Source organism: Streptomyces sp. NPDC093221, assembly GCF_044753885.1.
In the GTDB taxonomy this organism is placed as follows: domain Bacteria; phylum Actinomycetota; class Actinomycetes; order Streptomycetales; family Streptomycetaceae; genus Actinacidiphila.
Map to the genome: position 1 here is coordinate 54,634 of NZ_JBIVOA010000015.1, position 57,671 is coordinate 112,304.

44 protein-coding genes, 2 pseudogenes and 1 riboswitch (1 of these 47 running past the window's edge) are annotated in these 57,671 nt (G+C 74.0%); of the genes and pseudogenes, 28 read left to right on the forward strand and 18 right to left on the reverse strand.

Annotated elements, in window-relative coordinates; translation table 11 throughout:
• Positions 1-143: 143 nt before the first annotated feature.
• The 15 genes from ACIQCJ_RS34835 (at position 144) to cobC (ending at position 20,685) form a co-directional block, all read left to right on the forward strand.
• The gene (locus tag ACIQCJ_RS34835; protein WP_402713828.1) at positions 144-1,394 is read left to right on the forward strand and encodes an anion permease; all 1,251 of its coding nucleotides are present in this window, start codon (positions 144-146) and stop codon (positions 1,392-1,394) included.
• A gap of 54 nt (positions 1,395-1,448) precedes the next feature.
• On the forward strand, positions 1,449-1,712 hold the full coding sequence (locus tag ACIQCJ_RS34840; protein ID WP_402713830.1) for a hypothetical protein: 264 nt from the start codon (positions 1,449-1,451) through the stop codon (positions 1,710-1,712).
• A gap of 115 nt (positions 1,713-1,827) precedes the next feature.
• A riboswitch (cobalamin riboswitch) is annotated at positions 1,828-1,957 on the forward strand.
• Between the two features lie 159 nt (positions 1,958-2,116).
• Positions 2,117-3,202: a cobalamin biosynthesis protein gene (locus tag ACIQCJ_RS34845; RefSeq protein ID WP_402713832.1), complete on the forward strand. Its 1,086-nt coding sequence runs from the start codon at positions 2,117-2,119 to the stop codon at positions 3,200-3,202.
• Complete coding sequence (locus tag ACIQCJ_RS34850; RefSeq protein ID WP_391044173.1) at positions 3,199-4,740, forward strand: cobyric acid synthase; 1,542 nt, start codon at positions 3,199-3,201, stop codon at positions 4,738-4,740. Before ACIQCJ_RS34845 ends, ACIQCJ_RS34850 begins: the two co-directional genes overlap by 4 nt.
• Before the next feature lie 182 nt (positions 4,741-4,922).
• Entirely contained in the window at positions 4,923-8,600 is a 3,678-nt protein-coding gene (gene cobN, locus ACIQCJ_RS34855) for a cobaltochelatase subunit CobN (RefSeq protein ID WP_402713834.1), read from the forward strand.
• A gap of 331 nt (positions 8,601-8,931) precedes the next feature.
• Entirely contained in the window at positions 8,932-11,043 is a 2,112-nt protein-coding gene (locus ACIQCJ_RS34860; protein ID WP_402713836.1) for a putative cobaltochelatase, read from the forward strand.
• Positions 11,043-11,639: a cob(I)yrinic acid a,c-diamide adenosyltransferase gene (cobO, locus tag ACIQCJ_RS34865; protein ID WP_355333755.1), complete on the forward strand. Its 597-nt coding sequence runs from the start codon at positions 11,043-11,045 to the stop codon at positions 11,637-11,639. The genes ACIQCJ_RS34860 and cobO overlap by 1 nt, the downstream gene beginning before the upstream one ends.
• A complete protein-coding gene (locus ACIQCJ_RS34870) occupies positions 11,633-13,081 on the forward strand; it encodes a cobyrinate a,c-diamide synthase (protein ID WP_402713839.1) in 1,449 nt (482 codons plus the stop codon). The genes cobO and ACIQCJ_RS34870 overlap by 7 nt, the downstream gene beginning before the upstream one ends.
• Entirely contained in the window at positions 13,078-13,821 is a 744-nt protein-coding gene (cobI, locus tag ACIQCJ_RS34875; protein ID WP_402713841.1) for a precorrin-2 C(20)-methyltransferase, read from the forward strand. Before ACIQCJ_RS34870 ends, cobI begins: the two co-directional genes overlap by 4 nt.
• On the forward strand, positions 13,818-14,717 hold the full coding sequence (gene cobM / locus ACIQCJ_RS34880; RefSeq protein WP_402713843.1) for a precorrin-4 C(11)-methyltransferase: 900 nt from the start codon (positions 13,818-13,820) through the stop codon (positions 14,715-14,717). Before cobI ends, cobM begins: the two co-directional genes overlap by 4 nt.
• Positions 14,718-14,721: 4 nt before the next feature.
• Positions 14,722-15,966 (forward strand): precorrin-6y C5,15-methyltransferase (decarboxylating) subunit CbiE, encoded by a 1,245-nt coding sequence (gene cbiE, locus ACIQCJ_RS34885; RefSeq protein ID WP_402713885.1) that lies wholly within the window; start codon positions 14,722-14,724, stop codon positions 15,964-15,966.
• The gene (gene cobJ, locus ACIQCJ_RS34890; RefSeq protein ID WP_402713845.1) at positions 15,963-17,963 is read left to right on the forward strand and encodes a precorrin-3B C(17)-methyltransferase; all 2,001 of its coding nucleotides are present in this window, start codon (positions 15,963-15,965) and stop codon (positions 17,961-17,963) included. Before cbiE ends, cobJ begins: the two co-directional genes overlap by 4 nt.
• 64 nt (positions 17,964-18,027) lie before the next feature.
• A complete protein-coding gene (locus ACIQCJ_RS34895) occupies positions 18,028-18,663 on the forward strand; it encodes a precorrin-8X methylmutase (protein ID WP_401714589.1) in 636 nt (211 codons plus the stop codon).
• Positions 18,660-19,556, forward strand: coding sequence for a sirohydrochlorin chelatase (locus tag ACIQCJ_RS34900; RefSeq protein WP_401856594.1), 897 nt, complete (start codon positions 18,660-18,662; stop codon positions 19,554-19,556). Before ACIQCJ_RS34895 ends, ACIQCJ_RS34900 begins: the two co-directional genes overlap by 4 nt.
• Positions 19,540-20,685: an Rv2231c family pyridoxal phosphate-dependent protein CobC gene (gene cobC / locus ACIQCJ_RS34905; RefSeq protein ID WP_402713847.1), complete on the forward strand. Its 1,146-nt coding sequence runs from the start codon at positions 19,540-19,542 to the stop codon at positions 20,683-20,685. Before ACIQCJ_RS34900 ends, cobC begins: the two co-directional genes overlap by 17 nt.
• A 29-nt stretch (positions 20,686-20,714) precedes the next feature.
• Here the strand turns inward: cobC and ACIQCJ_RS34910 are convergent, their stop codons facing one another.
• From ACIQCJ_RS34910 to ACIQCJ_RS34925, 4 genes are all read right to left on the reverse strand, one after another.
• On the reverse strand, positions 20,715-23,870 hold the full coding sequence (locus tag ACIQCJ_RS34910; protein WP_402713849.1) for an ABC transporter substrate-binding protein: 3,156 nt from the start codon (positions 23,868-23,870) through the stop codon (positions 20,715-20,717).
• A gap of 134 nt (positions 23,871-24,004) precedes the next feature.
• Positions 24,005-25,249 (reverse strand): SCO1860 family LAETG-anchored protein, encoded by a 1,245-nt coding sequence (locus ACIQCJ_RS34915; protein WP_402713851.1) that lies wholly within the window; start codon positions 25,247-25,249, stop codon positions 24,005-24,007.
• 416 nt (positions 25,250-25,665) lie between these two features.
• Complete coding sequence (locus ACIQCJ_RS34920; RefSeq protein ID WP_402713853.1) at positions 25,666-26,754, reverse strand: amidohydrolase family protein; 1,089 nt, start codon at positions 26,752-26,754, stop codon at positions 25,666-25,668.
• A gap of 139 nt (positions 26,755-26,893) precedes the next feature.
• Positions 26,894-27,865 carry a helix-turn-helix domain-containing protein gene (locus tag ACIQCJ_RS34925; protein WP_355333782.1) on the reverse strand — a complete coding sequence of 324 codons (972 nt, stop codon included), beginning with the start codon at positions 27,863-27,865 and terminating at the stop codon, positions 26,894-26,896.
• A gap of 70 nt (positions 27,866-27,935) precedes the next feature.
• On the opposite strand from ACIQCJ_RS34925, the gene ACIQCJ_RS34930 reads away from it, so the two are divergent.
• Positions 27,936-29,438: an MFS transporter gene (locus tag ACIQCJ_RS34930; protein WP_402713856.1), complete on the forward strand. Its 1,503-nt coding sequence runs from the start codon at positions 27,936-27,938 to the stop codon at positions 29,436-29,438.
• A gap of 125 nt (positions 29,439-29,563) precedes the next feature.
• Positions 29,564-29,944 (forward strand): DUF488 family protein, encoded by a 381-nt coding sequence (locus tag ACIQCJ_RS34935; RefSeq protein WP_391044287.1) that lies wholly within the window; start codon positions 29,564-29,566, stop codon positions 29,942-29,944.
• 88 nt (positions 29,945-30,032) lie between these two features.
• On the opposite strand, the gene ACIQCJ_RS34940 is transcribed toward ACIQCJ_RS34935, so the two are convergent.
• Positions 30,033-31,565: an aldehyde dehydrogenase (NADP(+)) gene (locus tag ACIQCJ_RS34940; protein WP_402713858.1), complete on the reverse strand. Its 1,533-nt coding sequence runs from the start codon at positions 31,563-31,565 to the stop codon at positions 30,033-30,035.
• Positions 31,566-31,865: 300 nt separating this feature from the next.
• On the opposite strand from ACIQCJ_RS34940, the gene ACIQCJ_RS34945 reads away from it, so the two are divergent.
• From ACIQCJ_RS34945 to ACIQCJ_RS34960, 4 genes and pseudogenes are all read left to right on the forward strand, one after another.
• The gene (locus ACIQCJ_RS34945; RefSeq protein ID WP_355333788.1) at positions 31,866-32,636 is read left to right on the forward strand and encodes an IclR family transcriptional regulator; all 771 of its coding nucleotides are present in this window, start codon (positions 31,866-31,868) and stop codon (positions 32,634-32,636) included.
• 61 nt (positions 32,637-32,697) lie between these two features.
• On the forward strand, positions 32,698-33,465 hold the full coding sequence (locus tag ACIQCJ_RS34950) for a class I SAM-dependent methyltransferase (protein WP_402713861.1): 768 nt from the start codon (positions 32,698-32,700) through the stop codon (positions 33,463-33,465).
• 140 nt (positions 33,466-33,605) lie between these two features.
• Positions 33,606-34,113, forward strand: a pseudogene (locus tag ACIQCJ_RS34955) (SigE family RNA polymerase sigma factor); the annotation flags it as partial.
• Positions 34,114-34,384: 271 nt separating this feature from the next.
• Entirely contained in the window at positions 34,385-35,314 is a 930-nt protein-coding gene (locus ACIQCJ_RS34960) for a hypothetical protein (RefSeq protein WP_402713863.1), read from the forward strand.
• 248 nt (positions 35,315-35,562) lie between these two features.
• Here the strand turns inward: ACIQCJ_RS34960 and ACIQCJ_RS34965 are convergent, their stop codons facing one another.
• Both ACIQCJ_RS34965 and ACIQCJ_RS34970 read right to left on the reverse strand, forming a co-directional pair.
• Positions 35,563-36,834, reverse strand: a complete 1,272-nt coding sequence (locus tag ACIQCJ_RS34965; RefSeq protein ID WP_402713865.1) for a hypothetical protein — start codon at positions 36,832-36,834, stop codon at positions 35,563-35,565.
• A gap of 22 nt (positions 36,835-36,856) precedes the next feature.
• Positions 36,857-37,789 (reverse strand): 5-dehydro-4-deoxyglucarate dehydratase, encoded by a 933-nt coding sequence (locus ACIQCJ_RS34970; RefSeq protein WP_401714607.1) that lies wholly within the window; start codon positions 37,787-37,789, stop codon positions 36,857-36,859.
• 249 nt (positions 37,790-38,038) lie between these two features.
• Here ACIQCJ_RS34970 and ACIQCJ_RS34975 point away from each other — a divergent pair, with 249 nt between their 5' ends.
• Entirely contained in the window at positions 38,039-38,869 is an 831-nt protein-coding gene (locus tag ACIQCJ_RS34975) for an NAD-dependent epimerase/dehydratase family protein (RefSeq protein ID WP_391159679.1), read from the forward strand.
• Positions 38,870-38,950: 81 nt separating this feature from the next.
• Here ACIQCJ_RS34975 and ACIQCJ_RS34980 read toward each other — a convergent pair whose 3' ends face one another.
• From ACIQCJ_RS34980 to ACIQCJ_RS34990, 3 genes are all read right to left on the reverse strand, one after another.
• Positions 38,951-39,391, reverse strand: coding sequence for a response regulator (locus ACIQCJ_RS34980; RefSeq protein ID WP_355333804.1), 441 nt, complete (start codon positions 39,389-39,391; stop codon positions 38,951-38,953).
• Complete coding sequence (locus ACIQCJ_RS34985; protein WP_402713868.1) at positions 39,388-41,184, reverse strand: ATP-binding protein; 1,797 nt, start codon at positions 41,182-41,184, stop codon at positions 39,388-39,390. Before ACIQCJ_RS34985 ends, ACIQCJ_RS34980 begins: the two co-directional genes overlap by 4 nt.
• 278 nt (positions 41,185-41,462) lie before the next feature.
• A complete protein-coding gene (locus ACIQCJ_RS34990; protein WP_355334674.1) occupies positions 41,463-42,674 on the reverse strand; it encodes a SpoIIE family protein phosphatase in 1,212 nt (403 codons plus the stop codon).
• Between the two features lie 357 nt (positions 42,675-43,031).
• Here ACIQCJ_RS34990 and ACIQCJ_RS34995 point away from each other — a divergent pair, with 357 nt between their 5' ends.
• Together ACIQCJ_RS34995 and ACIQCJ_RS35000 are read left to right on the forward strand one after the other, a co-directional pair.
• Positions 43,032-43,790, forward strand: a complete 759-nt coding sequence (locus ACIQCJ_RS34995; RefSeq protein WP_355333809.1) for an alpha/beta fold hydrolase — start codon at positions 43,032-43,034, stop codon at positions 43,788-43,790.
• 179 nt (positions 43,791-43,969) lie between these two features.
• Entirely contained in the window at positions 43,970-45,205 is a 1,236-nt protein-coding gene (locus tag ACIQCJ_RS35000; RefSeq protein ID WP_402713871.1) for a TerD family protein, read from the forward strand.
• A 210-nt stretch (positions 45,206-45,415) separates the two neighbouring features.
• On the opposite strand, the gene ACIQCJ_RS35005 is transcribed toward ACIQCJ_RS35000, so the two are convergent.
• Positions 45,416-45,832 (reverse strand): CBS domain-containing protein, encoded by a 417-nt coding sequence (locus ACIQCJ_RS35005; protein WP_355333815.1) that lies wholly within the window; start codon positions 45,830-45,832, stop codon positions 45,416-45,418.
• 330 nt (positions 45,833-46,162) lie between these two features.
• Here ACIQCJ_RS35005 and ACIQCJ_RS35010 point away from each other — a divergent pair, with 330 nt between their 5' ends.
• Positions 46,163-46,807: an HNH endonuclease family protein gene (locus ACIQCJ_RS35010; RefSeq protein WP_355333817.1), complete on the forward strand. Its 645-nt coding sequence runs from the start codon at positions 46,163-46,165 to the stop codon at positions 46,805-46,807.
• A gap of 123 nt (positions 46,808-46,930) precedes the next feature.
• On the opposite strand, the pseudogene ACIQCJ_RS35015 reads toward ACIQCJ_RS35010, so the two are convergent.
• The 3 genes and pseudogenes from ACIQCJ_RS35015 to ACIQCJ_RS35025 form a co-directional block, all read right to left on the reverse strand.
• A pseudogene (locus tag ACIQCJ_RS35015) lies at positions 46,931-47,263 on the reverse strand (Tat pathway signal sequence domain protein); the annotation flags it as partial.
• Between the two features lie 159 nt (positions 47,264-47,422).
• Complete coding sequence (locus tag ACIQCJ_RS35020) at positions 47,423-48,952, reverse strand: hypothetical protein (RefSeq protein ID WP_391159682.1); 1,530 nt, start codon at positions 48,950-48,952, stop codon at positions 47,423-47,425.
• Positions 48,953-49,256: 304 nt separating this feature from the next.
• Positions 49,257-50,750 (reverse strand): carboxylesterase/lipase family protein, encoded by a 1,494-nt coding sequence (locus tag ACIQCJ_RS35025; RefSeq protein ID WP_402713874.1) that lies wholly within the window; start codon positions 50,748-50,750, stop codon positions 49,257-49,259.
• 118 nt (positions 50,751-50,868) lie between these two features.
• On the opposite strand from ACIQCJ_RS35025, the gene ACIQCJ_RS35030 reads away from it, so the two are divergent.
• Positions 50,869-52,542, forward strand: coding sequence for an ATP-binding cassette domain-containing protein (locus tag ACIQCJ_RS35030; protein WP_402713876.1), 1,674 nt, complete (start codon positions 50,869-50,871; stop codon positions 52,540-52,542).
• Here ACIQCJ_RS35030 and ACIQCJ_RS35035 read toward each other — a convergent pair.
• Together ACIQCJ_RS35035 and ACIQCJ_RS35040 are read right to left on the reverse strand one after the other, a co-directional pair.
• Positions 52,520-53,923 (reverse strand): aminotransferase class V-fold PLP-dependent enzyme, encoded by a 1,404-nt coding sequence (locus tag ACIQCJ_RS35035; RefSeq protein WP_355333828.1) that lies wholly within the window; start codon positions 53,921-53,923, stop codon positions 52,520-52,522. The genes ACIQCJ_RS35030 and ACIQCJ_RS35035 overlap by 23 nt on opposite strands.
• A gap of 224 nt (positions 53,924-54,147) precedes the next feature.
• Positions 54,148-54,612 (reverse strand): DoxX family protein, encoded by a 465-nt coding sequence (locus ACIQCJ_RS35040; protein ID WP_402713879.1) that lies wholly within the window; start codon positions 54,610-54,612, stop codon positions 54,148-54,150.
• 218 nt (positions 54,613-54,830) lie between these two features.
• Here ACIQCJ_RS35040 and ACIQCJ_RS35045 point away from each other — a divergent pair, with 218 nt between their 5' ends.
• Together ACIQCJ_RS35045 and ACIQCJ_RS35050 are read left to right on the forward strand one after the other, a co-directional pair.
• Positions 54,831-55,445 carry a pyridoxamine 5'-phosphate oxidase family protein gene (locus tag ACIQCJ_RS35045; RefSeq protein WP_355333834.1) on the forward strand — a complete coding sequence of 205 codons (615 nt, stop codon included), beginning with the start codon at positions 54,831-54,833 and terminating at the stop codon, positions 55,443-55,445.
• A gap of 71 nt (positions 55,446-55,516) precedes the next feature.
• The gene (locus ACIQCJ_RS35050) at positions 55,517-56,482 is read left to right on the forward strand and encodes an NAD-dependent epimerase/dehydratase family protein (protein WP_401714623.1); all 966 of its coding nucleotides are present in this window, start codon (positions 55,517-55,519) and stop codon (positions 56,480-56,482) included.
• Positions 56,483-56,504: 22 nt separating this feature from the next.
• Here ACIQCJ_RS35050 and dapD read toward each other — a convergent pair whose 3' ends face one another.
• Positions 56,505-57,485, reverse strand: a complete 981-nt coding sequence (gene dapD, locus ACIQCJ_RS35055; RefSeq protein WP_355333839.1) for a 2,3,4,5-tetrahydropyridine-2,6-dicarboxylate N-succinyltransferase — start codon at positions 57,483-57,485, stop codon at positions 56,505-56,507.
• Positions 57,486-57,591: 106 nt separating this feature from the next.
• On the reverse strand, positions 57,592-57,671 hold the 3' portion of the coding sequence (locus ACIQCJ_RS35060) for a DUF2264 domain-containing protein (RefSeq protein WP_402713882.1). It continues 1,699 nt past the right edge of the window; only the last 80 of its 1,779 coding nucleotides appear in the window; its start codon lies off the right edge, out of view — the gene reads right to left on this strand; the stop codon is at positions 57,592-57,594.

Consider the following 57,671-nt stretch of genomic DNA (forward strand, 5'->3'; position numbering starts at 1 on the left):
GTCCGATCGGCCGGATCGGCTTGATACTGACTGAGGCCGCCCGACCGCTCCGGCACCACAAAGCCGCCGTCAGTTCATCTTCCGTTCATCCGCTCTCCGTACGGTCGCCTCGCCACTGTCCGATCAAACGAATGCCTGGGTACATGGAACACATCACGCTCCTGATCGGAATCGTGATCGTCACCGCACTCGTGTTCGACTTCACGAACGGTTTCCACGACACCGCCAACGCGATGGCCACCACCATCTCGACCGGCGCACTCAAGCCAAAGACGGCGGTGGCCATGTCCGCCGTGCTCAACCTCGTCGGCGCCTTCCTCTCGGTGGAGGTCGCCAAGACCATCTCCGGCGGCATCATCGACGAGTCCTCCGGCATCAGACCGGAAGTGATCTTCGCCGGGCTCGTCGGCGCGATCGTCTGGAATCTGCTCACCTGGCTGGCCGGACTCCCGTCCAGTTCCTCGCACGCCCTGTTCGGCGGCCTCATCGGCGCCACCCTCGTCTCGGTCGGCACCCACGGTGTGCACGGCGAGGCGGTCGTCATGAAGGTGCTCATCCCGGCCGTCGCCGCGCCGATCGTGGCCGGTCTCGCCGCCACGCTCGCCACCCGGCTCACCTACCGGATCGGCCGCCACGCCGACCCCGAGGCCACCTCCAAGGGCTACCGGGCGGGCCAGATCGCCTCCGCGGGCCTGGTCTCGCTCGCGCACGGCACGAACGACGCGCAGAAGACGATGGGCGTCATCACGCTGGCGCTGATCACCGGCGGCGTCGTCGCCCCGCACGCCGACCCGCCGCTGTGGGTCATCGTCTCGGCGGGCAGCGCCATCGCGCTCGGTACGTACATCGGCGGCTGGCGGATCATCCGCACGATGGGCAAGGGCATCACCGACATCCAGCCGCAGCAGGGCTTCGCCGCCCAGACCGGCGCCGCGGCCACCATCCTCGCCTCCTCGCACCTCGGCTTCGCGCTGTCCACCACGCAGGTCTGCTCCGGCTCCGTGATGGGCGCGGGCCTCGGCCGCAAGGGAGCGGTGGTCCGCTGGAGCACCGCGGGCCGCATGGTCGCCGCGTGGGGGCTCACGCTGCCCGCCGCCGGACTGGTCGCGGCCGGTGCCGCGCTGCTGGCCGACGAGGGCACCTGGGGCGTCACCGCCGTGGCGGTCCTCGGCCTGGCCGTGTGCGCGGTCATCCGTACGGCGTCGCGCCGCAAGCCGGTCACGCACGCCAACGTCAACGACCTGGACGGCGACCCGGCCGCAGGTCCGGACGCGGCGGTCGAGCCGCAGGGCGCGGTCACCGCGGCCATCGCGGCCGTCATCCCGCCGCCCGCCGGGCCCGTCGCGCCCGGCGCCCCCTCCGACACCGTTCCCGGCGCACCCGCCACGGCCTGACCTGCCCCTCCCCCGCGCCTCCCCGCTCTACCTCAAGGACCCAGGGACCCCCTCATGAGCATCGACTGGCACGCGCTCGGCACGGTCTTCGGCGTCACCCTCGTGGCGACCGTGGGCCTGGTCGGCCTGTTCACCCTCGGCATCGTCGGCCTCACCAAGCACGGCTCCGCTCCGGCGTCCGACTCCGGCTCCCCCGCCGCAGCCGGGTCCGGCTCCGTTTCGCACGGGGGCGCCCTGCTCGCCCGGACCGGCGGCTACGCCTGCTTCGCCGTGTGCGCCGCGGCGGTCTCGTACGGCATCTATCTGATCGTGGCCTGAACTCACGGGTTTCGGCGGCGGATGTGGACCTCGCCACACTCCGTCTTCCCAGGTCAACGGTGAGTTGACCTGCCTGCGCGCACGTGGTGGACTGCGGAGGCCATGCGGCGGCAGGAGAGGAAGTCCGGTGCGAATCCGGCGCGGTCCCGCCACTGTCACCGGGGAGTGCACTCCCAACCCGTACGTCACGGCCGGAAATCCGGTTGGAAGGCCGGGAGTGCGTAGATCCGGGAGCCAGGAGACTCTCACCGCCGGTCACGTCGAACCAGGGCGCGGACCCTGAGTGAGGACCTCTGCCATGCCCGGCTGCGCTCGACTCGTCACGGACCACCGCACGCAGGTGCGCACAAGTACGCCACCCTGTCCGGCACTTCACCTGGACGGCGTGGACGCGGGCTGAACCGGTGCGTGCCGATCGCGTGTTCGCGTACGGCGCCGCACTCGGCTTTCTCGGCGATCTCGTCGCGGGCGACCCGCGTCGCGGCCATCCGGTCGCGGTGTTCGGGCGCGCGGCGGGCGCGTTGGAGCGCCGGATGTGGCGTGACGACCGGGGCAGTGGGGCGGTGTACGCCGCACTGTGCGCCGGGGGTGCGGTGGGTGCCGCCGCGCTGGCCGACCGGGCCGTACGGTCCTCCGTCGCGCTCCGCGTCGCGCTGACCGCCGCCGCCACCTGGTCGGTGCTGGGCGGGACGTCACTGGCCCGTGAGGCGCGGGCCGTCGCCGCCGCGCTCGACGCCGGGGACATCGAGGCGGCGCGCGCCCGGCTGCCGCACCTGTGCGGACGCGACCCGCATTCCCTGGACGCGGCGGGGATCGCGCGCGCCGTGGTCGAGTCGGTCGCGGAGAACACCTCGGACGCGGTCGTCGGGGCCCTGGTGTGGGGCGCGTGGGGCGGGGTGCCGGGGCTGGTCGGCTTCCGCGCCGTCAACACGCTCGACGCGATGGTCGGTCACCGGTCGCCGCGCCACCTGCGGTTCGGCTGGGCCGCCGCGCGGCTGGACGACGTCGTCGGCTACCCCGGCGCCCGCCTCACCGCCGCGCTCGCCGTCCTCGCCGGGCCCTCGCCGCGTACCGCCCTGCGCGTCTGGCGCCGGGACGCCGCCGCGCACCCCAGCCCCAACGCGGGACCTGTGGAAGCCGCCTTCGCCGGCGCCCTGCGCCTGCGTCTCGGCGGCACCCTCTCCTACGCGGGCCGCACCGAACACCGCGCCGTCCTGGGCGCCGAACACCCGGCCCCGGCCCCGGCCGACATCGCGCGGGCCGTCCGGCTGTCGCGGCGGGTCTCGGCCGCCGCGGCGGCGCTCTGCGTCCTGACAGCGGCGATACGGGGCGGCTCGGCGCCGGGCCACGGCCGGCCGGGGGAACGGCCCTTCGGGGGACGTGCCGTCGGCGGAGGGATACGTCCGCCGCGGCGGCGCGAAGCACGAGCGTGGAGTCCGACGGTGTCGCGCCGGGCGCGGCCTTTCTCCGGCGCCGGGGGGACCTCGTGACGGCCCTCGGGGGCGGCCTGTTGGTCGCCGGGACGACCTCGGACGCGGGCAAGTCCGTGGTGACGGCGGGGATCTGCCGGTGGCTGGTGCGGCAGGGCATACGCGTGGCCCCCTTCAAGGGGCAGAACATGTCGCTGAACTCGTTCGTGACGCGGGAGGGCGCCGAGATCGGCCGGGCACAGGCGATGCAGGCGCAGGCCGCCCGCGTGGAGCCGTCGGCGCTGATGAATCCGGTGCTGCTCAAGCCGGGCGGCGACCGCAGCAGCCAGGTCGTGGTGCTGGGCAAGGCCGTGGGCGAACTGAGCGCGCGCGGCTACCACGGCGGACGGCAGGCCGATCTGCTGGGCACGGTCACCGGCTGCCTCGAAGAGCTGCGCGGCCGGTACGACGCCGTGATCTGCGAGGGCGCGGGCAGCCCGGCCGAGATCAATCTGCGCAGGACCGACATCGTGAACATGGGCGTGGCCCGCGCGGCCGGACTGCCGGTGGTCGTGGTCGGCGACATCGACCGCGGCGGTGTCTTCGCGTCCTTCTTCGGGACGACGGCGCTGCTCGCACCCGAGGACCAGGCGCTGGTCGCGGGCTATCTGGTCAACAAATTCCGCGGTGACGTCTCGCTGCTCCGGCCGGGTCTGGACATGCTGCACAAGCTGACCGGCCGGCCGACGCTCGGCGTGCTGCCGTTCGCCCACGGCCTGGGCATCGACGAGGAGGACGGGCTGGGGGTCCCCCGGGGCGGAGTTCGGGGGAGCGTGTCGCCGCGCGCCGCCCATGAATCGGTGGTCGCGCCGCCGCACGGCGCGGAGTTGCTGCGGGTCGCGGTGGCCGCCGTACCGCTGATGTCGAACTTCACGGACGTGGACGCGCTCGCGGCGGAGCCGGGGGTGGTGGTGCGGTTCGTGGACCGGGCCGAGGAGTTGGCGGACGCCGACCTCGTGGTGCTGCCGGGCACGCGCGGCACTGTGCGGGCGCTGGAGTGGCTGCGTGAGCGCGGCCTGGCCGACGCCGTCGTACGGCGGGCCGCCGAGGGGCGTCCGGTGCTGGGTGTCTGCGGCGGTTTCCAGATGCTGGCCGACCGCATCGAGGACGACGTCGAGTCGCGGGCGGGCTCGGTCCCCGGTCTTGGCCTGCTGCCGGTCCGGGTGCGCTTCGCCGCCGCGAAGACGCTGGCCAGGCCGGTCGGGACGGCGTACGGGGAGCGCGTCGAGGGCTATGAGATCCACCACGGGGTGGCCGAAGTCCTGGGCGGTGACGAGGAGTTCCTCGACGGCTGCCGGGTCGGCGCGGTGTGGGGCACGCACTGGCACGGCTCGTTGGAGAGCGACGGTTTCCGCCGGGCGTTCCTGCGACGGGTGGCCGCCGCCGCCGGACGGCGCTTCGTCCCGGCGCCCGACACGTCCTTCGGGGCGCTGCGCGAGGCGCAGTTGGACCGGCTGGGCGATCTGATCGAGGAGCACGCGGACACCGGCGCGCTGCTGCGGCTCATCGAGCAGGGGCCGCCGCCCGACCTGCCGTTCGTGCCGCCGGGCGCGCCGTGAACGGCAACCGGGACGACGGCCGGGGCAACAGCCGGGGCAACGGCCGGGACAACAGCCGGAGCAACGGCAGGAACGACGGCCGGGGCGGCACCCGTAAGGACTTCTCCGGGGCGGCCGGCCGGCCGCAGACCCACCCGTTCCCCCGCCGGGGAACGGGACGTGACGATGACGATGGGGCACACGTGAGCACCGTTCTGCTGCTGTCCACCGCCGACACCGACCTGTTGGCGGCCCGCGCCGCCGACTCGTCCGCCGTCTCCTACCGGATCGGCAACCCCTCCCGCGTCGATCCGGCGGCCGAACTGCCCGCGCTGCTGGACGGCGTGGACATCGCGGTGGTCCGGCTGCTCGGCGGCCGACGGGTCTGGGAGGAGGGGCTCGCGGCGCTCGCGGCCTCCGGGGTGCCGACGGTGCTGCTGGGCGGTGAGTCGGTGCCGGACGCGGAGCTGATGGCGCTGTCGTCGGTCCCCGCGGGTGTCGTCGCGGAGGCGCTGCGCTATCTGGTCGAGGGCGGCCCGGAGAATCTGACGGAGCTGGCCCGCTTCCTGTCCGACACGGTGCTGATGAGCGGCGAGGGCTTCGAGGCGCCCCGCCGGATGCCCGAGTACGGCGTGCACGGCGCGTACGCGTACGACGAGGCCCTGCCGACCGTCGCCGTCCTCTTCTACCGGGCGCACGAACTGTCGGGGAACACCGCGTTCGTGGACACGCTGTGCGCGGCGGTCGAGGCGAAGGGCGCCAACGCCCTTCCGGTGTACTGCGGTTCGCTGCGCAGCGCCGACGAGGGGCTGTACGCGCTGCTCGGGCGGGCCGACGCGATCGTGGCGACCGTGCTGGCGGCGGGCGGCACCGTCGCGTCCGAGGCGACGGCGGGCGGGGACGACGAGGCGTGGGACATCGGCGCGTTGGCGGACCTGGACGTGCCGGTGCTCCAGGGCCTGTGCCTGACCTCGTCGCGCGAGGCGTGGCTGGGGTCGGACGCGGCGCTGACACCGATGGACGCGGCGATGCAGGTGGCGATCCCCGAATTCGACGGGCGGCTGATCACCGTGCCGTTCTCGTTCAAGGAGACCGGCGAGGGCGATGTGCCGGTCTACGCGGCCGATCCGGAGCGGGCGGCGCGGGTCGCCGGTATCGCGGTCCGGCACGCGGCGCTGAAGTACAAGGCGAACGCCGACAAGCGGCTCGCGCTGGTCTTCACCGCCTACCCGACCAAGCACTCCCGGGTCGGCAACGCGGTCGGCCTCGACACCCCCGCCTCCGCCGTACGGCTGCTGGACGCGCTGCGCGACGCGGGATACGTGACCGGTGAATACCCCGCCGGCGGCGACGAGTTGATTCACCGGCTGATCGCGGCGGGCGGTCACGACGTGGAGTGGCTGACGGAGGATCAGCTCTCGGCGGCGCCCGCGCGCGTGCCGCTGGCCGACTACGAGAAGTGGTTCGCGACGCTCGACGCCGACCTGCGGGCCGGGATGCTGGAGCACTGGGGCGAGCCGCCGGGCTCCCTCTACCTCGACGGCGACGACATCGTGCTGGCGTCCCTGCGGTTCGGCAATGTCGTCATCATGATCCAGCCGCCGCGCGGCTTCGGCGAGAACCCGATCGCGATCTACCACGACCCCGACATGCCGCCGTCCCACCACTACATGGCCGCGTACCGCTGGCTGGAGACGGCGACCGCCGAGGGCGGTTTCGGCGCCGACGCGATCGTGCACCTGGGCAAGCACGGCACGATGGAGTGGCTGCCCGGCAAGGGCCTCGGGCTGTCGGCGGGCTGCGCGCCGGACGCCGTCCTCGGCGAACTCCCCCTGGTCTACCCCTTCATCGTCAACGACCCCGGCGAGGGCACCCAGGCCAAGCGGCGCGGCCACGCCACCGTCGTGGACCACCTCGTGCCGCCGATGGCCCGCGCCGACACCTACGGCGACCTCGCGAAACTGGAGCAACTCCTCGACGAGTACGCCCTGGTGAACGATCTCGACCCGGCCAAGGCCCCGGCGGTCCGCAGCCAGATCTGGACCCTGGTGCGCGCCGCCGAACTCCACCACGACCTGCACGTGGACGAGCAGCCGGAGGAGGACGACTTCAACGACTTCGTGCTGCATGTCGACGGCTGGCTCTGCGAGATCAAGGACGTGCAGATCAGGGACGGTCTGCACATCCTGGGCGGCGGGCCGGTCGGCGAGGCCAGGACCAATCTGGTCCTCGCCGTGCTGCGCTCCGCGCAGGTGTGGGGCGGGGTCGGCGGCGCGCTGCCGGGGCTGCGGGCCGCGCTCGCACTCTCCTTCGGCCTGGTGGAGAAGACGCTGCTCGCCGAGCCCGGCGCCCGCGTAGAGCTGCCGTCCGCGCTCACCTCGCTCGCGGCCGGCCCCGCGCGGACCGCCTCCGACGCCGTCGACCTGCTGGAGCAGCTCGCGCGGCGGCTCGCGGAGGCGATGGAGGCCGTCGACTGGCACCGTGACGCCGCCGCCGGGGCGGTCGCGCAGCTGCTGGGCGACCACGAAGTGCCGGACGCGGTGAGGGTGTTGGAATTCGCCGCCCGCGAGGTCGTGCCGCGCCTGGCCCGTACGACCGACGAGATCGACCACATCCTGCGGGCGCTGCGCGGCGGTTACGTACCGGCCGGGCCTTCCGGGTCGCCGACCCGCGGCCTGGTCAACGTCCTGCCGACCGGCCGCAATTTCTACTCCGTCGACCCCAAGGCCATTCCGTCCAGGCTCGCTTGGGACGTCGGCACGGCGCTCGCCGACTCGCTGCTGGCCCGGCACCTCGCCGACACCGGCGCGTATCCGCAGTCCGTGGGCCTCACCGTGTGGGGCACGTCGTGCATGCGCACCCAGGGCGACGACATCGCCGAGATCCTGGCGCTGCTCGGCTGCCGCCCGCTGTGGGACGACGCGTCCCGGCGGGTCACCGGCTTCGAGGTCGTCGGCGCCGAGGAGTTGGGGCGGCCCCGGATCGACGTCACCGTCCGCATCTCCGGCTTCTTCCGCGACGCCTTTCCCCACGTCGTCGCCCTCGTGGACGACGCGGTGCGGGCCGTCGCGGAGTTGGACGAGCCCGCCGACGTCAACTACGTACGCGCCCACGCCGACGAGGACTTCGCCGAGCACGGGGACCGGCGGCGCGCCACCGCCCGCATCTTCGGCTCCAAGCCCGGTGCCTACGGGGCCGGGCTGCTGCCGCTGATCGACGCCCGCAACTGGCGTTCCGACGCCGACCTCGCCGAGGTCTACGCCGTCTGGGGCGGTTACGCCTACGGCCGCGGTCTCGACGGGCGGGCCGCCCGCGGCGACATGGAGGCCGCCTTCCGCCGTATCCAGGTCGCCGCCAAGAACGTCGACACCCGTGAGCACGACCTTGTCGACGCCGACGACTACTTCCAGTACCACGGGGGCATGGTCGCCATGGTCCGGCATCTGACCGGCGACTCCCCGCGGGCCTATGTCGGCGACTCCGCGCTCACGGACCAGGTCCGCACGCGGACCCTCGGTGAGGAGACGCACCGGGTGTTCCGGGCGCGGGTCGTCAATCCCCGCTGGATGGCCGCGATGCGGCGGCACGGGTACAAGGGGGCTTTCGAGATGGCGGCGACCGTCGATTATCTCTTCGGGTACGACGCCACGGCGGGGGTGGTGGACGACTGGATGTACGAGAAGCTCGCCACCGAGTATGTCTTCGACGCGGAGAACCAGGAATTCATGCGGAAGTCCAATCCCTGGGCTCTGCGGGGGATTTCGGAGCGGCTGCTCGAAGCGGCCGAGCGGGGGCTGTGGTCCGCCCCCGACCCCGAGACCCTGGAGCGCCTGCGCTCCACCTATCTCGACCTCGAGGGTGACCTGGAGGGCGACGCGTGACCCCCACCGCCACCGCCACGCCTGCGGCGGGCCTTCTCCCCCACCCCGCCCCTCCCCGAAACCGGCGGCAAGCCCCCGTCCCCCCTGTCCTCAATCGCCGGACAGGCTCGTCGTGCCGCACCCCTCTCACCATTCCCCAGCCCGCCCGGCGACCGAAGCCGGAACCCGCCGAGGCGTGCGCAGCACGGACCCTCCGGCAGCCGGAGGCGGGAGCCGCCCTCGCGCACCCCGCCCCGGCTCTCCAGCCCGCCCGGCGATTGAGGGCTTCGGGGAGGGGCGGGGTGGGGGGAGAGATGTCAGCGAACCGCATGTGCACGTACGAGGAGGCATCGTGAGTACGCCGTATCCGTTCACGGCCCTGGTGGGCCAGGAAGACCTGCGGTTGGCGCTGCTGTTGAACGCCGTGAGCCCGGCGGTGGGCGGGGTGCTGGTCAGGGGGGAGAAGGGCACCGCGAAGAGCACGGCGGTGCGGGCGCTGTCGACACTGCTGCCGGACGTACCGGTGGTGCCGGGGTGCAGGTTCTCCTGCGACCCGGCGGCCCCGGACGCGCAGTGCCCGGACGGCCCGCATGAGGCGGGCGGGGGAACGGCCCGCGCGGCGCGGGTGGTTGAGCTGCCGGTCGGCGCGAGCGAGGACCGCCTGGTGGGCGCGCTGGACATCGAGCGCGCCCTGTCGGAGGGCGTGAAGGCGTACGAGCCGGGCCTGTTGGCGGCGGCGCACCGCGGCGTGCTGTACGTGGACGAGGTGAATCTGCTCCACGACCACTTGGTGGACCTGCTGCTGGACGCGGCGGCGATGGGCGCGAGCTACGTGGAGCGCGAAGGCGTCTCCGTCCGGCACGCGGCCCGCTTCCTGCTGGTCGGCACGATGAACCCGGAAGAGGGCGAGCTGCGCCCGCAGTTGCTCGACCGGTTCGGCCTGACGGTCGAGGTCGCGGCCTCGCGGGAGACCGACGAGCGCGTCGAGGTGGTCAGGCGGCGGCTGGCGTACGACGCGGATCCGGCCGGTTTCGGGGCGCGTTGGGCGGCCGACGAGCAGGCGGTGCGTGAACGGATAGCCGAGGCGCGGCGGTTGCTGCCGTCGGTGCGCCTGGGCGACGGCGCGCTGCGGCAGATCGCGGCGACGTGCGCGGCGTTCGAGGTGGACGGGATGCGCGCGGACATCGTCATGGCGCGTACGGCGACGGCGCTGGCCGCGTGGGCGGGCCGCACGGTCGTCCTCGCCGAGGACGTACGGCAGGCCGCGCTGTTGGCGCTGCCCCACCGGCGGCGTCGCAACCCCTTTGACGCGCCCGGCCTCGACGAGGACAAGCTGGACGAGACGCTGGAGCGGGAGCGCGGGGCCGGCGAGGGAGAGGGAGAGCAGGGCGAGGGGCGGGACGGCGAGGGGGACGACGACCCGGACACCGACCCGGACGGCCCCGGCGGCGGGCCGTCCGGGCCTCGGGAGCCGGAGGGCGGCCCGCAGGGCGGCTCTGGGGAACAGCCCGGCAGCGAGCAGGACGCGCCCGCGGGACAGGACTCCCCCGCCGCGAGCGCGGGTGCGGGCGACAGCGCGGGCGACGGCTCCGGGCCCAAGGGCGAGCGCTCGGCGGTCGGCGCCGGGGACCCGTACAGGACGCGGCACTTCGATGTGCCGGGCATCGGCGAGGGCGCGGCCGGACGCAGGTCCAGGGCCCGTACGGCGCACGGCAGGACGACCTCCGCCAGGCGCCCGCGCGGCTCGCTGGGCAAGCTGCACCTGGCGGCCACCGTGCAGGCGGCGGCCCCGTACCAGCGGGCGCGCGGCCGGTCGGGCGCGGGGCTCGTGATCCGCCGGGACGATCTGCGGCAGGCGGTCAGGGAGGGCCGCGAGGGCAATCTCGTGCTGTTCGTGGTGGACGCGTCCGGCTCGATGGCGGCGCGGGAGCGGATGACCGCGGTCAAGGGCGCGGTGCTGTCGCTGCTGCTGGACGCGTACCAGCGGCGCGACAAGGTCGGTCTGGTCACCTTCCGGGGTGCGGACGCCGACCTCGTGCTGCCGCCGACGTCGTCGGTCGAGGCGGGCGCGGCCCGGCTGGAGAAGCTGCCGACCGGCGGGCGTACGCCGCTGGCCGCCGGGCTTCTCAAGGCGCGTGAGGTGCTGCGCGTGGAGCGGTTGCGGGACGCCACGCGGCGCCCGCTGCTGATCGTGGTGACGGACGGCCGGGCGACCGGCAGCCGGGCGGCGGCGGGCAGCACGGTCAAGAGCGGTCTGGAACCGATGGCGCTCGCCGCGCGGGCGGCCCGGCTGCTGGCCGCAGAAGGCACCGCCTCGGTGGTCGTGGACTGCGAGTCGGGCCCGGTCAGGCTCGGCCTGGCGGGCGCGCTGGCACAGGAGTTGGGCGGCGTCGCGGTGACGCTGGAGGAACTGCGCGCCGACACGGTGTCCGCGCTCGTCAACGACGTACGGAGGGCCGCGTAATGCCGCAGGGGCAGCCGAGTGCCGTACCCGACGACGGTTTGACGACCCGTCAGCGCAGGAACCGGCCGCTGACGATCGTGCACACCGGGGTCGGCAAGGGGAAGTCGACCGCCGCCTTCGGTCTCGCGCTGCGCGCCTGGAACCAGGGCTGGCCGGTCGGGGTGTTCCAATTCGTCAAGTCCGCCAAGTGGAAGGTCGGCGAGGAGCGGGCGCTGCGCGTGCTCGGCGACTCCGGCGAGGGCGGGACCGTCGCCTGGCACAAGATGGGCGAGGGCTGGTCCTGGGTGCAGCGGTCCCTGGAGTCCAGCGAGGACGCGGCCCGCGAGGGGTGGGAGCAGGTCAAGCGGGACCTGGCCGCCGAGACGTACCGGCTCTACGTGCTGGACGAGTTCGCGTACCCCATGCACTGGGGGTGGGTCGACACCGACGAGGTCGTCGCCGTGCTCCGCGACCGGCCCGGCGCCCAGCACGTCGTCATCACCGGCCGCAACGCGCCGCCCGCGCTGGTCGACGCCGCCGACCTCGTCACCGACATGTCCAAGGTCAAGCACCCCATGGACGCCGGGCAGAAGGGGCAGAGGGGCATCGAGTGGTGAACGTCCCGCGCCTCGTGGTGGCCGCGCCCGCCTCCGGCAGCGGCAAGACCACCGTCGCCACCGGGCTGTTGGCCGCGTTCGCCGAGGCCGGGCTCGCCGTGTCCCCGCACAAGGTCGGGCCCGACTACATCGATCCCGGCTACCACTCGCTCGCCGCCGGGCGGCCCGGCCGCAACCTCGATCCCTTTCTGTGCGGGCCCGACCGTGTCGTCCCGCTCTTCGCGCACGGCGCCGCCGGATGCGAACTCGCCGTCGTCGAGGGCGTCATGGGGCTCTTCGACGGTGCCGCGGGGCGCGGTGAGCTGGGCTCCACCGCGCAGGTCGCCAAGATTCTCCGGGCGCCGGTGGTTCTCGTCGTGGACGCCGGCGCGCAGTCGCGGTCCGTCGCCGCGCTCGTCCATGGCTTCGCCTCCTGGGATCCCGAGGTGCGGATCGGCGGGGTCGTTCTCAATCAGGTCGCTTCCGATCGGCACGAGGCACTTTTGCGGGCCGCGCTCGACGAGTCCGGGGTGCCCGTGCTCGGTGTGCTGCGGCGCGCGCCGCTGCTTCATGTGCCGTCCCGGCACCTCGGGCTCATTCCTGTCGCCGAGCGGCGGGGCGACGCCGTGGGGTGGGTCCGTGAGCTCGCCGCGCTCGTGCGCGGTGCCTGCGACCTGCCCGCGCTCCTCTCCCTGGCGCGCAGCGCCCCGGACCTGCCGGGCACCGCCTGGGACCCGCTGTCCGAGCTGGCGGCCTGCGACGCCGCTTTCCCCCACCCCGCCCCTCCCCGAAACCGTGGCTCCGCCCCGGCCCCTCCCCCAACTGCCGCCGCGGGTGGGGCCGGGAAGTCGGGCTCGGCTTCGGGGAGGGGCGCGGTGGTGGCTGTCGCGGGTGGGGCGGCGTTCACGTTCGGGTACGAGGAGCAGGCGGAGCTGCTGCGGGCGGCGGGGTCGGAGGTGGTGGGGTTCGACCCGCTGCGGGACGAGAAGTTGCCGGAGGGTACGCGCGGCGTGATCCTCGGCGGCGGCTTCCCCGAGATGCACGCCGCCGACCTGTCGGCGAATGAGCGGCTGCGCGAGGCGGTCGCCGCCTTCGAAGGCCCGATCGCGGCGGAGTGCGCCGGACTCCTTTATCTGACAAGGGAGTTGGACGGCGCCCCGATGTGCGGGGTGCTGAACGCCACGGCCACGATGACCGACCGCCTGACGCTGGGCTACCGCGAGGCCGTCGCGTTGAGCGACAGCGTGCTGGCGGCGGCCGGCACCCGCCTGCGGGGCCACGAGTTCCACAGGACCCGCGTGGAGCCGGGCGCGGGCGCCACCCCGGCCTGGGGTTTCACGGGAGAAGCCGCCCGCAGGGTCGACGGCTTCGTGGAGAAGAACGTGCATGCCTCGTATCTGCATGTGCACTGGGCCGCCGAGCCGTCACTGGCGCGGCGCTTCGTAGAGAGGTGTGCCGAATGACCGCGCTGCTGACCGGAGTCGGGGTGGGCCCCGGCGACCCGGAGCTGGTGACCGTCAAGGGAGTGAACGCGCTGCGGGCGGCGGCCGTGGTCGTCGTACCGGTACTCGACACGGGCGAGCGGGGACGGGCGGAGGCGACCGTACTGCACTACGTGGACGCGGCGCGGATCGTCCGGGTGGTGTTCGCGCTGAACGAGCGGACCGACCGGGCGCGGCGGGAGGCGGCGTGGGACGCGGCGGGCGCGCGGGTGGCCGAACTCCTGCGGGAGCACGGGACGGTGGCCTTCGCGACGATCGGCGACCCGAATGTGTACTCGACGTTCACGTATCTGGCGCAGACGGTCACGGAGTCGGTGGCCGGGGTGCGGATCGAGACGGTGCCCGGCATCACGGCGATGCAGGATCTGGCGGCGCGCAGCGGGGCCGTACTCACCGAGGGGACCGAGCCGTTGACGCTGGTGCCGGTGACGGCGGGGGCCGCGGTGCTGCGGGCGGCGCTGGAGGGGCCCGGCACGGTGGTGGCGTACAAATTCGGGCGGCTGGCCGGGGAAGTGGCGGCGGCGCTGCGGGAGACCGACAGGACCGAGGGTGCGGTGTGGGGCAGTTCGCTGGGGCTGCCCGGTGAATCCATCAGGCCCGCCAAGGAGTTGGCGGAGGAGCTGCGGGACGGCGCGCTGCCGTACCTGTCGACCCTGATCGCGCCCGCGCGGCGCGACGGCGGCCGGGGAGGAAAGCTGTGAGCGGCGCGACGGAACCGGGGACGGGCGCCGCAAGCGGCGCGAAGGTGACGATCGTCGGCGCGGGCCCCGGCGCGGCGGATCTGCTGACCTTCCGGGCGGCGCGGGCCATCGCGGAGGCGGACGTCGTCATCTGGGCGGCGAGCCTGGTGCAGGCCGAGGTGCTGCGGCACGCCCGCGAGGGCGCGGAGATCCTGGACTCCGCGGCGATGTCGCTGGAGGACGTGGTCGCGGTGTACGAGCGGGCGCTGCGCGAGGGGCTGCGGGTGGCGCGGATCCACTCGGGCGATCCGGCGCTGTGGGGCGGCACGCAGGAGCAGGTGGACCGCTGCGCGGGGCTCGGCATCGAGGTGGAGATTGTGCCGGGGGTGTCGTCGTTCTCGGCCGTCGCGGCCCTGGCCGGGAGGGAGTTGACGATTCCCGAGGTCGCGCAGTCGGTGATCCTGACCCGGCTGGGCGGCGGCAAGACGCCGATGCCGCCGGGCGAGGAGGTCAGGGAATTCGCCCGGCACGGTACGACGATGGCGGTGTTCCTGTCCGCGGCGCGGTCCGGGCAGCTCGCCGCCGAGCTGCTGGAGGGCGGCTACGTCACCGGCACCCCGGTGCTGATCGCCCATCAGGTCACGTGGCCCGAGGAGCTGTTGCTGCGTTGCACGGTCGGCACGATGGAGGCCACCGTCAAGGAGCACAAGCTCTGGAAGCACACGCTCTTCCTGGTCGGACCCGCGCTCGCCGCCTCCGGGACGCGCTCCCACCTCTATCACCCCGGCCACTTCCACGGTTTCCGGCGGGCCGATCCGGTGGCGCGGCGCGCCCTGCGGGAGTCCCGTGCTCCCGGGGAGTCCCGTACGCCGGAGGAGTCCCGCGCTTCGGGGGAATCGCGTGAGTCCCATGGGTGACGGCGTGATCACCGTCCTCGGCGTGGGTACGGGCGGCCCGGTGCCCGACGTCGGCGCCGCCGATCTGGTCGTCGGCGCCGCCCGGCACCTCGACGCGGTCCAACTGCCCGCCGGGGCACGGCGCGTGGTGCTCGGGCCGCTCGCACCCGCGCTCGACACGATCGCGGAGTACGCGGCCGCGCCCGGTGCCCGCGTGGTCGTGCTCGCCTCGGGCGACCCCGGATTCTTCGGGATCGTACGGGCGTTGGGCGCGCGGTTCGGCGCGGCGGCGCTCGACGTACGGCCGTCGTCCCCGTCCGTCGCGGTGGCCTTCGCCCGGCTCGGGCTGCGCTGGGACGACGCGGTGGTGGTCAGCGCGCACGGACGCGATCTGCGCACCGCCGTCCATGTGTGCCGGGCGCATCCCAAGACGGCCGTACTGACCGGACCCGGCGCGGGACCGGCCGAGTTGGGCGCGGCGCTGGCCCGTACCGGCCTGGACCGTACCCTCGTTGTCGCCTCCGCGCTCGGTACGGACGCCGAGCGCGTCGAGCGGGTCTCGCCCGCGCGGGCCGCCGAACGGGACTGGTCGGGGGCCGGGGTCGCGGTGGTGCTGTGCCTGGCGGCGGACTCCTTCGGCGAACGGGCCGACGTCTCCCGTACGGTCGCGGGGCCGCCGCCCGCACCCGCCCAATGGGCGCTGCCCGAGGAGGAGTTCGCGCACCGCGACTCCATGGTCACCAAGTTCGAGGTACGGGCCCTGGCCCTGGCCCGGCTCGGGCCGCGCACCGGGGACCTGGTGTGGGACGTCGGGGCCGGGTCCGGGTCCGTGGCCGTGGAGTGCGCGCGGTTCGGCGCCGCCGTGGTCGCCGTGGAGAAGACGGCCGACGGCGTCGAGCGGATACGGGGGAACGCCGGCGCGCACGGCGTGGACGTGCAGGTCGTGCACGGGGACGCGCCCGCCGCGCTCGACGGACTGCCCGACCCCGACGCCGTCTTCGTCGGCGGCGGCGGGCGGGAGCTGGCCGCGATCGTCGCGGCGTGCGCCCGGCGGGCGCGGCGGACCGTCGTGGTGACGCTCGCCGCCGTGGACCGGGTGGCGGAGGTCCGCGGTGCCCTGCGGGCCGCCGGGCTGGTGCCCGACGGTGTCCTGCTCCAGTCGTCGCGGCTCGCGCCGCTGCCCGGGGAGGTGGCGCGGCTGGCCGCGACGAATCCCGTGTTCGTGCTGTGGGCCCGGCGCCCCGCACCCCAAGAAGGAGAGCTCTCGTGATCGGCCTCATCCACGCCACCGCGGCGGGGCGCACCGGATGCGAGCGGCTCGCCGCCGCGTGGCCCGGCAGGACGGTGCTGTACGGGGACGGCGCGGACCGTCCGCTGCGGTCCGTGGTGGCGACGGCCTTCGCCGAGTGCGACCAGCTCGTCCTCTTCCTCGCGACCGGCGCCGCCGTGCGGCTCCTCGCCCCGCTGCTGCGCGGCAAGGCCGAGGATCCCGGTGTCGTCACCGTCGACGAGGCCCACCGCCACGCCGTCGCCCTCCTCGGCGGGCACGGCGGCGGCGCCAACGTTCTGGCCTCCGCCGTCTCCTCCGTCCTCGGGTCCGCTCCCGTCATCACCACCGCGACCGACTCCGTCGGCACCCCCGCGCTCGACGCCCTCCCCTACCCCACGGACGGGCCCCTGGCCCCCCTCACGCGCGCCCTCCTCGACGGCGCCCCCGTCCGCCTCCACACCGACCAGACCTGGCCCCTCCCCGCCTTTCCCCTGACGGTGGTCCCGGCAGAGTGGACCCCAGCGCATTCGGGGGAACCGTCGCCCCCCGAAGACCCCCGGACGTCGGCCGGGCAGGACCAGCCGTTCACGCTCCGGCCCGGGCCCCCGGCCCAGCGCGAGCTGACCTCGGCACCGCCGAACACCGCCGTCCCGCGTCCGCCGGACGCGGCGGATACAGGGGAACCCACTTCCCCCGAAGGCCCCCGGACGTCGGCCGGGCAGGACCAGCCGTTCACGCTCCGCCCCGAGCCCCCGGCCCAGCACGAGCTGACCCCGGCACCGCCGAACACCGCCGTCCCCCGCCCGGCGGGCGCGGGTGGGTATGCGGTGTGGGTGACGGATCGGGTGGTGGGGGGAGATGAGGGGGGCGTCGCGGTGTTTGTGAGGCCGCCGTCGTTGGTGGTGGGGGTGGGGGGAAGCCGGGGGGTCGGGCGGGAGGAAGTGGTCGGGCTGGTGCGCAGCACCCTGGCGGAGGCGGGGCTGGCGCAGAAGAGCGTGAGCGCCCTGGCGACGGTGGACGCGAAGGCCGGGGAGGAGGGGATCGTGGCCGCGGCGGCGGAGTTCGGGGTGCCGTTGCTGACGTACGCGGCAGCGGAACTGGCGAGGACGGCCGTGCCGAACCCCTCGGCAGCGCCGCTCGCCGCGGTCGGGACACCGTCCGTGGCGGAGGCGGCGGCGATCCTGGCCGCCGGGACCGGCGGCCAACTGATCGTGGAGAAGCGGAAGTCGGCGATGGCGACAGCCGCCGTCGCGCGGCGCCGACCGCGCGGACGGCTGGCCGTGGTGGGCCTGGGCCCCGGCGCCCGCGACCTGGTGACACCGCGCGCCGTGGCGGAACTGCGCCGCGCGTCCGTGATCGTCGGCCTCGACCAGTACGTCGACCAGATCCGCGACCTGCTGCTGCCCGGCACCCGCGTGCTGGAGTCGGGGCTCGGCGCGGAGGAGGAACGGGCCCGCACCGCCGTCGCCGAGGCCCGCGCCGGGCACGCCGTCGCGCTGATCGGGAGCGGTGACGCCGGGGTCTACGCGATGGCGTCCCCCGCGCTGGCGGAGGCGGCCGACGACATCGACGTGATCGGCGTCCCGGGCGTGACCGCCGCCCTGGCGGCAGCCGCCCTGCTGGGCGCGCCGCTCGGCCACGACCACGTCTCGATCAGCCTGTCCGACCTGCACACACCCTGGGACGTGATCGAACGGCGCGTGCGGGCCGCCGCCGAGTCCGACCTGGTCGTGACCTTCTACAACCCCCGCAGCCGCGGGCGCGCCTGGCAGTTGCCCAAGGCGCTGTCCGTCCTGGCCGAGCACCGCACCCCGCTGACTCCGGTCGGCGTCGTCCACGCGGCGTCCCGCCCGGACGAACGGGTCGAGGTCACGACGCTCGCCGACCTCGACGTCGGCACGGTCGACATGGTGACGGTCGTGACCGTCGGCAACACCGCCAGCCGTATCGTCTCCGGCCGCATGGTGACCCCCCGCGGCTACCGCTGGCAGACATGACGGCGCCCCGTCACCCGTTCCCACAAGCCCCGACCGCCCCCACCCCCTCCGGAGGAGAAGCCGCGTGAACCGTACGGTCCACCCCATCGAGCAGGAGTCCTTCCGCATCCTGCGGTCCCGGCTCGACACCTCAGGGATGACGCCGCTGCGACGGGCCGTCGTGGAGCGCGTGATCCATTCGAGCGCGGACCTCGGGTACGCGGAGGACCTGGTGTGCGAGGAGTCGGAACTCCGTTACGCGCACGCCGCGTTGCACGCGGGCGCGCCGATCGTGGCGGACGTGGAGATGGTCGCGTCCGGGATCACGGCACGGTCCTCGGTGTGCCGGCTCACGGACGCGGCCTCCGGGCCGGGACTGACGCGCAGCGCGCACGCGATACGGCTGGCGTACGCGGAGGTCGGGCCGGGCGCGGTGTGGGTGGTCGGATGCGCGCCCACGGCGCTGGAGGAGTTGCTGAACCTGGACGCGGCGCCCGCGCTGGTGATCGGGCTGCCGGTCGGCTTCGTCGGCGCGGCGGAGAGCAAGGCGCGGCTGCGGGCGTCGGGGCTGCCCGCGGTCAGCAACGTCTCGGAGAAGGGCGGCTCCGCGGTGGCCGCCGCGGCGCTCAACGCCCTGTTGTACACGGAATATCCCCTCGCGGAACATCACCTCACCGACCGTCCCCTCGCCGACCATCCCTTCAAGGAGAACGACCAGTGACCCACCCCCCTGCCCTTCTGCTCGTCGGCCACGGCACGCGTGACGCGGCCGGTGCGGCCGCCTTCCGCTCGTTCGTGGCGCAACTGGGCGCGGCCAGTCCGGAGTTGGCGGTCGGCGGCGGCTTCATCGAGCTGTCGCCGCCGCCGCTGGCGGACTCGGTGGCGGAGCTGGTCGGCGCGGGCGTACGCGACTTCGCCGCCGTTCCACTGGTGCTGGTGTCGGCCGGGCACGCCAAGGGCGACATACCGGCGGCGCTGGCCCGTGAGGAGCGGCGCCATCCGGGGACGTCGTTCGCGTACGGCCGCCCGCTCGGGCCGCATCCGAATCTGCTGACGGTGCTGGAGCGGCGCGTGGACGAGGCGCTGGCGGGCGCCGACCGCGCGGAGACCACGGTGCTGCTGGTGGGCCGGGGTTCGACGGATCCGGACGCCAACGCCGAGGTGTTCAAGGTGGCGCGGCTGCTGTGGGAGGGCCGTGGTTACGCGGGGGTGGAGACGGCCTTCGTGTCGCTGGCCGAGCCGTCGGTGCGGGCCGGTCTCGACCGCTGCCGCAAGCTGGGCGCGCGCCGCGTCGTCGTCCTGCCGTACTTCCTGTTCACCGGTGTGCTGCCGGACCGGGTACGGGACCAGGCCCGCGAGTGGGCGGGGGAAGCGCCGGACGTGGAGCTGCGCTGCGCCGACGTGATCGGCCCCGAGCCGGAGTTGGCGGAGCTGGTGATGGAGCGCTACCGGGAGACGGTACGGGGCGACCTGCGGATGAACTGCGACTCGTGCGTGTACCGGGTCAAGCTCCCCGGCTTCGAGGACCGCGTCGGGCTGCCGCAGCAGCCGCACCACCACCCCGACGACCCGTCGCACAGCCACGGAAGCGGCCACCATGCGCACACCCACTGACCGCGACCGCGTGCCGGACCCGGCGGCGGGCGGCGGCCCGGACCCGTACGGCCGCGACACCCCCGACGGCCATGACGCCGGCCGCGCCGAAGTCGCCGCCGACGGCTACGACTTGCGGCATCACGGTGACGCCGAGGTCGGCGAGGGCCTGATCGACCTCGCGGTCAACGTCCGCGCGAACACTCCCCCGCCCTGGCTGCGCGAGCGCGTCGCGCGGTCGCTGACCGGCCTCGCCGGATATCCGGACGGCCGGGCGGCGCGGCACGCGGTGGCCCTACGCCACGGGCGGCCGGACGCCGAGGTGCTGGTGACGGCCGGAGCGGCGGAGGCGTTCGTGCTGCTCGCACGGGCACTGACACCACGTCACACCGTTGTGGTGCACCCGCAGTTCACCGAACCCGAGGCGGCGCTGCGGGCGGCCGGCCACGAGGTGCGACGGGTCCTGTTGTCCGCGTCCGACGGCTTCCGGCTCGACCCGGCGGCGGTCCCGCCGGAGGCGGATCTGGTGGTAGTCGGCAATCCGACCAACCCGACGTCCGTCCTCCATCCGGCCGCGCTGATACGGGAGTTGGCCCGTCCGGGGCGCACGCTGGTGGTGGACGAGGCGTTCATGGACGCGGTGCCGGGCGAGAGCGAGTCGCTGGCCGGGTGCCGGGACGTGCCGGGGCTCCTCGTCCTGCGCAGTCTGACCAAGACCTGGGGCCTGGCCGGACTGCGGATCGGCTACGTGCTCGGCGACGCGGACACGGTCGCGGCGCTGGAGAGCGCACAGCCGCTGTGGGCGGTGTCGACTCCCGCGCTGGCGGCGGCCGTTGCCTGCGTGGAGCCGGACGCGCTCGCGGAGGCGGCGGAGGCGGCCCGTACCGTGGTCGGCGACCGCGCCTACCTGCTGGACAGGCTGGCCGCACTCCCCGGAGTCGAGGTCGCGGGCGACGCGCCCGCCGGTCCCTTCGTCCTGCTGCGCATGCCCGGAGCGGCCGACGTCCGGCTCCGGCTGCGAGAGATGGGCTACGCGGTCCGGCGCGCCGACACCTTCCCCGGCCTCGGACCCGACTGGCTGCGGATCGCCGTGCGCGACCGCCGTACGACGGACGGCTTCGCGAACGCCCTCGCCACGGCCATGGCCTGAGAGCAGGGCGCTCAACCGGCCGGTCCTGCCTACTGCTTGACGCCGAGGGCGGTGAGGTCGACACCGCCGAGGACCGGCTGCTCGTAGACGTTGGTGAGGCGGGGGGCGCGGTAGACGAGGTGCTGGGTGTAGATCAGCGGGACCATGGTGCCCTCGCCCATCACCTTGGCGTCGATGGCCTGCCACAGGGACGCGGCCTTGGCCGGATCGGTGACGCCGTCGGCCTGCGTGACCAGGCCGTTGATCTCGCTGTCGTCGAGCTGGGCGTAGTTGTTGATGCTGCCCGGCTGGATCAGCGAGCGCAGGAAGCCGCCGCCGGTGGGCCAGTCGGCGGCCCATCCGGTCATCACGATGCCCCACTTGGCGCTCTTGAGCTTGCTGGGCGACAGCAGCGTGTCGTAGAAGGTACTGGCGTCCTGCGTGACGATCTTGACGGTGATGCCGACTTCGGCGAGGGAACCGCGGATGGACTGCATGGCGTCCTCGACCCGCCCCGGCGCCTTGACCCCGGCCATGGTGACGGTGAAGCCGTTGGGCTTGCCGCACTTGCCCAGGTACTTGCGTGCCTCGTCGGGGAACGACACCCCCGCGTTGGTGCCGAAGGGCGTGGCCGAGGTGCTGTATCCGTCGGTGGTCGGCGGCAGCATCGTGGTGGCCACCTCGCCGCCGGCGTACTGCCCGCCGAGCACGGCGCGGACCTGCGCCTTGTCGATGGCGTACTGCACGGCCCAGCGGCACTCGTACCGGTCGAAGGGCGCCACCGTGGTCTGGAGGCTCAGGAAGCGGGTGGTGCCGTTGAAGACGAGGTCCGTATTGGCCTTCAGCGCCGGGTCGTTGAGGATCTTGGTCTCGGTCTGGTCGCTGACCGTCTGGCCGGCCAGGTCGAGGTCGGCGCTGCCGTCGAGCAGGTCGGTCTCGACCTCGTCCTGACTGCTGACGATCTTCAGGTCGATCGCGTCGGGCAGCGCGGAGTGCACGGTGTCGGTCCTGGGGTCCCAGTGGGTGTTGCGGACCAGGTGCAGCGAGGCGCCCGAGGTGTAGCTCGCGACGCGGTAGGGGCCGCTGCCGACGGGGTGCTTCCCGAAGTCCTTGCCGCCGCCGGTGTCGGCGGACTGCGGGACGGGCGCGCCGATCGACAGCGCGAGGACGTAGCGGAAGTCCGCGTAGGGCTTGGCGAGCCGGAAGACGATCGTGCGGTCGTCCGGTGTGGCCACCGAGCGCAGGCCGAGCTTGCCGGGGTCGCTGTCGGTGTACGGGCCCTGGTAGTTCTGCCCCTGGTCGAGGAGGTCCACGAGGTGGGTCGGGCCGCCGGGGAACTCGTCGCGGGCGAAGGTCCGCTCGATGCCGTACTTGACGTCCTTGGAGGTGATCGGCGCTCCGTTGTCGAAGGTGACGCCGTCCTTGAGGCGGAAGGTCCAGGTGCGGCCGTCGGAGCTGACCTGGCCGGTGTCGGTGGCGAGGTCGGGGACGACCTTGCGGCCCGCGCCGCCGGGCGCGGGCGCGTAGTCCACGAGTTTGCGCAGGTAGAGGCGCTGGAGATTCCACGACGGCTGGTCGTAGGTGGCGGCCGGGTCGAGGAGATTCTCCGAGGCGTAGGAGGAGATGAGCTTGAGCGTGCCGCCGGTGGCCGTCGAGGGTCTGACCACCCCGTTCAGCCCGCCGCTGTAGCCGGAACCCTCCTTCCCGCCGTGGAGTTGGAGCGCCGCGTTCTGCACGGTCGGCTTGTCGGTGGGCTTGTCGTCGCCGTGCTTCTTGCCGCCGAACGGCGCGAAGGTGAGCGTCACGGTCACGGCGACCGCGGTGACCGCCAGCCCGGCCGCGCCCGCCATCCACCGGCGGCGCCCGGCCCCGCCCCGCGACGGCTCCGCGGGCCTGCCCACATTGAGCGGCGGCGGGGTGCTCGGCAGATACTGCGGCGGCACCGGGCGCTGCGGGGCGCGGTACGCGGGGTGCTCCGGCTGGAGGTAGCCGGCCGCACGCGGCGGCGGGGTCGCGTCGCTCGCGGCGGCGGGCGGTATGGACGAGCCCCGGCCCGCGGACGGGGAGGGAGTGCCGGAGGACGGGGAGGGAGTGCCGGACGAGGGTGCGGGGGTGCCGGAGGACGGGGAAGGCGTGCCGGACGAGGGCGAGGGCGTGCCGCCGGACGGGGAAGGCGTGCCCGGCGACCCGGCGGGGGTCCGCGGTGCCCGCGGCGGCGTGCCTGCTCCGGCCGGGTCCGCCTTGGGCGGCAGCGCGGGCAGCCCGGCGCCCGGCACTCCGAAGGTCGCCCGGGGGTCGGCCGCCGACGACCGCTTGCCCGAACCGCCGTCCGCGGGTTCCGCGGCGGGCCCGGTCAGCGCGGAGGAGCCGGTGGCCGCCAGCCAGCCGCGCAGTTGGTCGCGGAAGGCGGCGGCGCCCTCGGGCCGCTCGGCCGGGTCCTTGGCGAGCGCGGCCAGCACCAGCGCGTCCAACTCCTCGGGCACCCGCGGATTGCGGGCGGACGGGGCCGGGGGCGGGGTGTGGACGTGCCAGTACATGAGGTTGATCGGGTTGCCGTCGGTGAACGGCGGTCTGCCGGTGAGCAGTTCGGTCAGGACGCAGCCGACCGCGTAGACGTCGCTGCGGGCGTCGACGTCGACGCCGTTGATCTGCTCGGGCGACATGTAGCTGGGCGTGCCGATCGCCGAGCCGGTGGCGGTAAGCCGGGCGTCACTGTGCAGGACGTGCGCGATGCCGAAGTCGGCGACCTTGACGGCGCCTTCGGTGGTGATCATCACGTTGGCGGGCTTCACGTCGCGGTGGACGGTGCCGTGGCTGTGCGCGTGGGCGAGCGCGTCCAGCACGTCGGCGGCGATGCGCGCCGCGCGCTCGGGCGCGAACCAGACCTGCTCGCGGACGAGTTGGGCGAGCGTGCTGCCCCGCACGTACTCCATGACCAGGTACGGCACCACGGTGTCGTCGTCGGTGCGGACCTCGTCCTGGTCGTGGACGGTGACGATGCCGGGGTGGTTGAGCGCTCCCGCGGCCTGCGCCTCGCGGGCGAACCGGCGGCGCGCGTCGGGGTCGCTGGCCAGTTCGGGCAGGAGCGTCTTGACCGCGACGGCGCGGCCCATGCGGGTGTCGCGGGCGCGGTGCACCCGGGCCATTCCGCCGGAGCCGAGAAGCTCCGCCAGTTCGTAACGACCCGCGAAAAGCCCGTCGACCATTACTCGTTCGCCCCGTTCGCCCATCCCCAAGTCGAACGGCAGTCGAGCCGCCGTTCGTAGGGAACAGAGTAGAGGGCGGCTCCCGGAGCGGAGCCGCCCTCCCCTGTATTCCCCCGATCCCCCCGTGGGCCGGACTACTCGCCGCGCGAAGCGGCTGCCTTGCGGCGGCGGTTGGTGAGCAGGAAGGCCCCGCCGCCCACCGCGATCAGGCCGATGGCGCCGTACGCCATGTACGGCGTGGAGGAGCTGGCGCCGGTCTCGGCCAGGTTGCCGGTGTTCACCGAGGTGTCGGTGCCGGTCTGCGGGTGGGTGTTGCTGCCGCCGGAGGTGGAGCCCCCCGAGGTGCCCGCGGAGCCGGACGTACCGCTGGAACCGCCGTTGCCGGAACCGCCGTTGGACGAGCCGGAGGTGGAGCCGCCGGTGGAGTGACCGCCCGTGGAGCCGCCGGTCGAGCCGCCGTTGGTGGACCCCCCGTTCGTGGAACCGCCGTTCGCGGCACCTCCGTTCGTGGAACCGCCGTTCGCGGCACCTCCGTTGGTCGAGCCTCCGTTCGTGGAACCGCCGTTGGTCGAGCCTCCGTTCGTGGAACCGCCGTTCGTCGAGCCTCCGGAGTTGCCGCCCGACGTCGACCCCCCAGTCGAGCCGCCGGCCTGGGGCGTACGGCAGGTGGCCTGCGCCAGCGTGACGTCACCGGTGACCTCGGCGACCCCGAGGTTCAACGGGTTGATGTGGACCTTCAGTTGAAGGGCGGTGGCGGCGGCCGTTCGGGAGGTGGTCACGGTGTTGGTGAGCTGGAGACTGACCTCACCGACCCCGCCGACGCGGACGTCGGTGGTGCCGACCGCGTTGAGCGAGATGGTCCTGCCGAGGATCGTCACCCCGACCAGCTTCGAGCTGGCGGTGGGCTTGTGGCCCACCTGGCAGGTCGCCTTGGACGTGACGGCGTCCAGCTTGATCAGCGAGAGCAGCGGAAGTCCGGGGACATGGACCTCGGCCTTGGCCACGTTGGCGTAGCCCTCCGCCTTGTAACGGTCGGCGGTCGCGTTCGCCGTCGCGACGTCGGCCCGCAGGATGCTGATCTCACGACCCTGCTCGACACCGCTGCCGACCTTCACGGTCAGCGCGGTCTCCTTCGCGTCGGCGGGCGCCTTCACATCGTTGAGCGAGACATTCACCGGGACGTCCACGGTCTTGTTCAGCAGCGATACGTCGAGGCCCGCTCGCAGCACGGTCGCGGTGGACGTGCCGCCGCCCGACGGCGCGGGGGTCGCCTGCGCGCCCGGCGCTACGGCGAAGGTGCCCGCGGCGAGGGCGACGGCGGCGCCGATGGCGGCGGCCGAACGGCGTGCGGGCAGGCTGATGTTGATGGTGCGGTACACGGTGGAAAACCCCCACAAGTGGCATGGAGTCCCCGGCGCACGACTGTTGGGGACAGCCGCCGGGGACCTCGACCCGGCAATGTTTACGCACGGAGGGTGAACTGGCGGGCACACGGCGTCAGTTCACCCATAAGGGTGGTTTCCGTGAACTTCTTCGAATCTCGCCGCACGACCGTTCCCCCGCGTCACCCGGACCACGGGATGACACCCCTCACCTCGGTTGACGCCCCGGGCGGGCGCGAAGATGCCTAACGCGTCCCGGCTCCCGTACGTCACGGTCGGTCAACTCACGTCCTCGCACGTCGAACGGCCGTGGTGTACACGGGAGGCGTCCGCGAGCGGCGCGGCGCGACCGTCTGCGCGCGGCGAACGGGACGGTGTGACCGCGAAAGGTCCCGAGGGAGCTTGACGGTCCGTCAGGCGACGACCGTGCCGCGCAGCACGATCCGCCGCGGCGCCGCCAGCACCCGTACGTCCGCGCGCGGATCGCTCTCGTAGACCACCAGGTCGGCGGGCGCGCCCTCGGTGAGCCCTTCGCGGCCCAGCCATTGGCGGGCGCCCCACGTGGTTGCGGAGAGCGCGGCGTTGACGGGCAGCCCGGCGGCGACCAGCTCCGCGACCTCCTCGGCGATCAGGCCGTGGGCGAGGCTGCCGCCCGCGTCCGTACCGGCGTAGACGGCGATACCGGCGTCGTACGCGGCGCGCACGGTGTCGTGGCGGCGGGCGTGCAGCCGTCGCAAGTGGTCGGCCCAGCGCGGGAATTTGGCCTCGCCGCCCGCGGCCAGGGCGGGGAAGGTGGCGATGTTGACCAGGGTGGGGACGATGGCGACGCCGTGTTCCGCGAAGAGCGGGATGGTGTCCTCGGTGAGTCCGGTGGCGTGCTCGACGCAGTCGATGCCCGCGGCGACGAGGTCGGCGAGCGAGTCCTCGGCGAAGCAGTGCGCGGTGACGCGGGCGCCTTCCTCGTGCGCGGCGGCGATGGCCTCGGTGAGCGCGTCCTTCGGCCAGCACGCCGCGAGGTCGCCCGCCTCCCGGTCGATCCAGTCGCCGACCAGCTTCACCCAGCCGTCGCCGCGACGCGCCTCGCGGCGTACGTACGCGGTCAGGTCGCCGGGCTCGATCTCGTGGGCGTAGTTGCGGATGTACCGGCGGGTGCGGGCGATGTGGCGGCCCGCCCTGATGATCTTGGGCAGGTCGGCGCGGTCGTCGGTCCAGCGGGTGTCGCTCGGCGAGCCCGCGTCGCGCAGCAGCAGCGCGCCGGCCTCCCGGTCGGTGAGCGCCTGCTTCTCCGCGGTGTCGCGGTCGACGGCGCCGTGCGCGTCGAGTCCCACGTGGCAGTGCGCGTCGACCAGTCCCGGCAGGGTCCAGCCGGTGACGGTCGCGGCCGGAGCCGCTGCCGGGCGGTCGTAGCTGATCCGCCCGCCGACCACCCACAGCTCGTCCCTGACCTCGTCGGGCCCGACCAGCACCCGTCCCTTGATGTGCAGCACGTCGCGTTCACCCATGCACCGCACTGTACGAGGCACCCGGCGGTCACGGGTCGTACGGCCGCCGGTCGTACGGTCGTACGGCCCGGACCGGCGAAGGGCGCCGCCGCCGGACGCCCCGGACCGGCGAGAAGCGCCGCCGCCCACCGGCCAGAGGTCAGGCCGTCGTCAGGCGGGTGAACGTCGCGCGGTAGTCGCTCGGCGTCAGCCCGGCCCTGCGCAGCAGGTGCTGCCGCAGCGAGTCGGCGGTGCCGAGACCGCTGGCGCGGGCGACCTGGTCGACGGGCAGGGTCGTGGTCTCCAGCAACTCCTTGGCCCGCTCGACGCGTTGGTGCAGCAGCCACTGGAGCGGGCTGAGTCCGGTCTCGGCGTGGAAGCGGCGGCTGAGGGTGCGGACGCTGACGGCCGCGTGCCGGGCGAGGTCGGTGAGGGTGAGCGGCGCGTCGAGCCGGGTCATCGCCCAGGCGCGGGTCGCGGCGAGCGACGTGCCGGTCTCCGCGGGCAGCGGGGTGTCGGTGAACTGCGCCTGCCCGCCGTGGCGTACGGGCGCGACCAGCGCCAGCCGGGCCACCGTGTTGGCGACGGCCGCGCCGTAGTCGGTGCGGATGATGTGCAGGCACAGGTCGATGCCCGCCGCGTAACCGGAGGACGTCAGCATCTGGCCGTCCTGGACGAAGAGGACGTCGGGCTCCATGACCACCGCCGGGTAACGCGCGGCGAGTTGGCCGGTGTACTCCCAGTACGTGGTGGCCTGGCGGCCGTCGAGCAGTCCGGCCTCGGCGAGCAGGAAGGCGCCCGTGCAGATGGACGCCACCCGCTTGCCCGCCCGCGCCGCCTGCCGCAGGACGGCCACGACACGCGGGTCCGGGTCCTCCCGCGACCCGGTCCCGGCCACGACCACCGTGTCGGCGCGCTCCACCGCGTCCAGACCCTGCCCGATCACCAGCTCGGCCCCGCCGCCGGTCCCGACGCTGCCGGGGTCAGACGTGCACAACTCCACCTCGTAGCCGGGCCCGCCGTCCACCCGGACCTTGCCGAACAGCATCTCCGGCACGGCGAGGTTGAACATCGACACCGGCCGCGCGGCGATCACCGCGACCCGGTGCGGGCGGGGACACGTGAAGGGCATGGCCAGAACCTCCGGGACCGTGGCATTCAGGCCACTACTGTACGGCGACGGCCGCGGCCACGCTGATCGCATGTCTCCGCGTCTCTCCGGTCCGGACTGTGCGGCCCCGCCCGCCGCCCGGAAACCCGTCGCCGCACCCGCGCCCGCACCCGCACCCGCGCCCTCGTCCGCGCCCGTACCCTCGCCCGGCCGCACCCTGGCCGCCGCCCTGCTCGGCTTCTTCGTGATCACCCTGGACGCCTCGGTCGTGACGGTCGCCCTGCCGTCCATCGGCACCGATCTGCACGGCGGCCTCGCCGCGCTCCAGTGGGTCGTGGACGGCTACACGCTGGTCTTCGCCGCCTTCATGCTCTCCACCGGGGCGCTGTCGGACCGGATCGGCGCCGGGCGCGCCTTCGGCGCGGGCATGGCGGTCTTCACCGCCGCGTCGGCCGCGTGCGGTCTCGCGCCCGGCCTCGGCGTACTGATCGGCACCCGCGTGGTGCAGGGCACGGCCGCCTCGGTGATGCTGCCCGCCTCGCTCGCCCTGGTGCGGCAGGCGTATCCGGACGCCGGGTCCACCCCGCATCCGTCCGGCGCGGCGTCCGGCAGGATCGGCAGGGCCCGCGCCATCGCCCTGTGGGCGGCGGGCGGCGCCTCGGCCGTGGCACTCGGGCCCGTCGCGGGCGGCGCCCTCACCTCGGCGTGGTCCTGGCGCGCCATCTTCTTCATCAACCTGCCGGTCGGCCTGCTCGCCGCCGTGCTGCTGGCGCGGACGCCCCGCTCGCCGCGAAGGCCCGCGCCGCTGGACGTGCCGGGGCAGCTCACGGCGGTGCTGGGGCTGGCCGCGCTGACCTTCGCGGTCATCGAGGGCGGCGGGCTCGGGCTGGTGGCGGCGGCCGTCGCGGTGGCCGTCCTCGCCGGTTTCTTCCTGATCGAGGCGCGCAGCGCGCATCCGGTGGTGCCGCTCGGCCTGTTCAGGGACCGTACGGTCGCGGTCTGTGTGGCGGTGGGCGCCGCGCTGAGCTTCGCCTTCTACGGGATGATCTTCGTGCTCAGCCTCTTCTTCCAGCAGGTGCGCGACCAGTCACCGCTCGGCGCCGGGCTCATGTTCCTGCCCATGACGGCGCTGATCCCCGCCGTCAACATCGTCTCGGGCAGGCTGTCCGCCCTCTCCCCGCCTTCGGCGGGAGGTGCCCCCGTCGGCGCCCGGCTGCCCATGCTCGCCGGTCAACTCCTCATGGTCGCCGGGCTGTTGGTGCTGCTGCCGGTCACCGCCCGCACCCCGGCCGCACTGCTCGCGGTCGTCATGGTGCCGCTCGGCCTCGGCGGCGCGCTCGCCGTACCGCCGCTGACCGCCGCGCTGCTGGACGCGACCCCCGCCGACCGCGCCGGGCTGGCGGCCGGGGTGCTCAACGCGGGCCGCCAGATCGCGGGCGCCCTGAGCGTGGCCGCCTTCGGCGCGCTGGTCGCGGACCGGGACCGCTTCCTGTCCGGCATGCGCGTCTGCCTCCTGCTGGCCGCCGCCCTGCTGACCGTCACCGCCGTCGCCACGGCGGCGGCCCTGCGCCCCGGCCGCCCGGCCGACTCCTGACCCGGTGTCCCGCGACCGACCGGGCGGCCCGACCCCGACAAGACCGCCCGGTCCCGACGCGGTGGCGGATCGGCGGCCGGAGGCGTGGACTGGAAGGAGTGAGACGGAGCGGAGAGGCGGACGGGATGGCGAAGGACGCGGGCGCGGCGACGGGTTTCCGGGTGCGGCGGATCTACGACGACGTGGACGCCGGGGACGGCCTGCGCGTGCTGGTCGACCGGCTGTGGCCGCGCGGGGTGTCCAAGGAGCGGGCGGCGGTGGACGACTGGTGCAAGGTGCTCACGCCGTCGGCCGAGCTGCGCACCTGGTACCACGCCCACCCGGACCGCCACGCGGACTTCGCGCGGCGCTACCGGGCCGAGTTGGCGGGTCCCGAGCAGGTCCCCGCCACCCAGCGGCTGCGCGAGCAGGCGCGCGCCGGGAGCGTCACCTTGCTGACGGCGGTGAAGGACCCGGAGCACAGCCACGTCCCCGTCCTCCTGGCCCATCTCACGGACGCGCCCTAGGACATGCCCCGAGGTCCCGTCCGGCGGCACCGGACGGGACCTCGGGGTCAGTCCGGCCCGGGGCGCCGTACGGCCGCGCCCCCGGGGATCACCTGACCAGGACGCCGTCGACCCGGCGCGGGACGCCCAACGGGTTGGCGTCGGCCAGCTCGGGCGGCAGCAGCGCGGGCGGGGTGTCCTGGTACGCCACCGGCCGCAGCCAGCGCTCGATGGCGGTGCCGCCGACGGAGGTGGAGGTCGAGGTGGTGGCCGGGTAGGGGCCGCCGTGGTGCTGGGCGGGGGCCACCGCGACACCGGTCGGCCAGCCGTTGACCAGGACGCGCCCGGCCAGGCCGGTGAGCCGGGCCAGCAGCGCCGCCGCCTCGCCGCCGGGCTGCCCGGCCTCCTCCGAACCGAGGTGCGCGGTCGCCGTGAGACTGCCCGGCAGCCGGTCGAGCACGGCGACCAGTTCGGCGGCGGACCCGTACCGTACGACGACGGTCAGCGGCCCGAAGCACTCCTCGAGGAGCAGGTCGTACGCGCCCTGCTCGGTGAGGTCGGCCGCGGCGACGGTGACGAAGCCGGGCCGCACCGCGTGCTCGCCGCCGTCGCCCGCGGTGACGGGGGTCTCGACGCCGGGCAGGGCGGCGCGGGCGGCGACGCCCTTGAGGAAGTTGTCGCGCATGCGGGCGTCGAGGAGCACACCGGGGCCCGCGTCCGAGGCGGCGCCGGTGAGCGCGGCCACCAGCCGGTCGCCGTGCTCGCCGCCGGGGGCCAGGACGAGGCCCGGCTTGGTGCAGAACTGGCCGACGCCCAGGGTGAAGGAACCGGCGAGCCCGGTGCCGATCTGCTCGGCGCGCTCGGCCGCCGCGGCCTCGGTGACGACGACCGGGTTGAGGCTGCCCAGTTCGCCGTGGAAGGGGATCGGGCGCGGTCGTGCGGCGGCGGCGTCGTAGAGGGCGCGTCCGCCGGGGACCGAGCCGGTGAAGCCGGCCGCGGCCACCAGCGGGTGCTTGACCAGCTCGACCCCGGCCTCGAAGCCGTGCAGCAGGACGACGGTGTCGGCGGGCAGGCCCGCGGCGACGGCGGCGCGGCGCAGGATGTCGGCGCAGAGCGCGGAGGTGGCGGGGTGGTCGGGGTGCGCCTTGACCACGACCGGGCACCCGGCCGCGAGCGCGCTGGCGGTGTCGCCGCCGGGTACGGAGAAGGCGAGCGGGAAGTTGCTGGCCGCGTAGACGGCGACGACGCCGAGCGGGATCTTGTAGCGGCGCAGATCGGGGCGCGGGACGGGCTGGGCCGCCGGATCGGCGTGGTCGATGATCACGTCCAGATAGCCGCCCTCGTCGACCACATCCGCGAACGCGCGCAACTGATAGGCGGTGCGGGCGAGTTCACCGGTGAGGCGGGGCAGCCCGAGCGCGGTCTCGGCGTCGGCCGCCGCGATGACCGCCGCGCCCTCGTCCTCCAGCAGCCCGGCGGCGCCGCGCAGCAGGCGGGAGCGTACGCTGCGGTCGGCGAGCGCGGGAACGGCGGTCGCCGCCGCGCGCACGGCGGCGTCGACCTCGTCGGCCGTGGCCTCCACCGCGACCTGCTCCCGCTGCTTCCCGGTTCGGGGGTCGACGCTCCAGACTGGTACTGCCACCGGAAGAACCTCCACATTTCCGTACTGCACGACGGCGTCGTTCTCTATACTGAACAACGTCTTCAGATATGAATCACCGATCGTCCGGAGCCTACGTCCACGGGCCCGGCCGGACAAGGCGGGCACCGGGCACGGCGCGCGCACGAACACGCACGACGGACACGCAACGACGTGACGCACGACGTGCACGCACGACAAACGGTCACGACAACCGAGCACGACAGACAGACACGACGAACACGCACCACACACGAGCACGACTGAACGAGCACCACGAACGTCTTAGAGGGGTCGTACGCGATGGCTGTTGCCGAGGGAGCCGGTTCCCAGGTCAAGTCCGCGGTCCGCACGGTGGAACTGCTGGAGTTCTTCGCGGGCCGCCCCGGCATGCACAGCCTGGCCGCCGTGCAGGAGTCGGTGGGGTACCCGAAGTCCAGCCTGTACATGCTGCTGCGCACCCTGGTCGACCTCGGCTGGATCGAGACGGACGCCACCGGTACGCGGTACGGCATCGGCGTGCGCGCGCTGCTGGTCGGCACCTCGTACATCGACGGTGACGAGGTGGTGGCCGCCGCCCGGCCCACGCTCGACCGGCTGTCCGACGACACCAGCGAGACCATCCACCTCGCGCGCCTCGACGGCACCAACGTGGTCTACCTGGCCACCCGGCAGTCGCAGCACTACCTGCGGCCGTTCACCCGGGTCGGGCGCAGGCTGCCCGCGCACTCCACCTCGCTCGGCAAGGCGCTGCTGGCCACGTACACCGACGAGCAGGTGCGCAAGCTGCTGCCGGAGACGCTGGAGCCGCTGACCGAGCACACCCACACCGACCGCGAGAAGCTGATCGAGGAGCTGGCCCAGATCCGCGAACAGGGCTACTCCGTCGACCGCGAGGAGAACACCCTCGGGCTGCGCTGCTTCGGGATCGCGATCCCGTACCGCACGCCCGCGCGGGACGCGGTGAGCTGCTCGGTGCCGGTGGCCCGGCTGACCCCTGGGCACGAGCAGATGATCAAGGACACGCTCTTCGACGCGCGGGACCGGCTGCTGCTCGCCACGCGCCGCCTCTGACGGTCGTACGGCCGGCGTCGTAGGGTCGGCGTCGTAGGGTCGGCGTCGTAGGGTCGGCGGCATGCGCGAATCCGATACCCAGATGTTCGCCCGCCGGGCCTCCTCCTTCGGCGCCGAGGCCGCCGCCTATGCCGCGCACCGGCCCGACTACCCGGTGGCGGGCGTGCGGTGGGCGCTGCACGCGACCGACGACGAGCGCGGCACGCTCGACGTGCTGGACCTCGGCGCGGGCACCGGCAAGCTGAGCCAGTCGCTGGTGGCGCTCGGCCACCGGGTCACCGCCGTGGACCCGGACCCCGGCATGCGCGCGGAGTTGGAGCGGCTGCTGCCGTCGGTGACGGCGCTGGCGGGCGGCGCGGAGGCGATCCCGCTGGCGGACGCCTCGGTGGACGCGGTCGTGGTGGGGCAGGCGTTCCACTGGTTCGACCAGGAGCGGGCGATGCCGGAGATCGCGCGGGTGCTGCGGCCCGGCGGCACGCTGGGCGCGCTGTGGAACACCGACGACGACCGGGTGGAGTGGATCGCCGGGCTCAACACGGTGACGGCGAGCCGGGTGTCGTACATCGACTGGCGGCCGGGCAAGGGCATCGACCGGCACACCGGCTTCACGCCCGTCGAACACGGCGAGTTCCCGCACCGGCAGCCGCAGACGGTCGACTCGCTGCTGGCCACCGTCGCCACCCACTCCCACGTCCTGGTGCTCGAACCCGCCGAGCGCGAGGCGCTGGTGGGGCGGATCAGGGACTATCTGACGTCCCGTCCCGAGACCTCCGGCGCCCCCTTCGACCTGGAGATCGTCACCCGGGTACAGCGCTGCGCCCTGACATGACGAGCCGTCAGTCGGCCTGCTGATCCGGGGTTCGCCGCCCGTCGCCGAAGTGCTGTTTCCCGACCTCTGCCCATGGCCTTCCACCGCTGCTACGCTCACGCCGCGCCGTGGCGGGGAGGTCCGGGCAGGAAGAGGTGACCGTGGGCACAGCCATCGGCGACGACGCCGACGCCGCCGCTGATTTCCACGCGTTCTTCGAGCAGCACTACGCGGAACTGGCGCGTCTGGCACACCTGTTGACCGGTGAGGCGGACGCGGCCGACGATCTCGCGGCCGACGCCCTGGTCGCCATGTGGCGGCACTGGGACCGGGTGCGGGCGGCCGACCACCCGGTCGCGTACGCCCGCGGTGTGGTGACCAATCTGGCCCGCTCGCGCATTCGCAGCGCGGTACGGGAGCGGCGGCGTATCGCGCTGTTCTGGTCGCAGCCGCAGGACCGGACCGACGGTCCCGACGTGCCGGCGGTGCTCGACGTGCGTGAGGCGTTGCAGCGGCTGCCGTTCCGCAAGCGGGCGTGCGTGGTGCTGCGGCACGCGTTCGACCTGTCGGAGCGGGACACGGCGGCGGTGCTCGGCATCTCGGTGGGTACGGTGAAGAGCCAGACGTCGCGCGGCGTCGCGGAGTTGGAGCGGCTGCTGGCGCCGCGGACGGGCGGCGCCGAGCCGGACCCGGCCGCGGGCGACGGGGTGCGGGCGGTGCCAAGTGCCGGTGCGGTGCCAAGTGCCGGTGCGGCGCCGGGTGCCGCTACGGTGCCGGGCGCGGGTACGGTGCCGGGCGCGGGCGCCCCCGGCGGTGCGGGCCCTGTTCCCGGCCCCGCCGTCCCCGGCGCCGCGGGCCCGGTCGTCACCGGCCCCGGCGCGGCGCGCATCATGGGTGCGGCGGGTCCTGCGGCTCGTACTCGTACGGGACGGGGAGTGTGATGGCCGACAGGACCGACAGGGCCGAGCTGCCGGAACGGCTGCGGGACGCGGCCGGGTCCCACCGGCCGGACCGGGAGCGGATGCTGGCGCGGGTCGAACAGGGCATGGCGGAACGCGACATGGCCGGGCACGGGATGGCGGAGCCGCCGCGCACCGGCGGGCGGTCCGACGGGCACGGCGGCGGGACCGGGGCGCCGTGGATGCGGATCGCCGCGGTGACGGCGGCCGTCGCGGGCGCGATCGGCCTCGGCGGCCTCGCGGTCGGCGCTGTGACCGGCAACGGCGAGCCGACGCAGTCCGTGGTGACCTCCGGCGGGCCCGGCGTCACGCACTCCGCGACCTCCAGCCCGGTCGGCACCGACTCCCCCGCCGCGCAGCCGCGTTCACCGGCCGCGTCGTCGCACCCGTCCGGCCGCCACGGCGGCACCGGCGGTACGCGTCCCACGGGCACGCCGTCCGGCGGCGCGTCCTCCCCCACCGGCACTCCCCCGTCGTCGGCGGCCACCACCTCGGGCATCGACGGCGGCGCGCCGGGCTCGGTCGAGACCGCGCGGAACGGCACGCTGACCGCGCGGGGTTCGGTGGACAGCGCGAGCAACGACTACTGGACGCAGAGCGATGTGGTGCTGACCACCGGCAAGCCGCTCACGTCGCTCAGCGTCGAACTGCGCGTGGCCCGTACCGAAGGCGTCAGCAGCACCGGTTCGTGGACCTCCGTCTCGGGCGGCACGAACCCCACGGTGACCGTGGAGGGCGCGGAGCTGGTCTACCGCTGGACGCTCGACGCGAACAACACGCTGGCGCCCGGCACGTACACGTTCTCGGGCCAGTTCAACCACGCGGCGGGCGCCCGCGCCACCGGCGGCGACACGTACACCGCCCGCTGGACCGGGCCCGACGGCACGTCGTCGGTCGACGGCGGATTCTGACCGGACGGCTCCCGTAGCCCGCCGGAAATATTCGCGTCATACGCGGCAACCTCCGGTGCCCCGGTGGCGACTTGAGTACGCACAGCCCTCCCGCCTCACCTGAGGGTGACGCTCCGGGGCGCGGCGGTACCCCCATGATCGCCGCGCCCCGGCCCGTCTCGTGCTCCCGCCCGCCCCCGGCGGGCCCGCGCCGCGCGGGCCCGTCGTCGGCGCGTGCCGTCAACGCGCGCCCGCGAAGGCTCCGCGCCTCAGGCCAGCGCCGACCGTACGGCCCTCAGGTCGGCGTCCGAGGCCAGGCCCGCGTGGTACAGGCGCAGTTCGGTGGCGCCGAGCGCGGCGGCGTGCGCGGCGTCCTCGGCGAGCGTGCCGGGGCTGCCGCCCATGCCGGAGACGACGGTGAGGTTCGCCGCCAGTACGGTGCCTTCGCGGCGGTGCGGCGCGAGCGGGGTCAGCATCGCCTCGCGGGCGGCCGGACCGCCGGCGCAGGGCAGGACGAGCCCGTCGGCGTGGGCCAGGACGCGGGCCGGTTCCACGCCCGCGTTGGCGCCGCAGCGGTACGGCGCCGGGTCGGCGTGCATCAGCACCTGGAAGCCGGGCGCGGCGGCGGCCCGTACGGCGGCCACGGCCCGCTCCTGGAGCGAACCGGCCGTCTGCGTACGCCAGGTGAGGGTGAGCGCCGTCAACTCCGCGCCGAGCAGCCTCTCGATCGCCGGGAGCCCGGCGGCGTCGCCCGGGGCGTCCCCCTCGAAGACGGGTGCCAGCGCGCGGCGGACGGCGGCGGCCACGTCGGCGGGCTCGGCGCCGAGCCCGGCGTAGCCGTCCCGGCAGTGCGCGCAGAAGCACAGCGACATCAGGTACTGGGCGGCGTCGCCGAGCGGCACCCCGGCGATCTTGTCGTGGGCGTGCAGGTGGGCGAGGCCGTACCAGCCCAGGGACTCCAGTTCGGTGCCGCCAGCGCCGGGGCGTACGGCGGCCTCTGCCGCGAGGTCCACCAGGTAGGTACGGACGGCCGGTTGGGCGATGCAGGGCGCCCACGGGTAGCGGTCGCCGTAGGCGTTGACCACCGAGGTGGCCGGATGCTCGGCGCCGAGGCGGGAGTTGTGGGCGAGCACGACCCAGGTGTGGACGTCGAGCCCGGCGGCCGCCAGCGCGCGGGCCGCCGTACCGAAGGCGTCCCCGCCGCCGTCCCGGTCGAAATCCCCGGCCCCGACCCCGGCCCCGAACCCGGACCCGCCCCTGTCCCCGGACCCGAACCCGGACCCGACCCCGCCCCTCGCCCAGCTCCCGGCCGGGTAGGGCCGCAACTCCCTTCCCTCCCAGCGCTGTTCGTCGGGCGGGTAGAGCACGGCGGAGTGTTCCGCGGTGACGATCCGGTGCCGGGGGTGACGGGGGGTCAGCGCGCGGGTGGAGTGGTAGGCGGAGGCGAGGGTGACCTGCTGGACGCCGAGGGCGGCGATCCGTTCGGCCGCCTCGGGGTCGCCCACGACGTCCCAGGGGTAGACGAAGGCGGAAGTCCTCATGGTCGGCATGTCCGGGGCCCGTTCAGCGGTCGCCGAGCAGCGCGAGGCCCTGCTCGATCAGGTCGGCCAGTTCCTTGACGTGCGCGGCGGACGGCTCCGACAGCGGCGGGCGGACCTCGCCGACGTCCAGGCCGCGCATCCGGACCCCCGCCTTGACCAGCGAGACGGCGTAACCCCGGCCCTGGTTGCGGAGGTTGACCAGCGGGCGGTAGAAGCCGTCGATCAGCGTGTTGACGGTGGCGTCGTCGCCGGTGGTGAGCGCCTTGTGGAAGGCGAGGGCGATCTCGGGCGAGAAGGCGAAGACCGCGGAGGAGTAGAGGAGTACGCCGATGCCGCGGTAGGCGAGGCCGGTGAGTTCCGCGGTGGGCAGGCCGTTGAAGTAGAGGAAGTCCTGGCCGGGGAGTTCGGTGCGGACCGCGCTGATGATCCGCTGCATCAGGTCGAGGTCGCCGAGGCCGTCCTTGAGGCCGATGATGTTGGGCACCTTGGCGAGTTCGACGACCGTCTCGGGGGTGAAGACAGCGTTGTCGCGCTGGTACACGATGACATCGAGGCCGGTGCCCGCGGCGAGCGCCGCGTAGTGCCGCAGCATGCCCTCCTGGCCGGGGACGACGAGGTAGGGCGGCATGGCGAGCAGGCCGTCGGCGCCCGCCTCCTCGGCGAGCCGGGCGTACTGGACGGCGAGCGCGGTCCCGTATCCGGCCCCGGCCACCACCGGCACCCGCCCCGCGACCTCGTCCACCGCCGCCGCGACGCACGCGCGGAACTCCTCGGGGGACAGCGCGTGGAACTCGCCCGTGCCGCAGCACGCGAAGACGGCGGCGGCGCCCGCCTCCACCCCGGCGCGCACATGCGCGCGGAACGCGTCGAGGTCGAGAGCGCCGTCCGGGCCGAAGGCCGTCACGGGGAAGAACAGCAGGCCGTCGAGGCGCTCGGCGAGGGCGGGTGAGGTCATCGGGTTCCCCCTGAAGTCTGTGCGCTCATCTGATCCATGTCTATATTCATGAACGCTGCCACGCTAGGCGAGGTGACCTGGGCGGGTCAAGCCGACGGGCACCTCCAAGAGCCCCCGCGCCGCCCGCGTGATCCGCCAGGAAATGTCCACATACCTGAACGTCGTCCATGGACATACCCACGGCGGATGTCAGCCGTCTACAGTGACCCCTGAGGTCAGCGAAGCCCCCGCCAGACACGGAGACCCCGTATGCCCGCTCCCCGCACCGTCCTGCTCACCGGCGCCGCAGGCGGCCTCGGCACCCTCATGCGCGGCCTGCTGCCGTCGTACGGATACGACCTGCGGCTGTTCGACGTCCGTCCGGTCGAGGGGGCGCCCGACGGCACGCGGGTGATCACCGCGGACCTGTCCGACCGGGACGCGCTGCGCGAGGCGGTGCGCGGCGTCGACGCGATCATCCACCTCGCCGGGATCTCGCTGGAGTCCTCCTTCGACAAGATCCTGCGCGGCAACATCGAGGGCACCTACCACCTCTACGAGGCCGCCCGCGAGGAGAACGTCCGCCGGATCGTCTTCGCCTCCAGCAACCACGCCGTCGGCTTCACCCCGCGGCCGCAGGGCTCCCCGGTGCCGGACGAGGCGCTGATCCCGATCACCACCCCGCGCCGCCCCGACACCTACTACGGGCTCTCCAAGTGCTTCGGCGAGGACCTGGCGCAGCTCTACGCGGACCTGCACGGCATCGACACCGTCTCCGTACGCATCGGCTCCTGCTTCCCCGAACCCACGTCTGTGCGCATGCTGTCGGTCTGGATGAGCCCGGCCGACGGCGCCCGGCTCTTCCACGCCGCGCTCAGCGCCGGGACCACGGGGCACACCGTCGTCTACGGAAGCTCCGCCAACACCCGCCTGTGGTGGGACCTTTCGGGCGCCCGCGCGCTCGGGTACGAACCGCGGGACGACTCGGAGCCGTTCGCCGCGAAGCTCATCGCCGAGCAGGGCGAGCTGGACCCGGACAATCCCGCGCACGCCAACCTCGGCGGCCCGTTCTGCACGGACCCCCCGATCTGGCCGTACTGACGGACGAGACGCGTTGCGAGACGTACAGGTGGACGCGCGGAGCCGTACGGACCGTGCGCGGACGCGCCGCCCGCGGGCCGCTCAGCGGCCGGGCAGCCGTACCACCGACAGGAAGAAGTCGTCGATCTGCCGCACCGCGCTGATGAACTGCTCCACGTCGACGGGCTTGGTGACATACGCGTTCGCGTGCAGCTTGTAGCTGCGGAGGATGTCCTCCTCGGTGGCGGACGTGGTGAGCACCACCACCGGGATCATGGCCAGGTCCCGGTCGCCCTTGATCATTTCGAGCACCTGACGCCCGTCGTACTTCGGCAGGTTGAGGTCGAGCAGGATCAAGTCGGGCCGCACCGCGTCCTGGTGGGCGCCGCGCCGGTAGAGGAAGTCCAGCGCCTCCTCGCCGTCGCGGACCACGTGCAGGGTGTTGCCGATCCTGTTGTCGGCGAACGCCTCCCGGGTCATCAGCTCGTCGCCCGCGTCGTCCTCGACCAGCAGGACCTCGATCGGCTGTACGGGTTGACTCATACGCGCGGTGCTCCCTCTGCTCCCTCGATGCCAGGCGCCGCCGCCTGGTCAGGTGACTCTTCTGCCCCGGCGGGCAGCGTGAAACGGATGCGGGTGCCGCCGGTGTACTCGTTGTCCACCGAGATGCGCCCGCCGTGGTGCTCGATGATCTTCCGGCACATGGCGAGGCCGATGCCGGTGCCCTCGTAGGTGTTGCGGCTGTGCAGCCGCTGGAAGAGCACGAAGACCTTCTCGCTGAACTCCTCCTGGATGCCGATGCCGTTGTCGGTGACGCTGAAGACGAGCGTGCCGTCGGGGGCGGTTCCCGACTCCACCGTGATCACCGGCGGCCGGTCGGGGGAACGGAATTTGATCGCGTTCCCGATCAGGTTCTGCCAGACCAGGGCCAGCAGCGTCGCGTCGCCGACGGTGTCCGGCAGCACGGCGGGCCGCTCGACGCGCGCCCCGGACTCCTCCAGCCGCTCCGCGAGGTTGTACAGCGCCTGGTCGAGCGTGTTCTCCAACTGGACCGGCCGGTGGTCGTCCTGCGCCCGGCCCACCCGCGAGAAGGCCAGCAGGTCGTTGATGAGGATCTGCATGCGCTTGGCGCCGTCGACCGCGAAGTCGATGTACTGCACGCCGCGTTCGTCCAGCGCGTGCCGGTAGCGCTTCTCCAGGAGCTGGCAGAAGGACGCGACCTTGCGCAGCGGCTCCTGGAGGTCGTGCGAGGCGACATAGGCGAACTGCTCCAACTCGGCGTTGGAGCGGCGCAGTTCCTCGGCCTGCTCGGTCAGCTCCGCCGCCTGGGCGGCCAGCAGTCCGCGCTGGCCGTGCGCCTCGGCCAGCGCGCCCGCGATACCGCTGCGCATCGCCTCCACGGCCTCGGCCAGCACCCGCAGATCGGCCGGGCCGCTGGGCTCGATCCCGGTGTCGAAGTCGCCGCCCGCGACCCGCAGCGCGTCGTCGCGCAGCCGCCCCAGCGGCAGGCCGACGATCCGGCGCAGGAGCAGCGCCAGGAAGACCATGGCCACCAGGAAGCAGGCCAGCATCGCCAGGAACACCGCGTCGCGTTCGTTGCGCACGCGCCGCAACTGATCCTGACTGTGCTGCCGGTCCTCCTTCAGGTGCGTGTCCTGGATCGTGAACTGGGTGCGTACGGTGTCGAAGCCCCGCTTGCTGCTGTCCAGCAGCGAGGTGTCGGCGGAGGCGGGCAGGCCCTCGCGGGCGTGCTCGATGAGCGGGAGCGCGTACGTGGTGCGCCAGCGGTCGGCCGCCTCCTCCAGCGCCAGCAGGTCGGCGGAGGCGCGCTTGTTGCCGCTGATCAGCGGGCGCAGCCTGGCGGTGATCGTCTTCTGGTCCGCGAGGCCCTCGGTGTAGGGCTGGAGGAATTCCGTCGAATGGGTGAGCACATAGCCGCGCACGCCGGTCTCCTGGTCCAGCAGCGCGGTCTGCAACCGCACCCCCTCCACCCGCGCGGGCTGCACCCGGTTGGCCAGGTGGTCGGAGATCGACGTGGTGTGCGCGAGCAGTTGCGCGCCGATCACCGCGAAGACGAGGACGAGCAGCGTCATCCCGCCGAGCACGAGGTTGAACGCGCCCTGGACCGTGATCCGGCCCTTCTCGCGCGGCCGGAAGCCGGACCTCGTCCGGGGGGCCTTCTGCCCGCGAGCGGGTACGGGGGCGGGCACGACGTCGGGCGCGGGATCGGAATCCCGCGCGGGTTCGATGTCCGGAGCGCGTTCGACGTCGGGGCCGGGATCGACGTCGGGACCGGACTCGGACCGCGGCCCGGGTACGGGCGCGCTCTCGGACACGGGCCCGGCTTCGGATACGGACTCGGATACGGCCTCAGGCTCGGATACGGGCTCGGGCTCGGACACGGGCGGCGGGTCGGTCGGGGGATGCGGCACGGACGCGGACTCCGGAACTGGCGTGGGATCGGGCGTGGACTGGGCGACGGGCGCGGTCTCGGGAGCGGGCGCGGTCCCTGAAGCGGGCGCGGCCCCGGCAGCGGCTTGAGGCGTCGGCTCCGGCGCGGGCGCCGTGGGTTGCGTCGGCTCCGAACCGGGCCCCGGGACGGGCGGGTGTTCCGTCATGACCTCGCCCGCCATCCCGCGTGCATCACGGCCGCGTCGTCCTCGAGACCGCCGCGCCCCGCCGTCGCCGTCTCGGCCGCGTTGATCAAGGCGTCGACGAACGCCTCCGCGGGCAGTGCGCCGTTCTTCCGGGCCAGCTCCAACAGCCCGTCCTCGCCGAGCCGTTCCGGCCCGTCGCCGTACCGCCACTCGAAGAGGCCGTCGGTGAACAGGACCACGGACGCGCCGTCCAGCGTCTCGGTCGTCACCGGCCAGACGCCCTGCCCCGGCAGCAGCCCGAGCGCGGGCCCGTACGCCGGCTCCCACCACTGGACGTCGGCGCCGCGGCGCAGCAGCACCCCCGGATGCCCGGCTCTGACGATCTTGACGGTGGTGCGGTCGGGGGCGAACTCCAGGGAGCTGAGGGTGGCGAAGACGTGTTCGCCCGCGCGCTCGGCGACCAGCATCTGCTCCAGCATGCCGGGCAGTTCGGCGCCGCGGGTGCCGGCGAGGACGAAGGACCGCCAGGCGACCCGCAGGCACACGCCCAGCGCCGCCTCGGCCGCGCCGTGCCCCGACACGTCGCCGATGACGACGTGCACCGTGCCGTCCTCGGTCTGCACGACGTCGTAGAAGTCGCCGCCGAGCAGCGCGTGGTCGCGCCCCGGCCGGTAGCGGGTGGTCACCTGCCAGTCGTCGCCGCGCAGCAGCGGGGTGGGCAGCAGCCCGCGCTCCAGCCGGGCGTTCTCCTCGGCCCGCATCGAGCTCTCGCGCAGCGCCACGTGCGCGCGCTCGATCTGCTTGCGCTGGACGGCGTAGCGGATGGCGCGGCTGAGCGACTGGGGTTCGAGGGCGCTCTTGGACAGGTACTCCTGGGCGCCGGAGGCGACCGCGGCGAGCCCGGCGTCCTCCTCCGACAGACCGGTCAGCACCACGACGGCCGCGCCGGGCGCGTCCTTCAGCAGCCGGGACACCGCGTCCACGCCGAAGGCGTCGGGCAGGTGCAGGTCGAGCAGGACGCACTCGGGCGCGGCGCGGCGGGCCAGCAGCTCCAGCGCCTCGGCGAGATTGCTCGCCCTGACCACCTGGGTCGCGGCGTCGCTCAGCGCGAGGTACTCCTCGACGAGCAGGGCGTCGCCGTCGTCGTCCTCGACCAGCAGGACCGTCGCGGGGCCCGACTGCCCGAAGGAGGCGGGCGGCGCCGTGCGCGGACTCTGACTGTCGCGAATGTCACGAACATCACGGCTGTCACGCCCGTCGCGGGTGTGCGGGATGCCCACCGGAAGTCCGGCCGGAACTCCGACCGGGCCGCTCTGCACCACGTTTCTTCCTCCGCCTTCGGCTGCCCGACCATTGAGATTGCGCTGAGCGTACTTGCCCAGGGCAGGAGCGTATATGCGGGAGCCTCCGGACCCCTGTTCGATCCGGCAACCTGTGCGTCGGGTCCGCCGCGCGACCCATCCGGAACCGTCGTCGCTACGAATGACGGAGGATTGACGGGGTACGGCGGAACGGGGATTCCGGAACGTCCGTTCGTACCTGTCACGGCACGTCGGCGGAGGGAACGGACACGGGTGGAGGCACGGGTGGCAGAGGACCGCGACGGCGACAGCGCACGCGCGGGGTATCGGGGCCTGGTGATGCGGCGTTCCGCGGCGGCCCCCGAGGCGGCGGTGCTGGTGCTGCACGGCGGCCGGGAGCGCGGTATGGGCCGGCCGTCCCGGCTGAACGCGCCGGGGCTGCGGATGCGCCCCTTCGTCCGGGCGCTGGCCCGCGCGACGCGGGGCCGCCGGGTGGTGCTCGCCGAGGCCCGCTACCGGCACCGCGGCTGGAACGGGGAGCGGGCGGACGCCGCGCGGGACGCGGCCGACGCGCTGGCGGAGCTGTCCCGGCGGACCGGCGGGGCGCCGGTCGTGATGGTCGGGCACTCCATGGGCGGCAGGGCGGCGCTGCGGGTGGCCGGTACGGACGGGGTGGTCGGCACGGTGGCGCTGGCCCCCTGGTGCCTGCCGGGGGAGCCGGTGGAGCAGCTCTCGGCGGCCCGGCTGGTGTTCCTGCACGCGGAGGCCGACCGGATCACCTCGCCCGTGGAGTCGCTGCGGATGGCGGAGCGGGCCAGGGCCGAGGGCGCCGAGGTGTGCCGCTTCGTGCTGCCGGGCGGCGACCACGCGATGCTGCGCCAGGCGGCCGTCTGGCACGCGCTCACCACCCGGGCCGTCTGCGGCCTGCTCGGCCTGTCCGCGCTCCCGCCCGAGGTCGCCTCCGCCTTCGCCCTGCCGCCCGGCTCCCCGGACGGCCTCGACGTGCCCGCGACCGCCGGTGACGGGCGGGGCGTGCGGGTGTGAGGGTACGGGGCTGCCGATACGGGTCCGACCGTACGCAACCGCGGGCGCGACGCTGCCGGTACGAGCCGGCGCGGGCGCCGGAATGGGCGCCGGGACCGGGTGCCCATAACGGGCCGGAAGCTGATCTCCGGGTCATGGAACCGCAAACAACAGTCGGTCGTTACGGGGGCATGACCGCTATGACGCCTGGCTCGAATGTGCCGCTCTCCGTGCCCCGAGTGGCCGTGGACGTCGCCGCCTCCTCCGCGCGGCTCGATGTCTCGGGCCTGCTCCTGACCGGTGACGGGAAGGTGCGCTCCGACGACGACTTCGTCTTCTACAACCAGCCCCAGGGGCCCGGCGTCAGCCACCGCTCCGGGGGCGGTTCCGGGCCCGACTCGATCACCGTGGACACCGCGGCCGTCCCGGCCGGGATCGAGAAGGTCGTGGTGACCGCGAGCCTGGACGGCGGCGGTCCCTTCGCGGGTACGACGCCGACGGCCACGGTCCGCAGCGCGGACGACGGCTCGGTGATCGCCACCTTCACGCCCACCGGGCTCGGCCCGGAGACCGCGCTCGTCGTGGTCGAGGTGTACCGGCGCGGCGGCGCCTGGAAGGTCCGCGCGGTCGGCCAGGGGTACGCCAACGGGCTGGGCGGCATCGCCAGCGACTTCGGGGTGAACGTCGAGGAGCCCGCGACCCCCGCGGCCCCCGCGGCCCCCGCCGCCGCGTTCACCCCGCCGCCGCCCGCGCCGGGACTGCCCAGTGCGCCGCCGCCCTCCGGCGCGCCCGCCGCGTATCTGCCGCCGCCGCCCTCCGCTCCCCCGGCCGCGCCGCCCGCTCCCGCGCCGGGCGCGGGCAAGGTCAATCTGGACAAGGGCCGGGTCAATCTCCGCAAGAACGAGACGGTGTCGCTGGTCAAGGCGGGCAAGCCGTTCCTGTCCTCGGTGCGGATGGGCCTGGGCTGGGAGCCCGCCTTCGGCGGCCGGGACATCGACCTGGACGCGTCGGTGATCGCCTACGGTCCGCAGCGCAACCACATCGCGACCTGCTACTTCGGCAAGCTGTCCATCCTCAACGGCGCGGTCCAGCACTCCGGTGACAATCTGACCGGCGCGGGCTCGGGCGACGACGAGACGATCACCGTGCACCTGGGCGGGCTGCCGCCGGAGGTCACCGGTCTGGTCTTCACGGTGAACTCGTACTCGGGGCAGAAGTTCAACAAGGTCGCCAAGGCGTACTGCCGGCTGCTCGACGCGGGCACCGGCGAGGAGCTGGTCCGCTTCGACCTGACCGGCAGCGAGCCGCGCACGGGTGTCCTGATGGCCAAGCTGATCAAGCAGTTCTCCGGCGAGTGGGAGATGACCGCCATGGGCGACTTCATCGACTCGCGTACCGCCAAGGGGATGGTGCGGCCCGCCTCCGCGGCGCTCTGAGGCACCGCAGACCGGATGTGTGCCCTGCGGGGCCGCCGCCGGTCCGCGCAGGCTGGCATGAGTCCGCGCGGACGGGCGGCGGCCCGAGAGACCGGTCCCAGGCGGCGCGGGACCGGCCTCAGGCGGCGCGGACCGGTCTCACATCGCAGGCCGGTCTCACACCGCGCGGCGGCCTCAGACCGCGGACCGGGCTCACACCGCGCGTCGGGCTCAGACCGCGCGGATCGCCGTCGCCAGGGCGCCCGCCTCGGCCGGGCCGAGGTGCCGGGCGATGTCGGCCTCGCTGATGATGCCGACCAGGCGGCTGCCCTCGACCACCGGCACCCGGCGGATGCGCCGGGAGGACATGGTCGCGACGACGCTGCCCGCGTCGTCGTCGGCCGCGGCCGTCACCGGGCTGCCGTCCATCAGGTCGGCGGCCCGGACCGCGCCCGGGTCGTGGCCGGTCGCCACGCAGCGCAGCACGATGTCCCGGTCGGTGAGCACCCCTTGGAGCCCGCCGTCGTCACCGGTGACCGCCAGGGCCCCGATGTCCGCGTCCCGCATCCGCTTGGCGGCCACGTCCAGGGTCTCGTGGGCGGAGATCGTCTCGACGCCCTGATGCATGATGTCGCGCGCAGTGGTCACAGCAGCTCCATTCGTCCCGGGCCCCCGCGCCGACCATAAAGTCCCGCGCGCCGCCCCGCACGGCGGCGGGAGCCGGGGCCAGGACCGGGAGCGGGCGGGCGCGGGGGCGCCCTGCGCACGGCGCTCGGAGGCCGTGGGACCCCGGCACGCACCGGCTCGTGCGCCGCGCGGGCCTCGTACGGGCCGGACCGCCACCGGACGTTCGCACATCAACATGTCATGGTCACATAAAATTTACCGCTGACGGTCTACCCGCATAGACCCGTGGCCGGGACCCTGGTCGGGAACCACCCGTACCGCTCGACCCCCTAGCCACGGGAGCGCTCAGTCATGCCCAAAAACCGTCTCGTGCACGGAATCTGTGCCGCCGTCAGCGCGGCACTGCTCGCGCTGACCGTCCTGTTCGTCAGCGGCGGCCCCGCACAGGCCGCTCTGCCGACCCCCATCGCCGCCTCCACCGCCCGCAGTTACCTGTCCGGCATGACGGCCACCGCGGAGACGCACGCCTCGACGTACGACCGGAACCTGTTCCCGACCTGGATCACCATCTCGGGTACCTGCGACACCCGCGAGTACGTGATCAAGCGCGACGGCACGAGCGTGGTGACCGACAGCTCGTGCAAGGCGACCTCGGGGAACTGGACCAGCCCGTACGACGGCGTGACCACCACCGACCCGTCGACCTTCGACATCGACCACCTGGTGCCGCTCGCCGAGGCGTGGGCCTCGGGCGCCTGGGCCTGGACCACCGCGCAGCGCCAGGCGCTGGCCAACGACGTGACCCGCCCGCAGCTCGTGGCCGTCTCCGCGCACTCCAACCGCTCCAAGGGCGACGGCGACCCGGCCGAGTGGCTGCCGCAGGCGTCGTACCAGTGCACGTACGCCCGCGCGTGGGTGCAGGTGAAGCACTACTACGGTCTGACCGTGGACAGTGCGGAGAAGTCGAAGCTCACGTCGGTCCTCAGCGGCTGCTGAAACGTTCCGGCCGCACCCGGCCGCACCCGGCCTCGCTCGTCACGGCGGTGACGAGCGCGGCCGGGCGGCGGTCCGCCCCTCAGCCCGGAAGCCCGGAAGCCCCTCAGCCCGTCAGCCCGGCGTCTTCAGGGTCAGCGTGCGGCGGCCGGGCGCGTAGAACCAGACGGCCCCCTCGCGCACGAGGTACACCCCGTCGTCCGCCCACCACAGGCCCGTCAGCCCGTGCGCCCGCGTGACCGCGCCCGCCGCGAACGGCGTCTCCACCCAGTCCACGCCGTACACGGTGCCGGGCACGGTCGCCCGTGACAGGTCGTCCACGCAGCGGCCCCCGGAGTCGATGCACCGGAACGCCTGGAGCACGCCACCGTTCTGCGCCGACGGCGGTGTCCGCCGGCACAACGACGTTCCCGCGGTCAGATACGCGTGACCTCGCTTCGGGTCGGCCACCACGGCCTCCCGCGTACGGCTGACCGGCACCGGGGCTCCTCACGTCGCGCTGAGCACCCACGGTGCCGCCCCCCGGCCAACCCCGGATGAACGGCGTCCTTCCGCGAGGCGGCCACCCGGTTGCCCCCGGCGCGGGGGGGCGCGCCCCGAGCGGTGGCCCGCCGCGCGTCAGCCCGGAAGGCCCTGGCGGGAGCGGGCCTTGAAGGCCGCCTTGCGGGCGTCCTTGGCGGATTTGCGGTCCGGGTGGAGACGCCCCATGGCTTCGAGGACGTCGGCGGTGGCGGGGTGGTCGACGCGCCAGGCCGCGTCGAAGAAGCCGTCGTGCCGGGCGACGAGGTCACGGACGAGGTCGGCCAGGATCTCGGGGGCGTCGTCGGCGGCGAGCTGCGCGGCGAGGGTGTCGATGGTGAGCCAGAAGACCATGTCCGCGTCGGGCGCGGGGATGTCGGCGGCGCCGCTCTCGGTGAGCCAGACGCGGGCGAGGCCGCCGAGCGCGCGGTCGTCGAGGACTTCGCGCAGCGCGGGCTCGGCCTCGGCGCCGAGCAGGGTGAGCGTCTGCTGGCAGATGAGACGACGGCCCGGCGCACCGGCGTCGTCGCCGCGCGCGGCGGCGAGCAGTTCGCGTGCGGCGTCGGCCGGCTTGCGGTCCTCCAGCCACAGCTCGGCCTCCACGCGCGCCGCCTGGTCGGGGTAGCCGGTCAGCGCTTCGAGGAGGTCGACGCCCGACCCGCCCGCGAGGTCGCCGATGGCGGGGGCCTGCGCGCCCGCGTCCACGAGCCGTTCGCGCATGCCGTGCACGCCGAGCGGCGTGAGCAGGACCATGCCGTAGCGGGAGACCTCCTCGGGGTCGAGGTCGTCCCCGACGGCCCCCTCGGGGAATTCGGGGAAGGAGCCGGTTTCCCCGTCGCCCTCCGCCTCCTCGATCAGCGCCTCGTCGACCGGCTGGTAGTCCAGCAGTCCGGTCGTGGCGAGCAGCCGGAAGTGGTCGTCCAGCCGCATCATCACCTCGGTGACCTCTTCGAGGACGGCGTCGCTGGGCTGGTCCATCTCGTCGGGCACGACGAGGGACGCGGCGAGCACCGGCAGCGGTACGGCGTCGGGCCCGTCCTCGGCGACCGCCGAGTCCTCCACGGCCATCAGCGCGTAGAGGTTGACCAGCGCGCTGTCGAGGAATTCGGCCTCCTTCTCCGGGTCCCAGTCCAGCTCGTCCAGGAGCACCTGGTCGCCGTCGTCCATGACCTCGCGCAGGCTCTCGAAGTCCGGTGCGGCGGCGTCGGCGAGGGCCGACTCGGCGGCGGCCAGCCAGATGTCGAGCACGTCCTGCGGGAGGCCGGCGGTGATCCGCTCGTACGCCTCGCCGGGCAGCGCGCGACCGGCGACCTCGCCGACCGGCGTGGACTCCTCGGCCTCCTCGTCGATCTCCAGGACCAGCAGGCCGGTGTCGACGGCGACGCCCCATGCCTGGGCGGTCTCGGCGAGCCCTTCCTCGTCCTCGTCCACCGGGAGGCCGAGTTCCGCGGCGGCGGCCACCAGGTCGTCGTCCAGCAGCTCGCCCATCGCGTCGACCGGCCGTTCCGGTGTCGCCCACCGGGTCAGCCGCAGCGCTCGGTCCAGCAGCGGCACGGCCAGTGCCAGCCGCGCGAGGTCGTCCGCGGGGAGCAGCCGTACGGGCGGCAGGACGAGGGGACCTTCGGACATGGGGTGACTCCTAGAGGGCTCTACGGCTGTACGGCGTGAGGGGTGGGCCGGTCCGGCTCACCCCTGGCGGGTGGATCGGACCGGCACACGCGAACCGGTACGCGCGCCGGACGCGCGCACTCAGCGTAGGCCCTGCGACCCCCCGACCGTCGGCCTCCCGGCCCCGTCGCACCCGTCACCCCGCCGGTTCACCCGCCCGTAGCGACACGTTCCGGCCACCGCCGTCCGCCGCCGGGTGCGTACCGGCCACGCGTCCCTCAGGCGTACGGGAGTTCGGCGCGCGGGAGGGGCCGGCGCGAAGGGCTCAGCGCACCCCGTCCCACAGCGCGCGCTCGTCCGGGCGGGGGTCGCGTACCGGACCGCAGTGCGCGGGGTCGTCCGCCGTGCCGAAGACCATCGTCGTACGGTCCCGGGTGTCGTACGCGGGCCAGCCGGGATCGCCGGTGACGGCGAAGGAGACCCAGGCGGCGTGCATGGTGTCGGCGAGCGGCTGCGGCGGGGCCTCGCCGAGCAGCATGGTCTCGCCGGGCGCGTCCAGGTTGTCGAAGGCGAAGGCGATCTCGGAGGCGTGGCAGGCGCCGAGGCGGCCGTCGAAGGCGGTGGAGCGGCGGCCGAATTCGTAGACGTGGGCGCGCGGCACGGACTCGGCCAGGCGGACCGCGGGTATCCGGAAGAACCAGTCGGTGAGGACGGCGGAGAACAGGTCGCCGGTGGTGGCGCCGGGGCGGTTGGCCGCGTAGAGCGGCAGCGCGGTGTCGGGGTCGAGGCCGTGCCGGGTGATCGCGGCCCGCAGGTGCCTGTCGTCGATGTAGTCGATGACGCCGCTGGGCACGGTGAAGAGCCGGTACTCCTCGGCGGTGGTGCCGATCAGCAGGTCGACGGCGCAGTCGGCGCCGGGTCCCGGCACCGGGTGGGCGCGGGCGGCGGTGCTCGCGGTGTCCGCGATCGGCTCGAAGGGCATGGCGTTCAGCGCGACCTCGCCCCACAGCGCGGGGTCGGGGTTGGCGGTGACCTCGGTGCGCAGGGCGGTCTGCGCGGGCAGCAGGACGTCCAGCGGGAGTGCGGCGAAGGCCGCGGCGGTGGGTTCGACGCCGAGTTTCGCGGCGAAGTGCGCGGCGACCTTGCGGGCGGTGTCCCGGCCGATCGTGTGGTGCGCGGCGCCGCTCTGGAGGATCGCCCGGTGGAAGAGTCCTCGGGCGCCGGGGGCGGTGAGCAGCACCCCGATGCTCATCGCGCCGGCTGATTCGCCGAAGACGGTCACGCGGCCGGGGTCGCCGCCGAAGGCGGCGATGTTGTCGCGGACCCATTCGAGGGCGGCGATCTGGTCGAGCACTCCGCGGTTGTCGGGGGCCCCGTCGAGGGACAGGTAACCGTCCGTCCCCAGGCGGTAGTTGACGGTCACGCAGACGACGCCGTCGCGGGCGAACGCGGCGCCGTCGTAGATCGGCAGCGAGCCCGAGCCGTTCATGAAGGCGCCGCCGTGCAGCCACACCATGACCGGTGCGCCGCCCGCGGTGTCGGGTGTCCACACATTGAGGTTGAGGCAGTCCTCGCCCGCGATGTCCGGGTCGGGCAGCAGCACGTCGAACGGCTTGACGTAGGGGCCCTTGGGCACGGTCGGGCCGAACGCGGTCGCGTCGCGTACGCCCTCCCACGCGGCGGGCGGTTGCGGCGCCATGAACCGGTGCGGTCCGAACGGCGGTGCGGCGTAAGGGATGGCGCGGAAGACGGCGACGCCGTCCTGGCCGGCCGCTCCGCGTACGTCGCCCTGCCGGGTGGTGCAGACCGGTCCGTCCATGCGTCAGACTCCTTCGTCCTGTGCCCGCTCCCGGGGCTCGCGTACGCTACCGGCGGCCCGCCTCTGCGGGAGGCGCCGCGACACCTTCAACGTACCAAGCGGTCGGTCAGGGGGCACGATGAGCGACGGCGGTCTCCGCGTCGAGGCGTACGGCGTGGGGCAGCGGGTCGCCTCGGGGCGGGAGACGCTGCGGGGGGTGAGCGTACGGATCGCGCCCGGCGAACTGCTGGCCGTGGCGGGCGGCAGCGGGTCGGGCAAGACGACGCTGCTGGAGATCCTGGCCGGAATCCGTACCCCCTCGGCCGGTCGCGTCCTGCACGACGGTACGGAACCGGCCGTCCTGCGACCGGCGTTGGGGTATCTGCCGCACGGCAACGTGATGCACGACGACCTGCCGCTGGACCGGGCCCTCGGCTACGCGGCCCGCCTGCGGATGCCCGCCCGGACCGCCGCCGCACTCCTGGACGCGGCCGTACGCGACGCGCTGGCCGCCGTCGGCCTGGCCGACCGCGCCCGCCAGCCCGTACGCACCCTCAGCGAGGGCGAGCGCCGCCGCGCCTGCATCGCGGTCGAACTCCTCACCCGCCCCCGCGTGCTGTTCCTGGACGAGCCGACGACCGGACTCGACCCGGCGACCGGCGCGGAACTCCTGCGCACCCTGCGGGACTTGACGGCCGACGGCGTCACCGTCGTGCTCACCACGCACGCGCCCGCCGATCTGACCCGCTGCGACCGCGTCCTGTTCCTCACCCCTGAAGGACGCCCGGCCCACCTGGGCACGGCGGCCACCCTCACGGCGGCGTACGGCGTCCCGACGCTGGAGGAGGTGTACGGGGCGGTGGCCCGCGGGGCGCGGGCGGCGGACGAGGCTGCCGCGGAGGAGTCCGGCCCCGCGCCCGAGGCGGCGCCCGTGGCCGACGGCGCCGCCGCCACGCGTCCGGCGCCGCTCGGGGCGGTCGGGCAGTGGTGGCTGCTCACCCGGCGGGCCGGGGAGTTGATGGCGCGCAATCGGCTGACGGCGGCGGTCGTCGTGGGGTCGCCGTTGGTGATCGTGGCGATGTTCGCGCTGCTGTTCCGGCCGGGGGCCTTCGATCCGGCGGCGCCGAGTCCGGGATCCGCGGCGATGATCCTGTTCTGGATCGCCTTCGGCGGCTTCTTCTTCGGCCTGACCTACGGCCTGTTGCAGATCTGCGCCGAGATGGCGGTGGTGCGCAGGGAGCGGCTGACCGTGCTGCGGCTCGGGCCGTATCTGCTGTCGAAGGCGGCGCTGCTGCTGCCCGTACTGGCCCTGGCGGACGCGGCGTTGCTCGCGGTGCTGCGCGGTCTGAACCGGCTGCCCGCCGCCGGGTGGGGCACGTACGGGTCGCTGTTCCTGACCGTGCTGCTCGCGTCGGCCGCCGCGCTCGCGCTGGGGCTGCTGGCGTCGGCGGCGGTCGGCGATCCGGGGCAGGCCACGCTGATGCTGCCGATGCTCTGCTTCCCGCAGGTGCTGTTCTCGGGGGCCTTTGTGCCGGTGCCCCAAATGGCGTGGGCGGGACGGGTGTTGAGCGCGGCGATGACCAACCGGTGGGCGTTCGAGGCGCTGGGCGGCGGGATCGGTCTGCGGGAGCTGTGGGCGCACGGCGCGTCGCCGCTGGGGCCGCCGCTGCTGGCCTCGTACGGCGGCTCGTTCGACCGGGCGGTGTGGGCGGGCTGGCTGCTGCTGGCCGGTTTCACGGCGCTGTTCCTGGCCGCCGCGTGGGCGGTGCTGGCGCGCAAGTGCCGCACGGTCAGCAGACCAGCCGTGGGCTGAGCCCCGCCGGGTCGGGCGAGCGGTCGCGGTAGGTCTGCGCGGCGAAGGCGAGGAAGGCGGACACGTCGGCCGCGTTGGAGGACAGGCCGAGCGAGACGCGGACGGCGCCGCCGGAGGGGAGGCCGAGGCGGCCGAGGTAGTCGTCGATGGTGCCGGTGGCGGTACGGACGGCGCCGCCGAGTACGTCGCGGTCGATGGCGAAGGCGACCTCGCCCGTGCCGGGGTTGCAGAAGCAGCCGGTGCGCAGCGATATGCCGTGCGCGGCGCTGTCGCGGCCGACGATCCGCTCGTCGATCACCCGTCCGTCGGCGCCGAGCAGATTCAGCGCGACCGTGCCGCCGCGGCCGGTGGTGTCCTGCGGACCGTAGATCCGTACCAGCGGGCTGCCGTCGGCGTGCCGCAGCCCGCGCAGCCCGGCCAGTAACTCGGCGGTGAGCGAGGTGACATGACGGTGTATCGACTGCACGCCGACGCCGGTGATCCAGTCGAGGCCGAATTCGATGTCGGGAATGCTCAGGTAGTTGACCGTGCCGTCCTCGAAGGCCGCCTCGCCGTCGGCCATGTGGTGCCACAGGCCCTGGGCGCTCACCACGTGGATGGTGCCGCCGGAGAACCACGGCCGCCGCAGCCGCGTCAGCGCCTCCCTGCGGGCCAGCAGACAGCCGATGCCGGTCGGGTAGCCGAAGACCTTGTACCAGCTCACGGCCACGAAGTCGGGGCTGAACCGGCCGAGGTCGAGCACGTTCGCGGGCACGTAGGCCGCCGCGTCCAGCAGGACGTCCCAGCCCGCCGCCCGCGCCCTGGTCACCCAGTCCAGCGAGTGCTGGACCCCGCTGAAATTGCTCTGCGCGGGGTACGCGAGCAGTCCGGGCCCCCGGGCCCCGGACTCCGTGCCCGCCCGCGGCCTCGCGCCCGTCAGGACGGCGTCCATCGCCGTCGCGTCGATGCCGAGGCCCGGCGCCTCCAGCGGTACGTACACCGTCCCCGCGCCCCGGCCGCGGGCGTACTCCCGCAGGCCGTTGACGGAGTTGTGGTTGTCGAGGGTGAGCACCAGCCGGTTGTCCGGCCCGAACGGGTAGGCCTCGCCGACCAGTCGGCACGCCCCGGTGGCGTTGGCCGTGAACACCACGGCGTACTCGGCCGGATCGGCCCTGAAGTGCGCGAGCACCCGTGCGCGGGCCCGCTCCACCAGTTCGCCCGACGCCTGCGAGGCCGGGCTGACCGAGTGCGGATTGCCGTAGCAGCCCGCCGCGATCCGGTCGGCGTGCGCCCGCACTTGGGCGCGGGCGGGAAGTCCCGCGCCGGTGTGGTCGAGGTACACCTGCCGTCGCTCGTCGAGATACCCGTATTCGACCGCGCGCAGCGCGCCAAGGCTGTCCATGAGCGACCCCCGGTCTTCCGGTCTCCGGTCCTCCGCGACGCGATCCCGCGCGATCCCGCGCGACCCCGAACGGCCGCCCGTACGACCGCCGTTGCGCCAGTCGTCGCGCCGGCCGTACGACGCCCGCGCGACATCCGTGCGACGTCCGTACTCAGGATCGCACCGCGAGCCGTCCGCCGTGCGGCGTTGCGTACGGTCGTCGGCCGCGGCCGACGGGAGCGCGGTCAGGTCCGGGCGACCGCGCCGCGGATCAGGGCCAGCAGCGCCTTCGTACTGTCCCTGCGGGCCCAGGCGATCAGGGCCAGCGGCAGGATGAGGATGATCGGCGTCGCCGCGTTGTCGCCGTCGAAGACGGTGATCTGGGTGATGGTGGCGCCGATCATCAGGCCGATCATCGCGACCGCGGCGACCTGGTAGAGCACCGGAATCAACAGGGCGACGGCGCCCGCGAGTTCGAGCGCGCCGGTGAGGTACATGAACCAGTCGCCGAAACCGATGCGGTCGAAGGAGTCGGCCGCGGCGTCGATGCCGAGGAGCTTGGGGGCGGCGCTGGCCACGCCGTAGAAGAGGGCCAGCACGATCTGGAGGGCGAGCAGCGCGGTGCGCGCCCGGCTACGGGCGGGGCGGGCGGTGACGGCTGTCGCGGTACCGGTCGGGGCGGCGCTGGTGGGGGTGGAGACGACGGACACGAGGGGCTCCTCTGGTCGGGTCGATGCGGTGCTGTCGTATGCGCCGTGGCGCTGTCGAAGAGGTAGACCGGGGACCGCCGCGGAACTCATCGCAGGCGCGGGAAAGACAGGGGAAGGCCAGGGGAAGGCCAGGGGAAAGGCGCGAGGAAAGCCCGGAAAAGCCACCCTGTACAGTGAGAGTTCCCAGAAGGTACTCACTCACCGGGGGTGTACGGCACATGCAGGAGATCACCGACGAGGCCGAACTGCGGGAACTGCTCGGCGAACCCACCGCGGTCGTCCGCGACAAGGCGCGCGACCGGCTGCACGAACTGGACGTGGCCTGGCTGAAGGCGGCGCCCTTCTGCCTGATGGCCACCTCGGCGGCCGACGGCACCTGTGACGTGTCGCCCAAGGGCGACCCCGCCGGTTTCACCGTCGTCCTGGACGACCGGACCATCGCGGTCCCCGAGCGGCCGGGCAACCGCCGCGCGGACGGCTTCCGCAACATCCTGTCCAACCCGCACATCGGCCTGCTCTACTTCGTCCCCGGGCGCGGCGACACCCTCAGGATCAACGGCAGGGCGCGGCTCCTGCGCGACGCCGACTTCTTCGACCGCATGGTCGTCAAGGGCCACCGCCCGCAGGTCGCGGTCCTGGTCGACATCGAGGAAGTCTTCTTCCACTGCTCCAAGGCGTTCCTGCGCAGCGCGCTGTGGAAGCCGGAGACGTGGCAGCCCGACGCGCTGGCCTCGCGGGCGCGGATCTCCAAGACGCTGGAGCGGACCGAGGACTCGCTGGCGGAGCTGGAGACGTACTACGGGGCCGCGTACGCGGAGAAGATCTACCACTAGGGCCTGTCCGGCGGATCACGACCGCGATATCCGGGTGACGGCCGCCGGGACCGGCAGTAGGGTCGCCCCTTATGCGCATTCTCGTTCTGGGCGGTACCGCCTTCGTCGGCCGCGCCATCGTGGAGGACGCACTCCACCGCGGGCACGACGTCACCCTCTTCGGCCGCGGCAGGACCGGCACCGGCCTCTTCCCGGGCCTCCCCCGGCTGACCGGCGACCGCGACACCGGCGACTACGCGGCGCTCGCGGGCGACACCCGGTGGGACGCCGTCGTGGACGTCAGCGGCTACGTCCCGCGGCACGTCGCGCAGGCCATGGACGCGCTGGGCGACCGGATCGGCCGGTATCTGTTCATCTCCAGCCACGCGGTGTACCAGCGCGAGGGTGTGGCGCCCGGCTCCGACGAGGACACCCCGCGCCGCCCGCCGGTCCGCGACACCGAGGTGCTGAGCGAGGCCACGTACGGGCCGTGCAAGGTCGCCTGCGAGGACGACGTGACCGCGCGCCACGGGCAGCGCGCCACGATCGTGCGGGCGGGGAAGGTCGCCGGTCCGCACGACCCCTCCGACATGTTCACCTACTGGGTGCGCGCCGCCGCGCGCGGCGGCCGGGTCGCCCTGCCCGCCGACCCCGCCCAGCCGGTGCAGATCATCGACTCCCGCGACCTGGCCCGGCTGGTGATCCGGCTGCTGGAGGACGACCGGCCCGGCGCCTTCCACGCCGTGGGCCCCGAACAGCCGGTCACCCTCGGCGAGTTGATCGAGACGTGCGCGCGGGCCGCGGGCACCGAGGTGGAGATCGTACGGGTCACGCCGGACGTCGTACCGCCGATGTTCCCGCTGGTCCGGGAGGACACCGCCACACAGCAGCGCAGCGCCGCGCGCGCCCGGGCCGCCGGGATGCCCGCGACCCCGCTGGCGGTCACCGCCGCCGACGTCCTGGCCTGGGACCGGGAACGCGGCGAGCCGCCGCTGGAGGCCGGCTGGTCCCCCGAGGAGGAGCGTGCGGTGCTCGCGGCGGCGGCTCGTACGGCGTGAACCGGTCACGCGTGACGCGTCGTCAGTTGTGGCTGTGCAGCGCGTCGTTGAGGCCGCCCCACGAACCCGTGCGCTGAAGGACCTCGACCTTGCCGGTGGTCGAGTTGCGGCGGAAGAGGATGTTGTTGGCGCCGGAGAGCTCCAGCGCCTTGACGATCTTGCCGTCCGGGAGCGTGACGCGGGTGCCCGCGGTGACGTACAGGCCCGCCTCCACGACGCAGTCGTCACCGAGGGCGATGCCCAGGCCCGACTCGGCGCCGAGCAGGCAGCGTTCGCCGACCGAGACGACCTGGGTGCCGCCGCCGGACAGGGTGCCCATGATGGACGCGCCGCCGCCGATGTCCGAGCCGTCGCCGATGACGACGCCCTGCGAGATACGGCCCTCGACCATGGAGGCGCCCAGCGTGCCCGCGTTGAAGTTGCAGAAGCCCTCGTGCATGACGGTCGTGCCGGACGCCAGGTGCGCGCCGAGGCGTACGCGGTCGGCGTCGGCGATCCGCACGCCGGACGGGGCGACGTAGTCCGTCATCCGCGGGAATTTGTCCACGCCGTACACCGCCAGGTGCAGGCCCTCCGCGCGGGCCGCCAGCCGCGCCCCTTCGACCGCCGCCACCGGCACCGGGCCGATCGACGTCCACGCGACGTTCGCCAGCAGGCCGAACAGCCCTTCCAGGTTGGGCTCGTTGGGGCGGACCAGGCGGTGGCTCAGCAGGTGCAGCCGCAGATACGCGTCGTGCGCGTCCAGCGGCTTGTCGTCCGTCGAGGCGATGACGGTCCGCACCGCCACGACCTCCACCCCGCGCCTCGGGTCCTTCCCGAGCGCCTTGGGCGCCGCCGCTCCCAGCAGCTCCGCCGCGCGCTCGGCGCTCAGCCGCTCGGTGCCCGCGGGGCCCGCCTCCGCGGCGAGTTCCGGTGCGGGGTACCAGGTGTCCAGGACGGTGCCGTCGTCGGCGACGGTGGCAAGGCCGACGCCGAGGGCGCCGGGGGCACGATGCTCATTCATACCCAGACGCTAACCCGTCCTCCCCCCGCCCAGCCACCCGCCCCGCCCCCCGCCCCGGTACGGCTCCCGATCCGCTACGGGCGCGCCCGCGGCGTCCGCGGCGGCCTCAGTGCCGCGCCCTCGGCGGTGCCTCCTCCCACGCCGCCGCCCCCGCGGCCCCGGCGCCGAGCACCGCGCAGCGCAACC

Excerpts from the sequence above, each read along its gene's own strand:
- ACIQCJ_RS34835 (WP_402713828.1), top strand. The coding sequence starts at position 144 with ATGGAACACATCACGCTCCTGATCGGAATCGTGATCGTCACCGCACTC.
- ACIQCJ_RS34840 (WP_402713830.1), top strand. The coding sequence starts at position 1,449 with ATGAGCATCGACTGGCACGCGCTCGGCACGGTCTTCGGCGTCACCCTC.
- cobO (WP_355333755.1), top strand. The coding sequence starts at position 11,043 with ATGCCGCAGGGGCAGCCGAGTGCCGTACCCGACGACGGTTTGACGACC.
- cobI (WP_402713841.1), top strand. The coding sequence starts at position 13,078 with ATGACCGCGCTGCTGACCGGAGTCGGGGTGGGCCCCGGCGACCCGGAG.
- cobC (WP_402713847.1), top strand. The coding sequence starts at position 19,540 with ATGCGCACACCCACTGACCGCGACCGCGTGCCGGACCCGGCGGCGGGC.
- ACIQCJ_RS34910 (WP_402713849.1), bottom strand. The coding sequence starts at position 23,870 with ATGGTCGACGGGCTTTTCGCGGGTCGTTACGAACTGGCGGAGCTTCTC.
- ACIQCJ_RS34920 (WP_402713853.1), bottom strand. The coding sequence starts at position 26,754 with ATGGGTGAACGCGACGTGCTGCACATCAAGGGACGGGTGCTGGTCGGG.
- ACIQCJ_RS34925 (WP_355333782.1), bottom strand. The coding sequence starts at position 27,865 with ATGCCCTTCACGTGTCCCCGCCCGCACCGGGTCGCGGTGATCGCCGCG.
- ACIQCJ_RS34930 (WP_402713856.1), top strand. The coding sequence starts at position 27,936 with ATGTCTCCGCGTCTCTCCGGTCCGGACTGTGCGGCCCCGCCCGCCGCC.
- ACIQCJ_RS34935 (WP_391044287.1), top strand. The coding sequence starts at position 29,564 with ATGGCGAAGGACGCGGGCGCGGCGACGGGTTTCCGGGTGCGGCGGATC.
- ACIQCJ_RS34945 (WP_355333788.1), top strand. The coding sequence starts at position 31,866 with ATGGCTGTTGCCGAGGGAGCCGGTTCCCAGGTCAAGTCCGCGGTCCGC.
- ACIQCJ_RS34950 (WP_402713861.1), top strand. The coding sequence starts at position 32,698 with ATGCGCGAATCCGATACCCAGATGTTCGCCCGCCGGGCCTCCTCCTTC.
- ACIQCJ_RS34960 (WP_402713863.1), top strand. The coding sequence starts at position 34,385 with ATGGCCGACAGGACCGACAGGGCCGAGCTGCCGGAACGGCTGCGGGAC.
- ACIQCJ_RS34965 (WP_402713865.1), bottom strand. The coding sequence starts at position 36,834 with ATGAGGACTTCCGCCTTCGTCTACCCCTGGGACGTCGTGGGCGACCCC.
- ACIQCJ_RS34970 (WP_401714607.1), bottom strand. The coding sequence starts at position 37,789 with ATGACCTCACCCGCCCTCGCCGAGCGCCTCGACGGCCTGCTGTTCTTC.
- ACIQCJ_RS34975 (WP_391159679.1), top strand. The coding sequence starts at position 38,039 with ATGCCCGCTCCCCGCACCGTCCTGCTCACCGGCGCCGCAGGCGGCCTC.
- ACIQCJ_RS34980 (WP_355333804.1), bottom strand. The coding sequence starts at position 39,391 with ATGAGTCAACCCGTACAGCCGATCGAGGTCCTGCTGGTCGAGGACGAC.
- ACIQCJ_RS35000 (WP_402713871.1), top strand. The coding sequence starts at position 43,970 with ATGACGCCTGGCTCGAATGTGCCGCTCTCCGTGCCCCGAGTGGCCGTG.
- ACIQCJ_RS35010 (WP_355333817.1), top strand. The coding sequence starts at position 46,163 with ATGCCCAAAAACCGTCTCGTGCACGGAATCTGTGCCGCCGTCAGCGCG.
- ACIQCJ_RS35020 (WP_391159682.1), bottom strand. The coding sequence starts at position 48,952 with ATGTCCGAAGGTCCCCTCGTCCTGCCGCCCGTACGGCTGCTCCCCGCG.
- ACIQCJ_RS35025 (WP_402713874.1), bottom strand. The coding sequence starts at position 50,750 with ATGGACGGACCGGTCTGCACCACCCGGCAGGGCGACGTACGCGGAGCG.
- ACIQCJ_RS35030 (WP_402713876.1), top strand. The coding sequence starts at position 50,869 with ATGAGCGACGGCGGTCTCCGCGTCGAGGCGTACGGCGTGGGGCAGCGG.
- ACIQCJ_RS35035 (WP_355333828.1), bottom strand. The coding sequence starts at position 53,923 with ATGGACAGCCTTGGCGCGCTGCGCGCGGTCGAATACGGGTATCTCGAC.
- ACIQCJ_RS35045 (WP_355333834.1), top strand. The coding sequence starts at position 54,831 with ATGCAGGAGATCACCGACGAGGCCGAACTGCGGGAACTGCTCGGCGAA.
- ACIQCJ_RS35050 (WP_401714623.1), top strand. The coding sequence starts at position 55,517 with ATGCGCATTCTCGTTCTGGGCGGTACCGCCTTCGTCGGCCGCGCCATC.
- dapD (WP_355333839.1), bottom strand. The coding sequence starts at position 57,485 with ATGAATGAGCATCGTGCCCCCGGCGCCCTCGGCGTCGGCCTTGCCACC.